Origin of the sequence: Bacillus cereus group sp. BfR-BA-01381 (assembly GCF_022663555.1) — a bacterium.
Taxonomy (GTDB): domain Bacteria; phylum Bacillota; class Bacilli; order Bacillales; family Bacillaceae_G; genus Bacillus_A; species Bacillus_A pacificus.
Map to the genome: position 1 here is coordinate 1 of NZ_JAKUFR010000019.1, position 57671 is coordinate 57671.

Here is a 57671-nt window from a genome sequence, read left to right on the forward strand (position 1 = left end):
GTATCAATTTGTGGATCTACGCTACCCCCGGTTGGAAAAATTGGAAACTGGAATCCGAAAAGGAAGAGCATAATTAATCCGAAAATAAAGAGCGGTGTAGCAAACCCTAAATAGTTATAGAGTGTAATGAGGCGATCGCCCCAAGTATCGTTCCAACGGCCACTTATTACTCCAAGTGGAATGGCAATAATATAAGTGAGAATAAGAATAACAATTGCTAATGAAATTGTATTTCCGAGACGTTCACCAATCAAATCTGTTACTTGCATTTTATGAGCATAGGAAACACCGAAGTCACCTTGTACAGCGTTTTTAATCCACCGTACATATTGCGTTGTTACAGGATCGTTCAATCCTAGCTTTTCACGTTGTTCTTCAAGGACTTTTGGATCTGCTTTCGGATTTGCCATCTCTGCTCCAGTTAATGCATCACCTGGCATTGCTTTAGCTAGTAGAAAGACGAGTACGCTTAATATGAATAATTGCGGAATCATAATTAAGATTCGGCGTAATATAAACTTCCACATGATTTATCACTCCCTTATGGTAATGCCACCCGATGCGTTGGCGAGATTGGTTTTAAATCGTAAGCACGGCCATTTTCGTTGAAATAATTTTCATATGAGTTTTCATACTCAGCACTTACCTCACGACGTAATTTCCGTTGCTGTTCGCGGTTTTCAGGACGAATATCAGGAATAGCTGATATTAAGCGCTTCGTATAAATATGTTGTGGGTTATTATAAATTTCTGCACTTGTTGCTTCTTCAACGATGCGTCCGCGATACATAACACCAATACGGTCACACATATGGCGAATTACACCTAAATCATGACTAATGAATAAGTAAGTTAGTCCTAGTTCAGCTTGTAAATCTTGTAAGAAGTTTAATACTTGCGCTTGTACAGAAACATCTAGTGCAGATACTGGTTCGTCAGCGATAATAAGCTTTGGTTTTAATGTAAGTGCACGTGCAATACCAATTCGCTGTCTTTGTCCACCAGAAAACTCATGTGGATATTTATAAACAGATTCTGGGTTTAATCCAACTATACTAAGATATTCTTGAACTGCTCTACGTTCTTCATCAGGTGAGAGCTTCTCAAAATTCCGAAGAGGCTCAGCAATAATGTCGAGAACACGTTTCTTCGGATTTAATGATGAATATGGGTCTTGGAAAATCATTTGAATATCTTTTCGTTGTTCACGTAACTCAGAGCGACTTAACTTTGTTAAATCTCTATTATTAAAATGAATGCTACCCTCTGTTGCTTTCGTTAAATGCATAATTGCTTTACCCGTTGTTGATTTACCACTTCCTGATTCACCAACGATCCCGTATGTTTCACCCGGTTGTAATTCAAAACTTACACCATCTACAGCGCGTACGTAATCTAATGTGCGCCCGAAGAAACCACCTTTAATTGGAAAGTGTACTTTTAAATCTTCTACTTTAAGCAGTGCCATGAGTTACGTCATCTCCTTTCTTATGTTGGAAGTTAAAATGTTTGTAGCAAGTACAACGTACCCAATGGTCTGGTTTTACTTCATGTAAAATTGGATTTTCCTCGTGTTGATCAGGTCTAATCCATGGAATTCGAGCTTGGAAGCGGCAACCTGTGCGAGGCATCTTCGCTAACGAAGGAACCACCCCTTGAATTACATGCAATTTTTCTTTTTCAGCATACGCAGATGGAATGGAGTTTAATAGAGAACGAGTATATGGGTGAAGAGGGTTGTTAAAAATCTCTTCAACTTTTCCCGTTTCTACAACTTGTCCAGCGTACATAACGACGATACGATCAGCTGTTTCTGCGACAACACTTAAATCATGTGTAATTAAAATGATGCCCATTTTCGTTTGTTCTTGAATAGATTTTAGTAAGTCTAGAATTTGTGCTTGGATGGTTACGTCAAGAGCGGTTGTAGGCTCATCTGCAATAATGAGTCCAGGCTTACAAGCAATTGCAATTGCGATAACAATTCTTTGTCTCATTCCGCCAGATAATTCGTGTGGGTATTGTTTATATGTAAGTTCTGGTTTTGGAATGCCAACTTGATGAAGTAGTTCTAAGGTACGTTCTTTCTTTTCAACTTTTGAAAGGCTTGTGTGGTAGTCTAAATTTTCTTCGATTTGTTTTCCAACTGTCATAAGAGGATCGAGTGCTGTAAGAGGTTCTTGGAAAATCATGCCGATGTTTGATCCGCGTACTTTATTCATTTCTGCGGCTGACATCGTTAGTAAATCCTTATCTCTATAGTTAAGCTGCCCTTGTAATTTTGTATTTGCTTCATTATGCAGTCGCATAATGGAAAGGGCAAGTGCACTTTTTCCGCAACCTGATTCACCGACTATCGCGACAATTTCATTTTCATGGACTGTTAACGAAACATCATCAACTGCGGCATGATATTGATCTTGTATGCGAAAGGAAGTCTGTAAGTTTTCAATGCGAAGAAGTGGATTCTTCATGGCTATCCCTCCATCTTTCTGAAAAGACTAAATATTTTGTATGTTGTTGTTATTTTAATATAAATTGACAATGTTTGACAAGAAAAAGTTGAGAAAATATTCAAAAATCTTTTTATATAGAGATTGGATGCATGTATATAAGTAGTTGGAGTATTTTGAAAACGCTAACATGTATAAGAGAGGGAAATAAATCTTTTGTAAGAAAAAAGTATTATATGTAGAAAAAAGAGAGATGTTCTGTAAAGAACAGTCTCTCTTTTTTTGGTAAGAATAATATTAGTGCTTAAGCTTGCTTTTGTTTTGGAGATCCTGTCTTTAAAGTAAGAGCAAGGAAGAACATTGCAAGTACACAAGATGCAAGTAACAAGATGAATCCGCCATCCCATCCAAATGCATCGACGATAAAGCCCATAGCAGCACTAGCGAAAGCTGCTCCGCCTAAGTAACCGAAGAAGCCAGTTAAGCCCGCTGCAGTTCCAGCAGCTTTCTTTGGTGCTAAGTCAAGAGCGTGTAGACCAATTAACATAACCGGTCCGTAAATTAAAAATCCAATTGCGACAAGTGCGATACTATCAACCATTGGGTTACCAGGAGGGTTTAGCCAGTAAACAAGAACGGCGATAAATACACCAACCATAAATAAAATACCGGCAGGTGCACGGCGTCCTTTAAATAGTTTATCACTCATCCAGCCGCAAAGAAGTGTACCTGGAATACCAGCCCATTCATATAGAGCATAAGCTGTACGTGAGCTACTATGAGTAAAGCTTTTTTCTTCTACTAAATAAGTAGGAGCCCAGTCTACAACACCGTAACGTACGAAATATACGAAAACGTTCGCAATAGCGATGTACCATAAAAATTTATTGTTTAGTACGTATGTAAATAAAATTTCCTTTACTGAAAGTTCGCGTTCGCGATCTTGTACTTTTTCATCTGGTGGATATTCTCCAGTATGTTCTTCAATAGAAGGTAATCCGCAAGATTGAGGTGTATCTCTCATCGCAATTAATACATAAATACCAACTAAAATTGAAAGAATACCTGGGAAGTAAAAAATACTTTTCCAGTCATTTGCAAAGAAATATAACCCTAATGTTACAAGGGAAGGCATAAGTGCGCCACCGACATTATGAGCGACGTTCCAAATAGACATTTTTGTACCACGTTCACTAATAGAGAACCAGTGAACCATTGTACGACCACAAGGAGGCCATCCCATACCTTGTACCCATCCATTTAAAAACTGAAGTACAAACATAAGTATAATGCTCGTTGTAATGAAAGAAAATGAGCCGAAAATAATATTAATGATACCTGATAAAAATAGCCCAGCTGCTAAAAAGTAGCGAGGATTACAACGATCGGATACGATACCCATAAGAAATTTACTTAATCCGTAAGCGATAGAAACTGCTGAAAGGATAACCCCAAGCTCCCCTTTACTAAAGCCTTGTTCAATTAAGTATGGCATTGCTAGTGAAAAGTTTTTTCGAACAAAGTAATAACCTGCATAGCCGATGAAGATACCTAAAAATACTTGTAAACGTAATTTACGGTATTCACTATCAACGCGATCAGCTGGTAAGCGTTCCGCGTGGGGCGCAGGTTTAAAGAATTGTGTAAAAAACATAAAATGAAAATCCTCCCCAATTTAATTCGAAGTGTTGTAAGTCAGAGAGAATATAAAAAGGCCATGAAATATAAAAAAGTTTCCTTTTTTATGATTCATAGCCGTGTACTCCGATTCTCCGTGACTGTCAATATTAACTTCGACGAAAATTATACAACTTTGTGACAAAAATGTAAACGTTTTTATAAATAAAAAGTGTTGACGGATTTTGTTCGCGGTATTAATATTTAAATACATTAAATATTTTAGTGCTTAAATAAGAGGTGGATAACATGCCAAATGATATGACGCATATCGATAAAATTCAAGCTCTTGCCTTTTCGATTGGAAAGAAAATGCAGACAGAGTTATTAGAACAAATGCAAGCAACAGGACTTACACCACCGCAGTTTTATATTTTAAAGATTTTAGATCATTATGGAGCTTCAAGGGCGACAAAATTAGCAAAAAAAATGTATGTAAAGCCTAGTGCAATTACAGTGATGATCGATCGCTTAATTGACCAAGGGCTTGTCGAGCGTTATCACGATAAAGATGACCGTCGTGTTGTCGTCATTGAGTTAACAAAAAAGGGTAAAGCTAGGGTAGAAGAGGCGATGACTGCTCGTAATGAGCACATTGCAAAATATTTCTCACATTTAGAGTTGCAAGAAAGAGAAGATTTGTTACGCCTTTTTGAGAAGTTAGAAACTATTATTTGCGGGACACAAGAGGAAAAAGAGAAAAACTAAGAGGAATTGAGGAGATTACATGGAGCAACAAGACAATATAAATAGAAAGTTGTTGTTAGTCGGTTTAGTAATTGCGATGCTATTTGCTGCCTTAGATGGAACAATCGTTGGTACAGCAATGCCACGTATCGTCGGTGAACTAGGCGGATTAAGCTTAATGACGTGGTTAACAACAGCTTATATGTTAACATCAACAACAGTTGTACCGATTGCAGGTAAATTAGCGGATTTACTTGGTCGTCGTAATGTATATATAACAGGGCTAGTTATCTTTATGGTTGGCTCAGCATTATGTGGTATGGCAAATGGTATGACAGAATTAATTATTTTCCGTGGTATTCAAGGTCTTGGTGGTGGTATTATGATGCCAATGGCTATGATTATTATCGGAGATATGTTCACGGGAAAAGAACGTGCGAAATGGCAAGGTATTTTTGGTGCGTTATACGGTCTTGCTTCTGTAATTGGACCACAAGTGGGTGGTTGGATTGTAGATGCAGTGAACTGGAGATGGGTATTCTACATTAACTTGCCAGTTGGTATTTTAGCAACAATCTTTATTGCAATGGGATTAAAATCACATAAACAAACAGGACCAATTAAAATTGATATCGCTGGAATCTTTACGATGATTCTCGGTGTTGTCAGTTTATTACTTGCATTAACGTTTGGTGGAAAAGATTACGCATGGGATTCTTGGCAAATTATCGGGTTATTTGCATTAGCTTTAATTGGTATCGTTAGCTTTGTTATCGTTGAAACGAAAGCGGAAGAACCAATTTTACCGATGCATTTCTTTAAAAATCGTACATTTACATTACTAAATGCGATTGGATTCTTTATGAGTATTGGAATGTTCGGTGCGATTATGTTCGTACCATTCTTCATGCAAGGAATTGTAGGAGTAAGTGCTGCTGAATCAGGAACAATTATGACGCCAATGATGATTACAATGATTGTGATGAGTATTATTGGCGGGCAACTTGTATTAAAAGTTGGTGTAAAACCACAAATTATTACAGGAATGCTTATAATGGCTGGAGGATTCTGGTTATTAACAACGATGGATATGCACACAACTAAATTGACTGCTACTTCTTATATGATGGTTATCGGTTTAGGAATGGGTCTTGTAATGCCGACATTAACATTAGCGTTACAAGAAAGCTTCCCGAAAAAAGATCTTGGTGTCGTAACATCATCAAGTCAGTTCTTCCGTCAAATCGGCGGAACATTTGGTATTACAATTTTAGGATCAATCATGAATAACACTTCAGGTACAACATTAACAAAGAATTTAGTACCTGTATTAGATACATTCCCGAAAGAAGCGGGACAAATGGTAACGAAATTTAAAGATATGATTCATACAGATCCACAAGGTTTATATTCAATGTTATTTAGTCCAGAGGCATTAAAACAAATGCCAGAAGCATTCGCTAATAGCATTGTACCGATTTTGAAAAACTCTTTAGTAGACTCACTTCATACTGTATTCTTAACAGGATTAGTATTTATCGTAGTAGGCGCTATCTTTACGATTTTCTTACAGAAGATTAAACTGTCAGATCGTAAAAAGGATGCTAAAGAGCCAGCTACAGAGGAAAAAGAACAAACTGTATCATATTCGTAATGAAAAAGCATCGCCTTATGGCGGTGCTTTTTTGAGTATAACCTTAAAAGCTTTTTCGTGAGAAATGATTGACGTATTTCTAGAAATACGTTATATTATTTTATGTAAACGGTTACATGGAATGGAGAGGGAAGAGAATGAGTACGATTAAAGACGTTGCAAAATTAGCGGGAGTATCTGTTGCGACCGTTTCCAGAGTTTTAAATAAAAATGGATATGTTCATGAAGATACATTAAAGAAAGTAGAACGAGCGATTGAGATGCTAGATTATAAACCTAGTACAGTAGCACGTTCACTATATAATAAGAAATCTCGTTTAATTGGTTTAGTTGTTCCAAATATCGTGAATCCATTCTTTCCAGAAGTTGCACGTGCCGTAGAAGATGTAGCGCATAAGCAAGGATATACAGTTGTACTTTGTAACTCTGATGAAAATTTAGAGAAAGAAAAGCAATATATTGATGTACTTAGACAAAATAATGTGGACGGATTTATTGTAGCAACAAATCCACAAAATAGTGTTAATTACATGAATTTATCTGTTCCAGTTGTTGCGATTGATCGTATATTTAATGAGCGTATTCCTACTGTATACGCCGATAACTATGCAGGAAGTCAGGCAGCGACAAAGCTATTAATAGATAAAGGCTGTAAACATATTGCGCATATTCGTGGACCGCGTGACGTAAGCACAGCGAATGAACGTTTTGAAGGCTTTGTAGACGTTATTACACAAAATAATCTTTCTTATATGATTGCAGAGAGTACATTTGATCCAGCTAATAGTGAGCGTGTAGCGGTGGAATTATTAGAAGAGTACCCACATATAGATGGAATTGTTGCTGGGAATGATTTAATTGCAATAGGTATTGTAAAGGCTGCACTTCAAAAGGGAATTTCTATTCCGGATGATTTACAAATTATCGGATTCGATGGAATTTCTTTAACAGAGATGACGTATCCATCTATTACAACTGTTGCACAGCCAATTTATGAAATGGGGAAAATTGCAACAGAACTGCTGTTAGAGCAGATGGAAGGAAACGTATTAGAAGAGAAACATTATCGTTTACCGATTGAAATTATAGAACGAAATACAACGAAGTAAGGAGATGAAATAGATGCCAAATATTGCAGTAGTAGGTAGTATTTCAATGGACTTAGTGGCCGTTTCAAAAAAACGTCCGAAAGCAGGGGAAACAGTAATTGGTGAAGCATTTCATACAATTCCAGGAGGGAAAGGAGCTAACCAAGCGGTTGCTGCGGCTAGATTAGGCGCAAATGTAGCGATGATTGGTGCGGTAGGAAACGATAATTATGGAACGGTAGTTAGAAAAAATTTAGAGAACGAGCGCGTTTTTATCGACTATGTGGTACCGGTTACAGATGCGGTGACAGGAATTGCTCATATCGTTTTAGCAGAAGAGGATAACAGTATTGTTGTCGTGCAAGGAGCGAATGCTCTTGTAAATGAGTCGGTTGTAAATCGTTCAAAAGATCTTCTTACAAAAGCAGATATGGTTGTTCTTCAACTAGAGATTCCTCTTGAAACAGTAAAATATGTATTGGCTATTTGTGAGGAAAACAAAATCCCGGTTATGTTAAATCCAGCGCCAGCACAAGTGTTATCAGAAGATATTTTAGAAAAGGCAACTTATATTACGCCAAATGAACATGAGTGTCGCATCGTATTAAATGATTTCACATCACCAATTGAAGAGTTACTGGCTAAATATCCAAACAAACTATTGATGACAGAAGGTTCTAACGGTGTACGTTTCCATAATGGTACGGAGATTGTACATGTTCCTAGCATTGCTGTTGATGTAGTAGATACGACTGGAGCTGGTGATACATTTAATGGTGCATTAGCAGTTGCGCTTTCTGAAGGAGAAACACTTCAAAAAGCAATTCGTTTTGCGAATATTGCTGGTGGTCTTTCTGTAACGAAACTTGGGGCGCAAGGCGGTATGCCAACGAGAGATAAAGTACGTGAAGTGCAGGTGATTGTCGGATGAAAAAGCACGGCGTATTAAACAGTGAGATTGCATCAATCCTTGCTTCACTTGGGCATACGGATACGATTGTAATTGCTGATTGCGGTTTACCAATTCCTGACGGAGTAAAAAGAATTGATTTAGCTGTTGAAATTGGAAAACCTAGCTTTTTAGATGTATTGCAAGTGGTAGCTGATGATATGGCAATTGAAAAAGTGACGTTAGCAGAAGAGGTTATTAACAATAATGCGGAAGTAAATAAAGAAATTGAGCTGAAATTAATAGAGCCAGCGTTTGAATATGTATCTCATGAAAGATTTAAAGAGCATACGAAGAAAGCGAAAGCCATTATTCGTACAGGAGAGGCTACTCCTTATGCCAATGTAATTTTACATGCAGGCGTGATTTTTTAATAAAGGGAAGTGATGAGAATGCGTATTGAAATGAAAAATATTTCAAAGGCGTTCAATGGCAATCCTGTTTTGAAGAATACACAATTTATGATTGAAACAGGGGAAGTCCATGCATTGATGGGGGAAAATGGAGCGGGTAAATCAACGCTCATGAAGATTTTAACAGGTGTATACAAAAAAGATGGTGGAACAATCACGATTGATGGACAAGAACGAACTTTTAAAAATGCGAAAGAAGCTGAAGAGTACGGTATTGCATTTATACATCAAGAATTGAACATATTATCGAATTTAACAGTAGCTGAAAATATGTTTCTCGGTAAAGAGTTAATGTATGGGAAAACAGGTATTTTACGTACGCGTCAAATGAATGCGATTGCGCAGCAGCAACTAGCGGAACTAGGGTTACATGTAAAAGGCGCTATGTTGGCAGGAGAGTTATCGGTTGGACAACAACAAATTATCGAAATTGCGAAAGCACTAATGACAAACGCGAGCGTTATTATTATGGATGAGCCTACAGCTGCATTAACAGATCGTGAAATTGAAACGTTGTTTACTGTTATTAATAAATTACGTAAAGAAGGTGTTTCGTTCGTTTATATCTCACATCGAATGGAAGAAATTTTTTCAATATGTGATACCATTACAATTTTACGTGATGGGGAATACGTCGGCAAGAGATCCATTCCGGAAACATCATTCGATGAAGTAGTGAGCATGATGGTGGGGCGCAGCATTGGTGAACGTTATCCAGAACGAAATAGTCAAATTGGTGATATCATTTTTGAAATGCGTAACGGAACGAAGAAAGGGAAATTTGAAAATGTTTCGTTTCAAGTGAGGAAAGGTGAAATCCTTGGTGTAGCTGGTTTGATGGGGGCTGGTCGCACTGATATTATGAAAGCGATATTTGGTTATGAACCTTTAGACTCTGGACAAATTTTTATAAATGGACAAGAAGTAAAGATTGATAGTCCAATAGATGCAATTAGACAAAGAATTGCTTTCATTACAGAAGATAGAAAGTCTGAAGGATTAGTGTTAGATTTTTCAATTCGAGAAAATGTAGCTTTACCGAATTTAGAAAGTCTTTCAAAGGGAAGTGTTCTAAGCAACGAGCTAGAACAACAGTTTACGGCGGACATGATGAAACTTCTTAATGTGAAAGCATCTAGTGGAGAACAAGCGGTGAAATCTCTTTCTGGTGGAAATCAGCAAAAAGTTGTTATTGCGAAATGGCTAGGTATCCACCCGCAGTTACTCATTTTAGATGAGCCAACAAGGGGTGTTGATGTTGGAGCGAAAAAAGAAATTTATTCTATTATGAATAAGCTTACCGAGCAAGGAGATGCCGTTATTATGGTATCATCTGAGCTTCCAGAAGTTTTAGGGATGAGTGATCGCGTTCTTGTCATTCATGAAGGAAAAGTCGGCGGCATTTTAGAGAAAGATGAGGCATCACAAGAGTCTATTATGGCACTAGCTACAGGGGGAGAGTAAGGATGGCTAAGAAGGGGAATGTATTACAACAACTTGGGTCTTTAATTGGACTAGCGCTAATTATTGTAGTAATTACGGCTTTAAATCCAGCGTTTATTGAAATTCCAAATTTATTTAATATACTGCGTCAAGTATCGATTAATGCGCTTATTGCATTCGGAATGACCTTTGTAATTTTAACAGGGGGTATTGACTTATCGGTAGGTTCTATTTTAGCATTATCAAGTGCACTTGTTGCTGGAATGATGGCAAGTGGCATGGACCCGTTCCTTGCGATGGCAGTTGGATTATTAGCTGGTCTTGTAATGGGAATTGTAAACGGTATCATCATAGCGAAGGGAAAAGTAGCTCCATTTATTGCGACTTTAGCAACAATGACTATTTTTCGCGGGTTGACGCTTGTTTATATGGACGGACGTCCGATCACTGGACTTGGTGATCATTTAATGTTCCAAATGTTTGGTCGCGGTTATTTTCTCGGTATTCCGGTACCAGCTGTTACAATGATGATCGCTTTTGCAGTACTGTACTTCATTTTGAAGAAAACGACATTTGGTCGCCGTACATTTGCAATTGGTGGAAATGAAGAAGCAGCAGCACTATCAGGTATTAATGTTACGAGAATTAAAGTAATGATTTACGGTCTTTCCGGAATTTTGGCAGCGCTTGCAGGTATTGTCTTAACATCACGATTAGATTCTGCACAGCCGACTGCAGGTACTTCTTACGAATTAGATGCAATTGCAGCAGTTGTATTAGGTGGAACAAGTCTTTCTGGGGGAAGAGGATGGATCGTTGGTACATTCATCGGTGTGCTTATTATCGGTGTACTAAATAACGGTTTAAATTTATTAGGTGTATCTTCTTTCTTCCAACAAGTTGTAAAAGGACTTGTAATCTTACTAGCTGTATTAATTGATCGCCGAAAAGAAGCGTAATGGAGGGACAGTTCATGAAGAAATGGTTACTTATACTCGTTGCATGTATTATGGTCATTACTGCTGGTTGTTCAATGGAACCCCCAGAATGGGCAAAGGATTCTAGCGATAAAGGTCGAAATAAAACTATTAAAGTTGGATTCTCTGTTTCAACTTTAAACAATCCATTTTTTGTAACTTTGAAAAAGGGTGCAGAAAAGAAAGCGAAAGATAGCGGCATTGAATTGATCGCTGTTGATGCGCAAAATGATGCAGCAAAGCAAACGAACGATGTTGAAGATTTAATTCAAAAAGGTGTCGATGTAGTTGTTATTAATCCAACCGATTCAGATGCTGTTGCTTCAGCGGTAAGTGCGGCAAATGCAGCGAACGTTCCTGTTATTACAGTAGACCGCGTTGCAAATTCAGGTAAGGTTGTTTCCCACATTGCATCTAATAACATCGAAGGTGGTCAAATGGCTAGTGATTACATTCGTGAATTAGTCGGCGAAGGAGCAAACGTTGCTGAGTTAGAAGGAATCCCTGGATCCTCTGCTGCTCGTGAACGTGGGAAAGGATTCCATAACGTAGCCGATAAGTCTTTAAAAGTAGTTGCTAAACAAGCGGCTGATTTTGATAGAGCAAAAGGATTATCTGTTATGGAAAACATTTTGCAAGCAAATGGTGATATTAAAGCCGTGTTTGCGCATAACGACGAGATGGCATTAGGTGCACTTGAAGCATTGAAGTCTGCTGGCAAAACAGATGTAGTCGTTGTTGGATTTGATGCAACAGAAGATGCTGTAAAAGCGGTTAAAGATGGGCGTATGGCTGCAACAGTCGCTCAAAAACCGGAATTAATCGGAGAGAAGGCGATGCAAACAGCAAAAGAGATCACACAAGGTAAAAAAGTGGACAAATCTATTCCGATTGAATTAGAGCTTATTAAGAAAAATAAATAAATATAAAATGAAAATTAGGAAGGAAGAATAACAAATGAAATTCTTTATTGATACAGCAAACATTAACGAAATTAAAGAGGCAAATGCATTAGGCGTATTAGCTGGAGTAACGACAAATCCATCACTTGTAGCAAAAGAAGGTGTAGATTTCCACGAGCGCATTCGTGAAATTTGCAACGTCGTAGAAGGACCTGTAAGTGCAGAAGTAATTAGTTTAGAAGCAGATAAAATGATCGAAGAAGGAAAAGAGTTAGCGAAAATTGCTCCAAACGTTGTTGTAAAAGTTCCAATGACAACAGAAGGTTTAAAAGCAGTAAAAGCGTTCTCTGACTTAGGAATTCGTACAAACGTTACATTAGTGTTCTCAGCAGTTCAAGCATTACTTGCAGCTCGTGCTGGTGCAACATACGTTTCACCATTCTTAGGTCGCTTAGATGATATCGGTCATAACGGTATGGACTTAATTCGCCAAATCGCAGAAATCTTTGCAATTCACGGTATCGAAACAGAAATTATCGCAGCATCTGTACGTCACAGTGTTCACGTAACTGACGCAGCATTAAACGGTGCACATATTGCAACAATCCCAGCAAACGTAATTGCTTCATTAGTGAAGCACCCATTAACAGATCAAGGAATTGAGAAATTCTTAGCTGATTGGGAAAAAACACAAGAGAAATAATAGAAAATCAAGAATCCTAGTTTAATTGACTAGGATTCTTTTTTATTTAAAAGAATTTTCATGCAATTTTGCATATTGTCTTTTAAATTTGTTATATAAGCTATTTAATATATATCAAATCACTTTTTATGTTTCATATTTCGACATAAAACGGTAGAAGTTCTCACCAGAAAACTGGAGGGCATGATTCTATAACAGAAAGCTTAACGTTTATAGGATTGTGCCTTTTTATATAGGGAGGGAAGAAAGTAGAGCACTTGATTTAAATGCACTTATTTATCTGAATTTTAAGTTTTATAAAAGGAGAGAAATAGAATGAGAAGAAAAGCGCCATTTAAAGTGTTATCGTCATTAGCAATTGCGGCAATTATCGGATGCACATCTGTAATGAGTGCTCCATTAGCATACGCAGAAACGCCAGCACAAGAGAAAATAAATGTGTCTACAACACCAATTGATTACAATTTAATTCAAGAAGATCGTTTAGCGGAAGCTCTGAAAGAAAGAGGAACAATTAATCCAGCATCTTCTAAAGAAGAGACGAAAAAAGCTGTAGAGAAATATATTGAAAAGAAACAAGGGGATCAGGCAAATAAAGAAATTCTTCCAACCGATACTGCTAAAGAGGCATCTGATTTCGTGAAAAAAGTAAAAGAGAAAAAAATGGAAGAAAAGGAGAAAGTAAAGAAACCTGAAAAAAATGTTAGCCCTGAGCAAAAGCCTGAACCAAATAAAAAACAATTGAATGGGCAAGTTCCAACATCTAAAGCAAAGCAAGCGCCGTATAAGGGATCTGTTCGAACAGATAAGGTATTAGTATTACTCGTTGAATTTAGTGATTATAAACATAATAATATTGATCAAACGCCAGGGTATATGTATTCGAATGACTTTAGTAGAGAGCATTATCAAAAGATGTTATTTGGTAATGAACCATACACGTTATTTGATGGTTCGAAAGTAAAAACATTTAAACAATATTACGAAGAGCAGTCTGGTGGTAGTTATACGACAGATGGATATGTAACGGAGTGGCTAACTGTTCCAGGAAAAGCATCTGACTACGGTGCTGATGGTAGTAGTGGTCACGATAATAAAGGACCAAAAGGCGCACGTGATTTAGTGAAAGAAGCTTTACATGCAGCTGCTGAGAAAGGGTTAGATTTATCTCAATTTGATCAGTTTGATAGATATGATACAAATGGTGATGGGAATCAAAATGAGCCTGACGGTGTAATTGATCATTTAATGGTAATCCATGCAGGTGTTGGTCAAGAAGCTGGTGGTGGTAAATTAGGCGATGATGCCATTTGGTCACATCGTTCAAAATTAGCAATAGATCCAGTAGCAATTGAAGGGACAAAATCAAAGGTAGATTACTTTGGTGGCAAAGTAGCAGCACATGATTACACAATTGAACCAGAAGATGGAGCAGTAGGCGTATTTGCGCATGAATTTGGACATGACCTTGGCTTACCAGATGAATATGATACGAAATATACTGGAACGGGTTCACCCGTCGAAGCTTGGTCACTCATGAGTGGGGGAAGTTGGACAGGGAAAATTGCAGGAACAGAGCCAACTAGTTTCTCACCACAAAATAAAGATTTCTTACAAAAGAATATGGGTGGCAACTGGGCAAGAATTTTGGAAGTAGATTACGATAACATTAAACGTGGTGTAGGAGTTCCTACATATATCGATCAAAGTGTTACGAAGTCCAATCGTCCAGGCGTTGTACGTGTTAACTTACCAGGTAAAAGTGTTGAAACGATTAAGCCGGAGTTTGGAAAGCATGCATATTACAGTACAAGAGGAGATGATATGCATACAACACTAGAAACACCATTCTTTGATTTAACAAAAGGAACAAATGCAAAATTCGATTATAAAGCAAATTATGAGTTAGAAGCAGAGTGCGATTTTGTCGAAGTACATGCAGTAACAGAAGGTGGAACGAAAACATTAATTGATAGACTTGGAGAAAAAGCAGTCCAAGGAGATAAAGATACAACAGATGGGAAATGGATAGATAAATCATATGATTTAAGTCAATTTAAAGGGAAAAAAGTGAAACTACAATTCGACTATATTACAGATCCAGCTGTAACGTATAAAGGTTTTGCGATGGACAATGTAAATGTAACAGTTGATGGACAAGTAGTATTTTCTGATGATGCAGAAGGAACAGCTAAAATGAATGTAAATGGTTTTGTTGTTTCTGATGGGACAGAGAAAAAAGCTCATTATTACTACTTAGAGTGGAGAAACTATGCGGGATCAGATAATGGATTAAAAGCAGGAAAAGGCCCAGTGTATAATACAGGTCTTGTCGTTTGGTATGCAGATGATAGCTTTAAAGATAACTGGGTTGGGGTACATCCAGGTGAAGGATTCCTTGGTGTTGTAGATTCACATCCAGAGGCGCTTGTGGGAAATTTAAATGGAAAACCAACTTACGGTAATACTGGAATGCAAATTGCAGACGCTGCATTTTCATTTGATCAAACACCAGCATGGAGTGTAAATTCATTAACACGTGGACAGTTTAACTATTCTGGATTACAAGGTGTTACAACTTTTGATGACTCAAAAGTATATAGTAACAAACAAATTGCAGACGCAGGAAGAAAAGTTCCGAATCTTGGACTTAAATTCCAAGTTGTTGGACAGGCAGAGGATAAATCAGCAGGCGCTGTTTGGATTAAACGTTAATAACAGAAAAGCACATTCTTCATATGAAGAATGTGCTTTTGAATTTGTACAGTAAGTTATTATTTTAGCTTATGTAATACAAGTGTCTGTTTATATGTAGTGTATCAAATTATGCAGGGAAAGGAAATATTTCCGAGGAAATTGTCGAAGTATCGTTGGTATTGATACACTTTTTTTGTAAAAGAAGAAATGTAGTATTGCCTTTACCATTCAATTTATTTACATTGTTACTTAGCTACACACAAAAGTAATATATTCGGCAAAAAAAGACAACGATGGAATTAACCCATCATTGTCTTTTTTACTTTGCCTTTGTTTTTTATTTTGCTTCTGACATAAATCATTCCGGCAAATGTTAATAAGAATGCAGTTCCAATAACGAAGCTGGCGCTAGGGGATGCCCCGATTGCTCCAACTGTAAAGGATCCAGCAACAACTCCTAATGAGAAGAAAGCATAAAACAATCCAAATGCTTTTCCGCGTTTATCATCTGTCGTATTTTCAACAAGTAATGCATTTATCGATGGGAAAAGGATAGCGAATCCAATGCCATAAATCATCATAACGATAAAGAGCATGCCTTTTGTTGCAAATAATCCAAGTAAAGATAATGCTAATGCCATTACTGCAATACCAATTAGCATTAGTTTTGAACGATTAAATCGATCGTAAATACGATTTGTTGGTAGTAAGAAGAAGAGGATAGCGGTAATACCGAATACACTTAACATCATGCCTGTTGTAGATGCTTTAAGTGCTAATGCCTCAACTTTCACTGGTAACATATAAGTGACAATTCCTTGTGAAAACATGAGTGTGAAAGCACCAATATATGCCTGTAATAACGGTTCTGATTTCAATAGTTCAAACATATCTTCTTTGTTCATCATTTGTGTTCTTGAAGTATCTTTTCTTGATACGTTATTTGGTAAGAAGAAGAGAGATACGATTGTACCAAGAACCATTAAAATAGAAATGGTAATGAACACCCACTCTATACCAGCAGTTGCTTTCATAATCCCGCTGAAGGCAGGTCCTACAATTGCCGCTGTTCCAACAGCAGCACCAGATAGGGCCATTGCCTTACCTTGTCTTGCTGAATTTGTTTGTTTTGATAAAAACGTAAAGGCAGCAGGAATTAAAAATCCGTCACTAAACCCATGCATAAAGCGCACAACTAATAGTTGTTCACCACTTTGAACAACGGTGTATAACAAGACTATGAAACTCGTGAGTCCCATGCTTATATAAAGTATTTTTTTTGCACCAAATTTATCGACAGCAGCGCCAGCAATAATATTACCAATCATATTAGCAAATGAGTACATGCCGACAACTAGCCCAATAATAAGAGGGGATCCTCCAAGACTTTGAGCGAACGTACTCATAATAGGTAATTGTGAAAATGTATCTAGAAACGCTACGATAACAATAAAGTAAATAAAATATTTCAAGCGATATTCACCTCTCCTATGCTATTATGGCATAATGCTAATTTCAACCGCAATGAAATTGAGTTAACAGATGTGGAAAAAAGTACAAAGTGACAAAATATTGAACGTTATTTGTTAAAATTTAGTGGAAATGAGATTGTTTTTTTGAAATATATGGATAGAAGTATTATAATAGATTTGTAAACTTCACCAGGTTAAGTATATACATAGAGAGGGATGTATAAAATGAAAGCATTACTTTGGCATAATCAACGTGATGTAAGAGTAGAAGAAGTACCAGAACCAACTGTAAAACCAGGAGCAGTTAAGATTAAAGTTAAATGGTGTGGTATCTGCGGGACAGACCTGCATGAATATTTAGCAGGACCTATTTTTATTCCAACAGAAGAGCATCCATTAACACATGTAAAAGCACCGGTTATTTTAGGTCATGAGTTTAGCGGTGAGGTAGTTGAAATCGGTGAAGGCGTTACATCTCATAAAGTAGGAGACCGCGTCGTTGTAGAACCAATTTATTCTTGTGGTAAATGTGAAGCTTGTAAACATGGACATTACAATGTTTGTGAACAACTTGTTTTCCACGGTCTTGGCGGAGAAGGCGGCGGTTTCTCTGAATATACAGTAGTACCAGAAGATATGGTTCACCATATTCCAGATGAAATGACATATGAACAAGGTGCACTTGTAGAACCAGCAGCTGTAGCAGTTCATGCAGTACGTCAAAGTAAATTAAAAGAAGGGGAAGCTGTAGCAGTATTTGGTTGTGGTCCAATTGGACTTCTTGTTATCCAAGCAGCTAAAGCAGCAGGAGCAACTCCTGTTATTGCAGTCGAGCTTTCTAAAGAACGTCAAGAGTTAGCAAAATTAGCAGGTGCGGATTACGTATTAAATCCAGCTACTCAAGATGTATTAGCAGAAATTCGTAACTTAACAAATGGTTTAGGTGTAAATGTGAGCTTTGAAGTAACAGGTGTTGAAGTAGTACTTCGTCAAGCAATTGAAAGTACAAGCTTCGAAGGACAAACTGTAATTGTTAGTGTATGGGAAAAAGACGCAACAATTACTCCAAACAATCTTGTACTAAAAGAAAAAGAAGTGGTTGGTATTTTAGGATATCGTCATATCTTCCCAGCTGTTATTAAATTAATTAGCTCTGGCCAAATTCAAGCAGAGAAATTAATTACGAAAAAAATCACAGTGGATCAAGTTGTTGAAGAAGGATTTGAAGCACTTGTAAAAGATAAAACACAAGTGAAAATTCTTGTTTCACCTAAATAATATAGAATAGTAAAAAGTAGCTCTTTTCTAGAAATAGAAGAGGGCTACTTTTTTTCTGTACAGAAAGGTGATAGACTTTCCTGTAACTACAGGTATTTTGTTTGGAAGGGGAAGTCTAATGCTTTCATTTATGTTGACATTGAAACGGATGCTAAAAGCTTGTTTACGAGCGTGGAAAGATAAAGAATTTCAAGTATTATTCGTATTAACATTTTTAACATTAACGTCTGGTACAATTTTTTATAGTACAGTTGAAGGATTACGTCCTCTCGACGCTTTATATTTTAGTGTGGTCACGTTGACGACTGTTGGTGATGCGAATTTTAGTCCGCAAACTGATTTTGGAAAGATATTTACAATCTTATACATATTTATTGGAATTGGATTAGTGTTTGGATTTATACATAAGTTGGCAGTTAATGTCCAACTGCCAAGTATATTATCGAATAGAAAAAAAGAGTAAAGCATGTGTATGCTTTACTCTTTTTTTACATTAGTTTAGATAAGCCTTAATAATAGTTTATTAAAATGAAAGTGCATTCATTCATTATATTCACTATGTATAAAGTTATAATGATATGAACATTTGCATATTTTAATTTAGTGATAGAAATTTCATGAAAGGTGGGATATTCTAGTCATAGGTTAACCGGACGACATCATAGGATCCTAACAAAAAGTTTACAATAATTCGATTATAAAATGGAGGATTTCAGATGAAAAAGAAAGTACTTGCTTTAGCAGCAGCTATTACATTAGTAGCTCCTTTACAAAGCGTTGCATTTGCTCATGAAAATGATGGGGGAAGTAAAATAAAAATAGTTCACCGCTGGTCTGCTGAAGATAAACATAAAGAAGGTGTAAATTCTCATTTATGGATTGTAAACCGTGCGATTGATATTATGTCTCGCAATACAACACTTGTAAAACAAGATCGAGTTGCACAATTAAATGAATGGCGTACGGAGTTAGAGAACGGTATTTATGCTGCTGACTATGAAAATCCTTATTATGATAATAGCACATTTGCTTCACATTTCTATGATCCAGACAATGGAAAAACATATATTCCATTTGCAAAGCAGGCAAAAGAAACTGGCGCTAAATATTTTAAATTAGCTGGTGAATCATACAAAAATAAAGATATGAAACAAGCATTCTTCTATTTAGGATTATCTCTTCATTATTTAGGAGATGTAAACCAACCGATGCATGCGGCAAACTTTACAAATCTTTCATATCCACAAGGATTCCATTCTAAATATGAAAACTTTGTAGATACGATAAAAGATAATTATAAAGTAACGGATGGAAATGGATATTGGAACTGGAAAGGTACAAATCCAGAAGAGTGGATTCATGGAGCGGCAGTAGTAGCGAAACAAGATTACTCTGGAATTGTAAATGATAATACGAAAGATTGGTTCGTAAAAGCAGCTGTGTCACAAGAATATGCAGATAAATGGCGCGCTGAAGTTACGCCAATGACAGGTAAGCGATTAATGGATGCACAACGTGTTACTGCTGGATACATTCAGCTTTGGTTTGATACGTACGGAGATCGTTAAGTATTTAAAAAAGGTCAAATCTCACAATAGAGTATTTGACCTTTTTATTACTATACAAATGGAGGTATGGAACGTGAAAGGTAAATTGCTAAAAGGTGTACTTAGCTTTGGGATTGGTTTAGGAGTTTTATACGGAGGATCTTCAGTGCAAGCAGACACGTCTACAGATCAAAACAACACTTTGAAAGTGATGACGCACAACGTGTATATGCTATCAACTAACTTATATCCGAACTGGGGACAAAGTCAGCGTGCCGATTTAATTGGGGTGGCAGATTATATTAAGAATCAGGATGTAGTTATATTAAATGAAGTATTTGATAATAGCGCATCAGATCGTTTGTTAGGGAATTTGAAGAAAGAATATCCAAATCAAACAGCAGTATTAGGTCGTAGTAACGGAAATGAATGGGATAAAACGTTAGGTAGCTATTCATCTTCAACGCCTGAAGATGGAGGCGTTGCAATCGTGAGTAAATGGCCGATCGTTGAAAAGATTCAATATGTATTTGCAAAAGGATGCGGGCCAGATAATTTATCAAATAAAGGGTTTGTATACACGAAAATTAAGAAAAATGATCGTTTCGTTCATGTGATTGGGACACACTTGCAGGCTGAAGATAGTATGTGTGGAAAAACTTCACCTGCATCTGTACGTACAAACCAACTAAAAGAAATTCAAGATTTTATTAAAAATAAGAATATACCAAATGACGAGTACGTTCTATTTGGTGGTGATATGAACGTGAATAAAATAAATGCAGAGAACAATAGTGACTCAGAGTACGCATCCATGTTTAAAACATTGCATGCGTCAATTCCATCTTATACGGGACATACAGCAACTTGGGATGCAACGACAAACAGTATTGCAAAATATAATTTCCCTGATAGTCCTGCTGAGTATTTAGATTATATTATTGCAAGTAAGGACCATGCGAATCCATCATTTATAGAGAATAAAGTATTACAACCAAAATCTCCACAGTGGACTGTTACATCATGGCTCAAAAAATATACGTATGATGATTATTCTGATCATTATCCAGTAGCAGCAACTATTTCTATGAAGTAGTCCTAAAAAGTTTCTTCTTAAATAGGAAGAAACTTTTTTATTTTGTAGAGGAGATTCCAACTTTCTTTCCAATATGTATAAGACATATAGAGAAGAGGAGAGAAAAATGTGGATCGAGGAATTTTTAAAGAAGTTCCATTACCTTGTGCATTTTTGGATGAAGTAGCTTTAGATAGAAATATTCAATTGATTATAGAATTAAGTGGAAATAAGAAGATTCGTATAGCGAGTAAATCGTTACGTTCTGTTCCGGTTATGCAAAAGATTTTAGCTGCAAATGATCGTTTTCAAGGTATTATGTGTTTTTCACCTAGGGAAGTTTTGTTTTTAATTGAACAAGGATTCAATGATTTATTGCTCGGATATCCTGCTTATGATGATAGAGCGTTACATGAAATAAGTTTGCTAACAAAGCAAGGGCTCATTATAACTTGTATGGTGGATTGTGAAGATCATATTGTTTATTTAGAAAAAATTGCTGAGAAGTCTAAAGGATGTTTTCGTGTTTGCTTAGATATTGATATGAGTAGTCGTTTTTTTAATTTTCATTTTGGGGTCAAAAGATCACCGGTAAGAGATGTGCAAGGTGCTTTGAAAATAGTAAAAAGGTTGAAAGAATCATCATTTTTAATACTAGATGGTGTAATGGGATATGAAGCCCAAATTGCTGGGGTAGGAGATCACATACCGAATCAACGAGTAAAAAGTAAAGTGATTTCATATTTAAAGAAGAAATCAGTGTTAGAAGTTAAAGGAAGAAGAGGACATATCGTAAAAGAAATACAAAATCTAGGTATTGAACTAAGGTTTGTAAATGGAGGAGGCACAGGAAGTATAAAAACAACTGAGCAAGATCATTCAGTTTCAGAGATTACAATAGGATCTGCCTTTTATGCCCCAAAGCTGTTTGATTATTATAAAGAGGTGCAATTTCATCCAGCTGTCGGATTTGCTTTACCAGTTGTGCGTAAACCAGCACCAACAATTTACACTTGTTTAGGTGGTGGATATATGGCCTCAGGAGCAATCGGGAAAGATAAAGAACCTGAGATTTGGAGGCCTGATGGTGCCAAACTATTAGCTTTAGAAGGTGCTGGTGAAGTGCAAACACCGATTTTCTATAACGGTGAGGAACGAGTAGAAATAGGAGATTCTATCTTGTTTCGCCATAGTAAAGCTGGAGAGTTATGTGAGCGGTTTCCGTTTTTATATCGTGTGAAAGAAGAAGAGATTGTTGGGGAGTATTCAACATATCGGGGGGATGGCCAATGCTTTCTATAAAGGGACAAAAATGGAGAAATTGGACAGGGAATGTAGAAGGAACACCGCATTATACGATGTATCCAGAAAGTATACAAGATGTAGTAGAAGTTGTAGAGCTTGCACGAAAAGAAGGGAAGAAAATTCGCGTTGTCGGTTCAGGACACTCGTTTACCCCTCTTGTGCAGACGGAAGAAATTTTAGTCTCTTTAGATGAATTGAAGGGTATTGTGAATGTTGATGCAGAGAAGATGGTTGCCGAAGTATGGGCGGGAACAAAGTTACATGAGCTAGGGAAGTTACTTGAGGAAAAAGGTTATGCGCAAGAAAATTTAGGGGATATTGATTCGCAATCTATTGCAGGAGCGATTAGTACAGGGACTCATGGCACGGGGATTACCTTTGGAAGTTTATCAACACAAGTTATAGAGATTACCGCAGTTTTATCTACAGGTGAGAGTATAGTTTGTTCACAAACGGAGAATGTAGAATATTGGAGAGCTTTTCAGTTGTCTCTTGGAATGTTAGGTATCATTATAAAAATAAAATTGAAGGTTATTCCAGCCTATTCACTCGTTTATAAAAGTGAAAAACAGTCCTTATCTACTGTAATGAACAAGCTAGAAGAATATAAGAAGAATCGCCATTTTGAATTTTTTGTTTTTCCTTATTCAGATGAAGTGCAAGTGAAAATTACAAACGAAACAACGGGTAAAAAAAGTGATTTGAAATGGCATAAACTAAAGGTAGAGTTACTTGAAAATAAGATGTTCTCTTTGTTGTCTAAAGGATGTAAATGGTTTCCTTCTATAAGTAAAGGAGTAAGTCGATTATCGGCTAAAGCTGTACCGAATACAAAAATAATTGGTCCGAGTTATGAAGTATTTGCTACATCGCGTGCGGTTCCATTTTATGAAATGGAGTATAGTGTTCCTTCAAAGTATATGCAGGCCGTTGTAGAAGAAATTTCAAACCTTATTGAAAAGAAAAAGTATAAAGTACACTTCCCAATTGAATGCCGTTATGTGAAAAGGGATGACATATGGCTCAGTCCAGCGTATGGAAGAGATGCTGCGTATATAGCTGTTCATATGTATAAAGGTATGAAGTATGCTGCTTATTTTGGTGAGGTGGAGAAAATTTTTCTAAAGTATGAAGGACGCCCGCATTGGGGGAAAATGCATACGTTAACGTATGAAAAATTACAAAATATATATCCAGAATTGCATTCGTTTCTAAAGGTGAGGAAATTATTAGATGAAGCAGAAATGTTTTCAAACCCTTACACAGAAAAGTTATTTACGATTATGAAAAAAAGCTGACAAAGTATTACTTGTCAGCTTTTTTTAGTACGATCGCATTTCTTGTTTGACTAATTCGCTCGTAAAATAGTAACTTATCACGACTAAATACATGTAATAAAACATGAATAATAAATAGACCGTTAATTACGAGTTGGAATAATAATATAACTACTAATACTAAAGGTTCTTTAAGATTTAAGATAGAGCTACTAGAAAGAATATAATTGATTCCACCTAAAACGAAATAGAATATACCATAACGGATGAATAGTTCCTTCAACGTAATACGATCTGATTTTCCTTTCACGTAAATACGAAGCAACGCTTTACCAATTGTCTTTCCATTCGTAAAGTATGGAATGATAATAAAGTAAATAAAGATCGAACACGTTATGAAAATGAGTTCGTATATGTTCGTGTAAGATTGAATATTAGAAACAAAGAAAGAATTTCCTTTGTTTTTAATGACAGGTACAACGATGGATAAGAAAATCCAATCAATTTGCATCGCGATAAGGCGACGAACGAATCCGACTGGTTTCGTTTCCAAATTAATATGACTATCTAATTCGTTTGCTTTCGGAAGGAAGTACGTAAATATTGGTGCAATGATAAAGCCGATTACGCCGCCTAATGTATTTAAAAACAGATCGTCTATATCAAATAAGCGGTACGCACAATTGTATATACCGTATAGTCCAGTCACTTGTGTTAGCTCGAAAAAGAGTGAAAGACAAAAAGAAATACAAATTGTTTGTAAGAAACTACGTCGGAAATAATAACGTAAGTAAATACCGAATGGAACGGTTAATAGAACGTTAAATGCTACTTGTAAAAACGCAGATTCTTTTAATAGGTAGAAATAAGTAGCTGGTTTCGTTAAAATTGCCGAAGTATGATTACTAATTTCTTGTATGAAATAAAATGGTGATAGTTGCATGTGCTGCGTATTAGCCGGTTGTAGGCTACAAGTATCATATGTTTGTGGTAACGGCAAAATCACAAGAAAATAGGCATTTAATAAGTAAAGTAATAATGAGTACAAAATAAATGAACGCCATTTATTTAAATAACCGTACTTTCGGTAGTTAAATATTAAAAAAGGTATTAAGAGGAACATTGCTAAAATAGGAAATAAAATAAATGCTGTTTTTATTGGAAATATATATGCAGTCAAAATGAAGCTCCTTTCAATGAAAATTCGTTTATCATTATAACGTTAAAAGAACCTTAAAACAAAATTAAAATATTTCGAAATAGAAAAAATTACAAATTTCAACGGAATTAAGTTATACTAAATTTAATATAATGATATTATGATTATTATAAGTTGAGAGAGGGTACAAAATATGCGATATGAGCTTTTTTCTGTAAGTGGGGATCATATTACAACTTTTGAAAGTGCATGGCGTTTTCAAGAGGGAGAACAGATTTTTGTTCATGATGATCAAATAAAACGAAATTTTATTATTATCCGCCTAACGCATGATGTATTTCAACAAAATAAACATGTTATTCGTTTGTATTGTCAAGAAAAGAAAGTATATGCATAAAAGAGCCCCTCTTACTGTACAAAAAAAGTAAGAGGGGCTTTATCATTATAAAGATATAAAAAAGCGAGTCATCCTAGTGTAATAGAATGACTCGCTTTTTTATTTGTAAGTTTCACCTTATAAGAAAATAAGAGTAAGTACACCTACGATAATGCAATAGAAAGAGAAATATTTTAAATTTCCTTTTGCCATAATGTTCATAAACCATTTTAATGAAATATACGTCATGATAAATGTTGCGATAAATGCAACGATATAGGGTACGAATAATGTATCTAGATTTGGATCTTTTGCAATGTCTGTAATACTTAGTAATAAACCACCTAAGCTAACAGGGATATATAGTAAGAATGAGAAACGAAGAGCCGTTTCCTGTTTCATACCAAGTAACATCGCAGCTACGATTGTTGCACCTGATCGGCTTATTCCAGGAATTAGTGCGCAAGCTTGTGCTAATCCGACGATAATTGCATCTTTCATAGAAAGATCGCCATCATTTTTACGTCCACGCAAGTTTCTAATAATCCAAAGGCCGACAGCGGTAATAAGAAGGGAAATCCCAACCATTTTCACACCTTTTAAGTACTGATCAATGTAATCTTTAAATAAAACACCAATAACACCTGCTGGAATGGTCGCAATGACAAGGTAAATAATAAAGAAGAAATCTGATTTTGCATCTTCTGCTCTTGTAAATATATAAGATAGACCATTCTTTGTTAGACGAATTAAATCATTTCTATAAATAAGTAATACAGCTAATAATGAAGCTGAATTAACAAGTAGTTCAAAGCTAAACCCCTCTATTTTTAGTCCTAGCAAATGCTGTGCCAAAACGAGGTGACCGCTTGAAGAAATCGGAATCGGTTCTGTTAGTCCTTGGAACAGACCAAGAATTAAATATTTTAAAATGTAGTAAAATTGTTCCATAATAACCTCCTTGTTTAATAGTTGAAAGAAACAACTTGTCCATTATAACAAAGATACGGCTCAATATTGAGAAGAAATAAATATTCGAAATATAATAAAAATCCCTTATAACAGTATAAGGGATTTTTACTATTAATGAGAAACTACTGTTTCTTCAAGACTTTTTGTTAATTGAACATCGACTTTCTCAGCATCATGAATGTGATTCATAATAGTAGTATTTAACTTTTGGAACATTTGTTGTGTATTAGCGAATTCTCGTAATATATCATCATTACAAGTCTTTTGGTTTTCAATAGCTTTAATAACATTTGTAGCACCGTTTTGTAACGTTTGAATCATAATTAAAATATTTTCGATTCTAGCGTTTGTATCGGCACTCATTTCTACACCTTCATCGACTAAATGCAAATTATCTTTTGTATTATCGTATGCTTTTTCAATTTCTTCTTGAATTTTTTTCGTTAAGTTGCCGATGTTTTTTGTACTTTCAGCGGTACTTTCTGCTAGTTTTCTTACTTCATTGGCAACGACAGCGAATCCTTTACCGTGCTCTCCAGCACGAGCAGCTTCAATACTTGCATTTAAAGCAAGTAAATTTGTTTGTGCTGCAATGTTTTGGATGACTTCTACAATTTGCTCAATTTCTTTTGAGCGTTCACTTAAATGATTCATACTATTAGACGTGCGCTGGGATTGTTCACCTAATTTATTAATTACAATAAGTAAACGATGAACAGATTCTTTTCCTTCGTTAGAACAATCAATAATTTCTTCAATAGATTGAATTAAGCTTTGTTCTTTTTGTAGCATTTCGTTATTCAATTCATTGGAATGTGTAGTACGTGTTGAAACATTTTCGAAACATGAGCTTAATTGTTGAACTAAATTTTGAAGTGTATTGTGCTGGTTATTTACAAGTTGATGCTCTTGAACAACGCTTTGTACACGATCGTGGATAGAAGAAATAGTCTCTTGTTGTTCGATATCCTTTTGTTTTAATTCTGCTTCTAGTTCTTGTATACGACTTTCTAATTGATCAATTTTATGTTGGAGTGATTTCTTTTGAGTAAACATATATTTATTTCAACCGCCTTTAGAAGTTATATTTTCTCTATATTTGGATTTTAGCATCTTTTATAATTTTTAAATATAGGAATTGTTAAATATTTAAGAATCTATTACATTTTATGCATAATTCCCTTTTTTTCGTCATGAAAAATAAACTGTATTTAATGGTATTGTAAACAAACTGTAAAATAAATCATGTATAACTGTATAAGAAGGGAGTCGGATTATGAACTATTTTAAGCGAATCAGTAGTCTAGTATTAGCAGGAATTATAGGTCTTTCTAGTACAGTCGCTGTTAAAGCAGAGTCAAACGACGAGAAACTTAACAACATGCAACAGCAATTGCAGCAAAACGATGCAGAAATGCAAAAGAAAGAGCAAGAGAAGCAAGCTGTTAGTAAAGAAATTCAAGGTATCGAAAACGAACTACATAATTTAAATAATACAATTGCAAAAAATAAAGAGGATCAAGCTGCTATTCAACGTAAAATTGATGAAACACATAAGCAGATTGAACAAAAAAAGAACGAAATTGTCGTTTTAGAGGATAAAGTCCTTGCTCGTAAGGATATTATGAGAAAACGTATGGTTTCTGTTCAAAACAGTTCAAATACAAGTTTAGTAGTAGAAGTTGTAGTAGAGTCAAAGAACTTTGCAGACTTCTTACAACGTATGAACGCAGTTTCTACTATTCTAGAAGCTGATAAAGAAATTCTACGTCTACAAGAACAAGATCTTCGTCAAATTGAAGAAGATAAGAAAACAATTGACGAGAAAGAAGCATCTTTAGTAGTAGACAAACAAAAATTAGCAAAAGCACAAGCTGAACTGCAAGATAACTTGAAAAAGCGTCAAGCTAACTTACAAACAGTTCAAGCTAAATATAATCAGGTTGCAAGCCAACTTAATTTAGCAGCAGAAGAAAAAGCTAAAATCGAATCAAACATGAAAGCAGTACAAGAAACAATTGCTCGTGAACAAGAAGCAGCGAGAATTGCAGCAGAAGAGCGTGCAAAAGCGGAGGCAGCTGCAAAGGCAGAGCAAGAAGCTTTAGCTAAGGCACAAGCGGAAGTTGCTGAAAATAAAAAGCAAGAAAAAGAAAAAGCTAATAAACCAGCTGAACCTGTAGCTAATAATAATTCGAAGGTAGAACCTGCACAACCTTCTAAGCCAACTGCTGGTGGAAGAGAAATCTATGTACATGCAACAGCTTATACAGCAGATCCAGGTGAAAATGGCTATGGGCCAGGACAACAAGTATATTCTGCATGGGGAGGCTATAATCTAACTGCAAACCCAGGAATGAAATTAATTGCAGTGGACCCATCTGTTATCCCATTAGGTTCTCGCGTATATGTTGAAGGATACGGAGAAGCAATTGCAGCAGATACTGGTGGCGCGATTAAAGGTCACAAAATTGATGTTTTAATGCCAGATAAAGCTTCATCTAGTAAATGGGGCAGAAAAAATGTTAAGCTTACAATTTTAAACTAACATGTAATCCAACTTTACAATACGTAAAGTTGGATTTTTTTGTAAAAATAATGTTAAGTTGAGTTTACATTTTGTTAAGGATAGCATACAATGGTGGTGAGAGGTGGTAAATTTGACCATTTTAAATAGAGTGAAGGAATTAAGAGCTCGGTTTAATTTTTCGCAAAGTGTATTAGCAGAAAAGGTTGGAGTGACGAGACAAACAATCGCGGCAATTGAAAAAGGGGATTATGTTCCTTCTTTGTTATTAGCGCTTACGATTTGCGATGTATTCGAGCTCAAGATGGAAGATGTGTTTGTTTTAAATAAGGAGGGGGAAGAGGATGAATAAAATTGCGGTTTCGTATATTTTAAATGTGCTGAGGTTTATGATTGCTTGTTGGGCATTTATTGAACTCTATTATGCTTGGATAGAGCTGGCAAATATTATTGAAACTAAGAAATTGCCATTTGAAGTAACAATCAATATGATACCGTTAGGATTATTAATTATTGTAGCTATTATAACGACGATTTTTTATAAAGTTCAAAAGAAGAAACATAAAGCCCTTTCTTATTGGATGTACCCATTACTATTTCCACAAGAAGATGAGCGGGAAAAAGAAATCACGCAAAAGGCATGCCGAACAACATTTATTTCATTCTGGTATGGGGTAGTTATTGCTATTGGATGTTTAACGCTTTCTCCTGTAGCTAATTTATATATTCCTGGATATCCGTTATATATTTTGTTTTTTATGCTTTTTGTTCAAATGACAGTTTTTTATGTATCATTGTACAGAAATAAGTTGGTCTGAAAAGAAACCTTCTTGCCTATGCAAGAAGGTTTCTTTTTAGCTTATACTTGTACATATAGCAATATTATCTTATCATTTTATATAGAGTAAGATTTTGTAAGGGAAAGGAATTGTATATGAATAAGCAAAGAATTTATAGTATAGTAGCAATCCTCCTATTTGTTGTAGGTGGTGTATTAATCGGCAAGCCATTTTATGATGGATATCAAGCTGAAAAGAAACAGACTGAAAATGTACAGGCTGTCCAAAAGATGGATTATGAAAAACATGAGACGGAATTTGTAGATGCTTCGAAAATTAACCAACCAGATTTGGCAGAAGTAGCGAACGCATCTTTAGATAAGAAACAAGTAATTGGTCGTATTTCGATTCCAAGTGTTTCATTAGAACTTCCTGTTTTAAAGTCTTCTACTGAGAAAAACTTATTATCAGGTGCAGCAACAGTAAAAGAAAATCAAGTAATGGGAAAAGGGAATTATGCATTAGCAGGACATAACATGTCTAAAAAAGGTGTTTTATTTAGTGATATAGCTTCTCTAAAAAAAGGCGATAAAATTTATTTGTATGATAATGAAAACGAATATGAATATGCGGTTACTGGTGTATCTGAAGTAACTCCTGATAAGTGGGAAGTTGTTGAAGATCATGGGAAAGACGAGATAACGCTAATTACATGTGTATCAGTGAAAGATAATTCTAAACGTTACGTTGTTGCTGGTGATTTAGTAGGAACGAAGGCGAAGAAATAAAAAAGATGAGGGAAATCCCTCATCTTTTTTTAATCCATCCATTTCACTAACTTCTTAGAAATTAGTAATAAAACACAGCCTAATACAATTGCTACAGCGCCAATTACTGTAAATACTTCAGCATATCCAAGTGAAGTTGTGAAGCTTGCAAGTTGTCCACCTAAAATGTTAGCGATTCCTGAGCTTGCTAACCATACTCCCATTAATAAAGAAGCAAGTTTTACTGGGGCAAGCGCACTAACCATTGATAGTCCAACAGGTGATAAGAATAGCTCACCTAACGTATGGAAAAGATACGTAAAGACGATAAATAGTAAGTTTGCTTTTTCTGTAATGTTATGTTCATCACTACCTGTTTTTAATGTAGCAATAACGAGAATGATATAACCGATACCGAGCAAGATCATACCAAGTCCCATTTTAGTTGGGATTTTTAAATCCCCACGCTTGCGAGTTGCAAGTTTTGCCCATAATGCTGAGATGACTGGAGCAAGTAAAATAATAAATAATGGATTGACCGATTGGAACCAAGATGTTGGAACTTCCCATCCGAACACAGAGCGGTCTACAAATTTGTTTGTATATAATGTTAATGAACTACCAGCTTGTTCAAAGCCAGCCCAGAAGAAGACAACGAAGCATGTTAAAATGACGATAACTGCAGTACGTTGTTTTTCTTTTTTTGTTAACGGTGTATCTCCTACTGATGGTTGTCCATCTGTTGTTTGTAAATCGCGAGTTGGTTTTTTACCGATATCACCAAGGAAGCGATTGGATAGTGTTGTAAATAAAATTTGTCCAATGATCATTCCGATTGAAGCGGCTAAGAATCCGTAACGGAATCCGTAATGTACAACGCCATCAACCGTTGTTTTGAATAAATTTTCTGATAAAAATCCGCAAACGAGTGGAGCTAAAAATGATCCGACGTTAATACCCATATAGAAAATGGTAAATGCACTATCACGTTTTGGATCGTTCTCTTCATATAATTCCCCAACCAGTGTAGAGATGTTCGGTTTGAAGAATCCGTTACCAATAATAATAAGCGCTAATCCGAGGTATAGGCCGACTTGGTTTTGTAAGGCAAATAGTGTAAGGTTACCGATTGCCATTGTTATACCACCAATTGTAATCGCTTTTCGTCTACCTAGAAAACGGTCTGTTAAGTATCCACCAATCATTGGTGTGAAATAACAGGCTCCAGTGTAAAATCCGTAAATAGAGAGTGCCCATGCGGGACTAAACCCAAGACCACCGCTTACTAAAGCTGTCGTTAAATATAATGTTAATAATCCTCGTAATCCATAGTAACTAAATCTTTCCCACATTTCTGTAAAGAAGAGTAAGTATAAACCTGGAGGATGTTTCTTTTTTCTTTGTTGTTCTTTTTCTAGTTGTATCGCTGATTCCATGTTATTTTCCTCCTGACACAAACAAAAACAAAGTTAATAATTTTGTACATTTAATATTTTACCTTATTAACTATTATAAGTCAATAAAGGTTGATTTTTCAGAAGAAATTGGAAAAGGGATATAGCTATAGAATGAGTGTTTCTTTTATGTTAGACTATGGACTATGTTTTCTTTGTAAAGAAGCGGTTTATTGCACTTTTTTATATGTGAAATTGATTTCATAAAAGATGAAATTAAAGAAGGAGAAAGAAATGAAATTGTTACAGAAAAAAGAAATTTTACTTATTAGTCTTATGTTATTCTCGATGTTCTTTGGAGCGGGGAATCTTATATTCCCACCTTTCCTTGGGTATGAAGCAGGAGAACATGTGTGGATTTCATTAGTAGGGTTTATTATATCAGCAACAGGTCTTCCTATATTGGGAGTTATTGCGATTGCGAAAGCAGGAAGTTTTCAAACGCTAGCGGGTAGAGTTCATTCTTCATTCGCCATTATTTTTCCGTGTATCGTGTATTTATTTATTGGACCAGGCCTTGGCATTCCGCGTGCAGGAAGTCTCGCTTTTGAGATGGGACCGGGTCAGTTATTCCCGGAAGCAGGTAGCGTAATCTTATTATGTTACACAGTTATTTTCTTTAGTATTGTGTACTGGTTAAGTTTATCACCGTCTAAATTAATGGGGTTGTTCGGAAAAGTTTTAACACCGTTATTATTAGGTATGATTGCTCTTATCTTTATAAAAAGCATGTTTACATCAGTAGGTAGTGTGAAAGAGGCTGCTGGAAACTATGGACAAGCGCCTATGTTCCAAGGGTTTTTAGATGGATATTTAACGATGGATGCATTAGCAGCTTTAATTTTTGGGATTGTGATTGCAAATGCTCTTCGTGCAAAAGGTATTGAAGATGATAAAGGTTTAGCGAAATATATGAGTATTGCAGGAATTGGTGCAGGACTATTATTATCTATTATTTATGTCATACTTGGATATGTCGGTTCAATGAGTGGGTCATTGGGGATATTTGATAATGGCGCGCAAGTGTTAGCACAAGTGATGACTACATTATTTGGACAAGGCGGAGTCGTTTTATTAGGTCTTATTTTTACGATTGCGTGTTTATGTGTTTCAATCGGACTTGTTACATCTTGTAGTCAATTTTTCGCAAGTGCATTTCCAAAAGTAGCTTATAAAGTTTGGGCATTTATCTTAAGTTTTGTTAGTATGATTTTAGCTAATTTAGGATTAACACAAATTTTAAAGGTATCGGTACCAATTCTTGGATTTATTTATCCAGTTGCATTAACGCTTATTATTTTAGGGCTATTCCATAAGTATATTGGGAAGTATGTATGCATATATCCAGTTACAATTGTGATTGTAGCGGTATTTAGTGCAATCGATATTTTCAATAAAAATGTAATGATGAGTCAGTGGACATCAGTATTAAAATACATTCCGTTTTATACAGAAGGTGTTGGGTGGATTGTTCCAGCTATTATAGGTGCTTGTATTGGTGTTATCGTGAGTAGTGTTTTAAATAAGAAGAAATGAGTAAAAAGGTGTTTTCCTATTTCGGAAAACACCTTTCTTTTTTTGGAAAAATAGTATTGAAAATGAATAGACTAAGAGTATGATAAAGATAATTGGTAATATATAGGTTTCGAACGGATGATGAGGGGGGAGCGTATGAAGGAAGATTTAAATAAGAAAATAGAAGCACTTGAAACGGCAATTGAAACGATTCAAGAAGCACTTTTTGAATTGAAAGCAAAACAAAGAGAAATAGAAGTAGAAAATGCTCAGCAACATGTTAGTAAGGAAAAGAAAGAATATATTGATACGGTGATGGAGGAAAGACAAAAAGTAGAAGTAGCTACAATAAAAGAGCCTGTGCAAGAACGTGAGGTAAAACAAGTGGATATATCTGCTTTTAAGCCGGAACCATTTAATATTATTAAGTTTTGCCAAACGTGGTTACCGCGCATATTTGTCGGTATTATGTTGCTTGGAGTAATTTGGTTATTTAAAGCAGGGGTAGATGCAGGATTATTAACACCAGCAATACGAATTGTGTTTGGTATTGTCCTCTCAATCGGTTTTTATTATATAGGGGATATTCAAATTAAACGCGAGCGGCAAGCATTAGGGTTAGTACTAGCAGGAGGAAGTATTACGGGTATAGTTTTAACGACATTTGCGGCACATTATTTATATGGATTTATTCCAGCGAGTGTTGCGTTTGTATGTAATATTGCATGGGTCATTTTAGGTATTTATATAGCGAAGAGGTATCAATCGGAATATCTTACTATATTCGTAGCGGTAGGAGCTTTCTTCGTGCCATTCTTATTAAATAGTACGACTCCTAATCCGTATATTTTCTTTGGATATGAGATGATACTAACGCTCAGCTTATTATGGTATGCGTTGAAAAATCGTTATCAGTATTTATATATGATTTCTTATGTTGTTGCTGCTATTGTTCTTTTTGTCTTTTTTGCTGTTATGTCAATGTTAGTAGAGGATTTGCAAGTCCAGTTAACAGTAGTTTATGGTTTGATTCACTTACTATTATTTTGGCATGTGTTTACAGAGAGAAGTTTTATAGTAGAGCCACGCTTGGCGATATTTAGTGCAAATGCAGTCTTCTTTATAATAGCCATTTCAAAAATACCTGAATTTACAACATGGGGATTAATGATAAGTGCACTCGTGCACGCTGTTATGTTTGTGTTTGAATATAGGAAGAATAGAAATTCTACATTTACAAATCTTTTATTTGGTTTCGCAATGGGAGCATTTAGTTTAGCGATTTTATATGAGTATAGTTTAGTGAATGCAGCGATTGTACTATTATTACAAGGTTTCCTTGGTATGTTTACTTCTATTAAAGGAAAACAACAGATAAAATTGTATGTTAGTGCGACGGTTTATGCAATTGGAATGATACAGACGATTTTTAGCCCGTTTGATCAATTTATTTCGGCAGGCTTTGTTGCTCATCTTATTTTAATAGGAACGTTCTATTATTGCATGAGACAAGCGAAAGAAGTATTAGCAAGCTTTGGCAAGTATGTGTATTCTATAGCACTCTATTGGTTTATGGTGATTGTATTTATTACAATTACTAGAATCGGTGAAGTTTTGTCCACAGATGGAAGCATAATAAATGTATCTGTATCGTTATTATGGATGGTATATGCATTATTTGCAGTTTGGTTTGGACGGAATAAAAATATGAATGAAATATTGTATGCAGGCTTAGTCGTGTTAGTCGTAACGATAGGAAAGCTATTCCTTCTAGACTTACCAGAAGTTTCAATGATGATCAGGGCGGTGTTATTCTTAATAGTAGGTAGTATAGGTATCGTTATTTCAAGAATGTTTTTCTCAAAAGAAGAGAAGTAAAAAGAAGGCAATCCATATCTGGATTGCCTTTTTCATTATTTCTTATTAATCGTTACAGCTTCATTATATTTCGCTGTTGTATTTTGGCGTAGACGAAGTGTTGCTTGTCCAGTAGTATTTGGATCGATTTGTACGTTCACAATTTTTTCAGCAGAACCTAAGCTATTTGTTGTGAAAGAAAATGCACTACTATATCCGAAAGTAGATGGCCAAGTGCCGTTTGTATTTTGAACTTTTGCTACTTGTGTACCACCAGTAGTGAATATACCTAAAGAGTAATTAGTGTATGTTGTATTTGGTAATAAGTTATTTACTTGAATTTTGATTTGGAACACTTCATTGTTTGGTAGAGTGCTAGGGTGTGTAACTACGTAGTCATTTGCTGTTACTGCACCGTTATAGCCATATGAACCAGGTTTAAAAGTATTTGTATTAAACCATTGATAACCTGCATTTGGCGCACTCCAAGGTTCAGGTTGTGGTTCGGTTGATAAGCTTGGTTGTTCAAATGTTTGTAAAGTGGTAGGTAAATCAAGTTGTAAACCATTTACTTGGTCTAAACTTGTAAATGTTTCTTTATTCGATAGCCACTTTACGATATTTTCTAGTAAGATCGCATCGTTTTCTTCTTTATATCCATCGTAAGTTTTCTTTGTTTGGCCAGAGTCTTCACGAACGTATTTTGGCGTAGCATCTTCAACAGGAGAAGAGTCTCCAATAAAGGCAGCTTTTCCAAGTCCTACTTTTGCGATCGCAGCATAAGGGCCCTCTGCAACACCACCGCCGTTATACACACCGCTATCGACAGCGTTATTCCATTTTGATGGGTTCTCTGGAAGATAAACAAGTCCTTTTGCTAGTTTTGGATTTGTAATTGCTAAAGTAGAACCAGCATGCATTGCTACAGATGAAACCCCTTCTGTAATTCCGAATGATTGTTCAGGTGATACAATATTTTTAGCGGAAACATCACCGATTGCATTATAGCGGAAGCGAATACCGAAGTTGTCAGATAGCCAATCAGAGCTTTCTACTCCTTGCATAGCTTGTGAATTTGCTTCTTCGGTAGACATTCCTTTTGCTGGATTATCCCAAGCACCGCGTCTATATCCGTTAAATACTTCAGAAGAGTCCCAGCGATTTTTATTACGATCTGCATTATAATGATCGGCAATGAAGAAAATACTACCGCCATTTTTCACGTATTGTAACATAGCATCTTGTTCAGATTTTTTGTAAGGAATATTTGCTTCTGGAACGATAAACACATTGTAGTCTTTTAAATCTTCGTATGTAATCGGTGTTGATTTACGAAGTTCTTTTACATGATAGCCGTTTTGGGCAATGCCGTTTCCGAAATCAGAAAAGCCACCATCGATAACCCAGTCAGCAGTCCCGGCAGTTTGACCGTGTGTATTATCGAATAATACTTTTTTCCCATTGTTTTGATTTACAACTTTTGCAGCAATTTCAGGAGCTGGGTCTACAGAGCTTTCTGCATAAGTAGATGGTATGAACGAAGCCCCTATACTTAGTGTAATTGCTGTTGCTAAAGAAAATGTAATCCATTTTTTATTCTTCATAGAAGAATCCCCCTAATAATAAATATATGTGCTTTAATAATGTAATTTATTTTTCTGTAAAAATAAAGACGGAAAACATAAAAAATATTAAAAATTTGTAAAAATACCGTGAAATTTGTTGAGAAATATTTATATAGGCATAAAAATATCCCTTCCAAGTAATAAGGAAGGGATGTTTTGCTTAACTAATTTTTGAATTAGGTGTTTCATCAATTTTATGAAAACCTTTCATGTAATACACGACAGCTAAACCGATAAGCCAAATTGGTCCAACAATTAATGCAATCCTTGTATCTTCTGAATACGCCATTATACATAAGACTAGTGCAAGGAAAGCAAGTGAGAAATATGAACTTAATGGGTATAAAGGCATTTTATACGATAACTTTTGTTTGTTTTGCGCAGGTAAACTTTTACGGAACTTAATTTGAGCGACTAATATAATACCCCAAGTCCAAATTGCCCCGAAAGTTGAAATACTAGTGAGCCATGTAAATACTTTTGCGGGCACAAGATAGTTTAATATAACACCAACGAGTAAAACGATTGCTGTTGCTACAATTCCTTGGCTTGGAATGCCATTTTTATTTAAACGACCGAATCTTTCCGGAGCTTTTTTCTGTTGAGCTAATGTATACAGCATACGGCCTGTACTAAATAAACCACCATTACAAGAAGAAAGAGCTGCTGTTAATACGACAAAGTTAATAATTCCTGCTGCTTTTGCGATACCGATTTGCTGGAATGTTAATACAAATGGACTTCCTTTCTCACCAAGTTCGTTCCATGGATAAATTGCCATCATAACGAATAGAGCCCCAACGTAGAACAGTAATATTCTCCAAAATACGTTATCGATTGCTTTTGCGAGTGTTTTTTTCGGGTTTTGCGCTTCACCCGCTGTAACGCCGATTAATTCAACGCCTAAATAAGCGAATAGCACCATTTGCATGGAGAGGAGTAACCCAGAAAAACCATTTGGGAACCAGCCACCATGTGACCAAAGGTTTGAAATGCCAGTAGCGATACCACCGTTTCCGAAGCCAAATAAAATAATACCTGCCCCAACTACTATCATACAGATAATTGTGACAATTTTAATAAGAGCAAACCAAAATTCAAGTTCTCCAAATACTTTTACAGATAAAAAGTTGAAAGCACTCATTAATAATAGAGCGAGTAAAGCCCAAGTCCAGCGCGGAATATCTGGGAACCAGTACTGCATGTAAATGCCAGCAGCCGTAATTTCAGCCATGCAAGTAACAACCCATAAGAACCAGTAGTTCCAACCGGTAATATAGCCAGCTAGTGGTCCAAGATAATCATATGCATATTTACTAAAAGAGCCAGCAACAGGTTGTTCAATTGCCATTTCTCCGAGTGCTCGCATAATGAAAAAAATAACGAGTCCAGCAATCATATAGCCTAGTAAAATAGAAGGGCCAGCTAGTTTAATTGCAGAAGCAGATCCTAAAAATAGTCCAACGCCAATAGCTGAACCGAGTGACATTAAAGTAATATGTCGTTCTTTTAAACCTCGGTTTAAAGTTCCAGATTTGTTTGTGTGCTGCATAAGAAGAATCCCCCTTGTAGAGTGAACGATATTTGAATGCGTTTACTAAATATTTAACTATTTCAAATTATAAAACATTTCTATCTGTTATGCTACAAAAATAATCATTATTAACTGTACTACATCTGTGCTTGTCAGACTTAAACTTAAAATTCGAACTATTAGCGAATATATTGACTCTTCTTTTTATTGATTGTTAAGATTAAGTATTATATTTTTCTCACATACTAGTAAGAAAAGAATGTGTGATAATAATTTAGATGTAGGAAGGGTACATAACCATGTTTCAATTACAAAAATATAACACTTCTGTGAAGCAAGAGCTTTTAGCTGGCATCACAACTTTTTTTACATTTGCGTATATTCTTGTCATCAATCCGAAAATATTATCTGATGCAGGTGTACCATTTGATCAAGCTTTTACGGCAACGATTATTGCGACTGTTGTAGGGACGCTATGTATGGCGTTTTTAGCTAACTATCCAATTGTTATTGCTCCAGCTATGGGAATGAATGCGTATTTTGCTTATTCTGTCGTTCAACAGGCAGAGGGGATTACATATGTCATTGCGTTTTCAGCAGTATTTGTAACAGGTATCATTTTTCTTTTATTATCTTTCACTTCATTTAGGCAAAAGCTTATTGTCGCAATTCCTGATAGTTTAAAACATGCAATTGCAGGTGGAATTGGGTTATTTATTGCTTTTATTGGATTACGTCTATCTGGAATTATCGTTGATCATCCATCTAACTTAGTTACGATTGGTGATTTCCATTCTCCAGCCGTTATTTTAACTTTAATTGGTTTGATTTTAGCGGCGGTATTAATGACATTGCGTGTGAGCGGTGCATTATTTATTAGTATGATTGTGACAGGAATTATCGCCTTCTTTACAGGGCAGCTGAAGTTTACGGATAAAATTGTTGCGATGCCTCATTTACCAGAGGGGATTATCGTTTCAAATCCAATCAACGCCTTTTCAGATGTAATTGAATACGGATTATATGGCGTTGTATTTTCATTTTTACTTGTACTGTTATTTGATACAACAGGAGCATTACTCGGTTTAATTAAACAAGCAGGTTTAATTACAGATAATACAGAGAAACGTTTTGGTAAAGCATTTATTGCGGATGCAATTGGCGGTACTACAGGCTCTATCTTTGGGACAAGCCCAACAGCAGCGACGATTGAATCGTCAGCTGGTATTGCTGCAGGTGGTAAAACGGGATTAACAGGTATTGTAGTAGTCGGCCTAACGATTATAACGGCATTCTTTAGCCCTGTTATTGCTTCTTTATCAAGCGTAGCCGCTATTACAGCTCCTTCATTAATTATTGTAGGTAGTTTAATGGCACAAAGTATTCGTGATATTAATTGGAATGAATTTGAAGATGCATTACCAGCATTTTTAATTTTCGTTGGTATTCCGTTAACGTCTAGTATTGCGAATGGAATTGCAATTGGATTTTTAGTGTATCCAGTCTTAAAAATTGTGAAGGGGAAAGGGATGGAAGTACATCCGTTACTATACTTATTTACAATTTTATTTGGATGTCATTTATTCTTATAATATAGATATAGGAGAGGGGGCTTTTTATGAGAGGCCCCTTTTTTGTGTATAATAAAGTGAAACTATAAGTAGTTACGAAAAATATAAATTACATAATGGAATATATATGTTACTCTAAGGTAGAGGAGGGAACATGGATGGCTGTAAGTAAAATAAAAGTCGCGCGTGTTCAGTTAGATTTAACACAGCAACAATTAGCAGAAAAAGTAGGCGTTACAAGGCAAACGATTAGTTTAATTGAGAAGGGGAAATACAACCCATCTTTAGATTTATGTTTGAAAATTTGTTATGCAGTAGATAAAACTTTGAATGATTTATTTTGGGAGGAAAAGGAGTGAGGGGATGAGAATCGTGAAAGATGAACGCTTAATGATTGAGGGGCTAAAACATATTAGACTCGTTTTCATCTTACAAAATATTGTCATACTAGGTATTGTTTTTTATCGCTACGTTTTGCAAGATGCAGGATATGAAAGTGTTTCGGATTTATTAGTGGTGTTTATGGGCGGGATCATAGTTATTAACTTTTTAAACTTGAAAAATTCAGTGGAAGTGTATGAGCATACGGGCGGAGTATCACGCAGTTATCTTATGAAGCTATTATTCGTTCCGGTGAGCATTGTTATTGGGATTTTAGCTATTTGTATCGTTGTAACACCAGATATTTCAATAAAAGAAATTAGTATGACAGGACTTATTATGTTAGTTTGTTTTTTAGTTCCTAGTCTGTTTATATACATATATATGAAAAAAATAAAAAGTGAAGATTGAAATATAAGAAAAGCTTTCCCGTATTGCGGAAAGCTTTTTTTATATTCTTTTATACAGTACTTTATGAAGGCCAATTGGTTCAATTTCAAAGATTTCACCATGTTCTTGGAAGCCTAAGCGCTTGTAATAGTCAGACACAGTAATTCGGCCATTACACCATAATATATTTGCTTGACGCTCTTGTAAGATTTGTTCTGCTTTCTGAATTAAGGAGCTTCCAGCGTGGTTGTTTCGAAATTCAGGTAATGTGGCCATTCCTCGTAGACGATAATGAATACCTGTAGGTAGGTCAGGATATATTTCTTTTGAGAAGGAAGCGATACTAATTAGTTTATCATTTATAAATGCCCCTAGGTGAAAGCTGTCTGTTTCATAGTCGGAAGGGTATTTACAATCTGCTAATGTTTGACTCGGGCGCAAAATTTTTTGACGTAATACGTAAGTTTCAGATCCATCAATATTTTTCACGGTAAGCATAGTAACATCCTTTCTTATAACGCTTTTTCTGTTAATTGTATAAAGAAATAGGCAGGTGCGGCGAAAAGTCCGAGTATGCTAGCGGTTCCGAGAAGGAGTGAAAGTAAGAGGCAAGAGTATTTTATTCCATTCGACTTTTTCCATCCGTAACTACAAATTTCAATGCTAACACCGATGAGAATAATGGCCACGAGTATTTCGGCTAATAATAAGAGAGCTAAAGTTATAATAGACATAATGTAATCCATCCTCATAATATGTGATAGTAACATTTTACCATATGAAATGGAAAAAAATGCCCCTCAATTATGTGAGGGGCATTTTTCTATTCTAATATGCTTTTTAGTGTATCGATATGTTCTTTTGAGCCTGTTACAAGTAATGTATCACCGTGTTGTAGTCTTGTATCACCATGTGGGATTAATGCTTTATTCCCACGATAAATTTGAATGACTAGTACATCACCTAAAAACGGAAGGCGACGAAGTGCAACACCATTATATTTATTGCTCCGTAGTTCAACTTCACGGACTGTTTCGTTTGCTGTTGTAATTAAGCGAACGAGACTCGGCTTATCAATTAGCGCACGTAATAGAATACGTGTAGAGTTAATTGTTGAGAAGACAGCGATATGTTCTTGCGTTGCTTTTTCTTGTAGAAGTGGATCTTCTACACTTGCAATAACATGTTCAACACCTAGTTCTTTTGCGTGTTCTGCTAATAATAAGTTTTGCTCATCATCACTTGTTGCAACAACAACTCGGTCTGCATGAAAGGCTGTTTGTTCAGTTAACGATGCAATTGTGATGTCATCTAATTTCACGATAGGAAAGTCATGTGATTTCGCTTCCTGATCATTTATTTTGTTTTGACGCATCATATATAGTGTTACGTCATAATCTTCTCGTTTTAAATCAAGTGATAACGGAAGGGTAATTCTGCTCGCACCAATAATAGAAACTTTTGGTTTTGGTGTTTCCACTTTTGGGAACATCTTTTTAAATAATATAGGTGCAAAAATACAAGTAATAACTGCGCTTAAAATAAGGGAAGCGGATAAACTTGGACTGATGATCCCTAACTTTTCACCAATTTGTGCAGCTGCAATAACTAAAGAAAGTGTCGATGTTAATAAGATGGCACTCCCCAGTACGATATTACGTGGATACCATTTTCGTAAAACGAGTGATGGTAACAGTTTTGAGATAAAGAGTCCTACAATTAGAATTGGAATCATGAGCATACTAGAAGGCTCTTTAAAAATAGACCAAACCTCTAAATTTACACCAACCATTACGAAGAAAATAGGAATGAAGAAACCGTATCCGATAGAATCCAGTTTTTCAACCATATCTTCATTTGGTGATAATAATGATACGAGTACACCTGCTAAGAAGGCACCTAAAATATTTTCAGCTCCAACGGATTCAGATAACCCAACTAATATTAAGATGAGTGCAAAAACAGCTCGTGTATCAATTTGTACACTTCCAGCTTTTAAGCTATCCAAGTATGGAATGTTTTTAAAACGTTTTGCAACGAAGTAAATAACAATACCAGCGCCGAATAGAAGAAGAAGGAGCCACATGCTTTGGCCGCTTTCGGAATTTAATCCGACGAAAACAGCGAGTAAAATCATTGTAACTAAATCCGCAATAACAGCGACTAATAAAATGATTTGTCCAATTGCTGTTTTTCCTAAGTTATTCTCTTTTAATGTTGGTACGACAACGCCTAAAGAGATTGTTGAAATGATTAAAGTCATAAACATTGCATTATCTACAAATCCTAGCCATACGAATAGTAGTGATAGGGCATAAGATAAGATGAAAATAAATAAGAAGATAATACTTGCTGCTTGGAATGTGTTTGGTTCGTTTGTCGTGTTCTTTTTCCCTTTTTGTTTAAAGATAGAAAAATCAATTTCTAAACCGCTTAAAAACATAAGAAAGATAAATCCTAGTGTCGATAAGACTTGAAGCCACATATCTGGCTCAATAATATTAAACCCACTTTTACCTACAAAGATTCCTGCGATGATTTCTGCAACAACGACAGGAAGTGCTTTTAATTTAAAGCGTTGTAACAAAAGGGGAACGAAAAACGCGATTGCAACGACAACCATAAGTGATAGAACAGAAGTGTGATGTTCCATTGCGTTCTCTCCCTTCAAATAAATATAGTACTTATTTAGCCATATAATAGGTAGAAAAGCAACGCATATGGATTCGATTTCATAAAGAAAGAGTTTTCTTAACATTTGTCATAATAAGTATATTTTTCATGATTCTGTTGTTAATTCCGTAATGTGGATGTAATAGTGGAGGGAGTAAAAAAAGACTGCTGAGCAATCTCAGCAGTCTTTTTCATGTACATTACATTGAGAAGAAGATCCATACAGTTAAACCAACTGTTGCAGTTGCAACGAAGAAACTGTAGATCATAGTAAGAATTTGAACTCTTCCTTCTCCTTCTTTTAAATGCATGAACATAATTAATTGTAACAACGCTTGCGCAACAGCCATTATGATAATGGTAGTTAAGATCGTTGATAGTGGCAGGCTTGTATAAAGTGCCACGTATAGAGCTAGAAACGTTAGTGCAAGCGATAAAATAAATCCGAAAACGTGTGACCAAGGGAATCCGCTATGCGCATGCCCGTTTGCTTGGTTGTTATTTTGACCCATTTACGCCACCATCCCGTTCAAGTAAACTAGTGTGTAAATAAAGACCCAAACTAGATCAAGGAAATGCCAGTATAAGCTGATAATGAATACTTTACGAGCTGTAACTGGTGTTAAACCTCGTTTTAAAATTTGGATAATAACACAAATTGCCCAAATGATACCGCCTGTTACGTGGGCTCCGTGTGTTCCAAGAAGAACGAAGAATCCAGATAGGAAAGCACTTGTTTGAATTGTTGCGCCTTCACCAATATACATAATGAACTCTTCAATCTCGAAGAATAGGAAGCCTGCACCTAAAAGTAATGTAAGGACGAACCATCCAAGCATTGCTTTTTGGTTGTGCTTACGCATTTCGTGAATCACGATACCACATGTGAAACTACTTGTTAAAAGTAGTAATGTTTGAATTAAAAGCGTTTTAAGTTCAAACAGTTGTGCTGGTGTTGGGCCATCTGCCGTACGACCAGCGAGTACTAGATAAGAGGCGAAAAGTGTTGCGAACAGCATAATTTCAGCCCCAAGAAAAATCCAGAATCCTAGGATATTCAATCTGCTTTGTTCGGATTGATATTCCAAAGGTAAGCTTTTATCTAAAGCCGCCATATCATTTCACCTCTCATGCTACATGTTCTGATTTTTTAATTTCATCAACACTGATATAGTAACCTTCATCATAATCGAATGAACGATAGATTAAGCAAGCTAAAATACCAACGCCGCCGATTGCTGCAAGCCAGAACCAGCTAAATACTAATGCGAAACCTGCAAGACCGAAGAATAAAGACGCAATAATAGGCACGCCAGAGTTACTTGGCATGTGAATTGGTTTGATATCTTCTGCTGCTGGTGTAACTGTTTCTCCGCGTTTCTTCATGTACCAGAAAGCATCAGCTTCTTTGATTTCAGGAAGTTTCGCGAAGTTGTAATGTTGTACAGGAGATTGAGTTGCCCATTCAAGTGTACGGCCATCCCATGGATCTCCAGTTGTGTCACGTTCACCGTGACGAGCACTCCAAATTACGTTGTAACAAAGAAGTACGAAACCAATACCCATCATTACTGCACCGACAGATGCGATTTGGTTTAGCCATCCCCATCCAAGGCTTTCAGAGTAAGTGTACATACGACGAGTCATACCGTCTAAACCTAAGAAGTACATTGGGAAGAAACAGATGTTGAATCCGCTCATAAAGATCCAGAATGTCCATTTACCTAGGCGTTCATTTAACATATGACCAGTCATTTTTGGATACCAGAATGTGAATCCAGCAAGCATAGCGAATACTGTACCTGCGATTAATACGTAGTGGAAGTGAGCGATTAGGAAGTAGCTGTTATGGTACTGATAATCAGCTGCTGCCATACCAAGCATAACCCCTGTAACCCCACCGACTACGAAGTTTGGAATAAATGCCAATGACCAAAGCATTGGAACTGTAAAACGAATACGTCCTTTATACAGTGTAAACAACCAGTTAAAGATTTTAACCCCGGTTGGAATCGAAATCGCCATTGTCGAAATCGAGAAGAATGAGTTAACCGCCGGACCTGCACCCATCGTGAAGAAGTGGTGAAGCCATACGACGAAACTTAGTAAAGAAATTGCAACCATTGAGTATACCATCGCACTGTAACCGAATAGACGTTTACGTGAGAATGTACTAATGATTTCAGAGAAAATACCGAATGCCGGTAAAATAACGATATATACTTCAGGGTGACCCCATACCCAGAATAGGTTGGCCCATAACATTGGCATACCGCCGCTCGCCATCGTAAAGAAGTGAGCATCGAATAGACGGTCAAATGTCATTAATGCAAGAGCAACTGTTAATACTGGGAAAGCGAAAATAATGATAATTGTTGTAATTAAGATTGACCAAGTAAACATTGGCATTCTCATTAAAGTCATACCAGGTGTACGCATTTTTAAGATAGTAACAAGGAAGTTAATACCTGTCATTAACGTACCGAGACCTGAAATCTGTAATGCAATTGCATAGTAGTTATTTCCTACACCAGAAGTAAACTCTGTACCTGCCATTGGGAAGTAAGAAGTCCACCCAGCGTCTGGAGAACCACCAATTACGAAAGCGATGTTGAATAACATTGCTCCGACAAAGAATAACCAGAAACTTAAAGCATTTAAGAACGGATATGCAACGTCACGAGCACCAATTTGTAATGGTACTACAAGGTTCATTAATCCCATAACGAATGGCATCGCCATGAAAAGAATCATAACTGTACCGTGTGTTGTGAAGATTCCGTTATAGTGTTCAGCGTTTAAATAAGTTGTTTCTGGGAATGTTAACTGTGCACGGATCATTAAACCGTCCATACCACCACGGAATAACATAATAACCGCAGAGATAATATACATGGCCCCAATTTTTTTATGGTCAACAGTTGTTAACCATTCGTCCCAAAGCCATTTCCATTTTTTATACTTTGTTAGTACGAAAATGATTGCTAATGTCACAAGAACGATAGAAGCGTCTGCACCGTAAATAATCGGGTCACCTGTGACAAAGAATTCATCAAGCTTCACTGTGTTCACTCCAATCTGTTGGAATTATAGCTATTATTTTTTGTTTTTGTAGTAGTTGTAATCACAATATTCAAGTGATTTTGGATCTACATAACTTAAGTGATGGCTAGAGAATGTCATACGACCAACTACACCAGGTTTAACAATTTCGTTGTACTTATCTTCTGTTAGTTTAGGAGCAGTTTGTTGTACTTCTTTAACCCACTTGTCATATTTCTCTTTAGTTTTTGCTTCAACTTCGAACTCCATGTGAGTAAATCCTTCACCAGAGAAGTTCGCGCTACGACCTAGGTAAGAACCTGGCTTATCAGCTTGTAAATAAAGGTCCATAATCATGCCATCCATTGTGTACTTCATACCACCAAGTTCTGGTACCCAGAAAGCATTCATTGGGCCGACAGAAGTCAGTTTGAATTGAATTGGTACACCAGCTGGGATGTTTAAATAGTTAACGGTTTCAATTTTTTCCTCTGGGTAACTGAATAACCATTTCCAGTTTGCAGATGTAACATAAATCTCCACTGGTTTAATATGTTTGGACTCTTTCGGAACCTCTTCCGAAGCATAAGTTGCTTTTACTGTTGGAATCGATAATGCGATAACGATAATAACAGGAACAAGCGTCCAAATGATTTCTAATAATGTGTTACCGTGTTGTTCAGGTGGCTCATAGTCCATATTCTCTGGTTTTTCACGATAACGAATCAAGATGACTGTAAACAAGATGAATACAATTGCGATAATTAATGACATAAGCAAGAATGACCAAACAATTAAATCATACTGTGCTTTTGCAACAGGTCCTTGCGGATTTAATACTGCGAGTTTTTTATCACAGCCACCGAGGAACAGAAGTAATGATAACGGAAGAAGCGAAGCCAACTTCCAAAACGCTTTCTTTAGTTGCACGATTGAAAATCTCCTTTCTCCTTGGATTGAAACTATGCCAATAAAACAATATAAACCTATTAATTTATAGAAGGCAATAGTTTTTGAGATATTGTTAAAAAATAGACACAAATGCACACTTTTTAAGGTGAATATCATTTGTAACTTGATTACATTGTAAACTATTTTCCAGAGAAAAATGCGATTGTGAAAATTTTAAGATAAATAAAGTTATACCAGGATACCCAAGAAATAGAAAAAAGCTATCTTATGATAAGAAAGATAGCTGAATATTTTGTATATTTAGTTTACTTCTTTTTTTAGACTTATTTGTTGTTCAAATGTGACAATTTTTTTATATTTCACTTGATATAAAATGTAACAAATAACCATAAATGGAATACCGCAATAAAGAGCGATTCTCTGATCTGGAATGAAAGCTAAACTTACAAATGTAATGAAATTGAGTGAGAATGCTACGATTGGAACGAGCGGATAAAGTGGTGTGCGATATTTTAAATCATTGATGTCACCACCGTTTTTCACGAAGTTTCTACGGAAGAAAAACTGTGAAGCCGCAATTGACATCCAAACGACAACGGCAGCCATTGCTGCGATAGATGTTAAAACTAAAAAGACAGTATCTGCTGCAAATATACTTGTTAATAGGGATAGACTTGCAAAGATTAGACTGAAAATCAATGCGTTTAGTGGTACACCTTTTTTCGTTAACTTCGTAAATGCTGGACTTGCCATTCCTTGTTTTGCCATCGCCCAAAGCATACGTGAATTTGCGTATAGACCAGAATTGGCTACGGATAATACAGCTGTAATAATAACAAAGTTCATAATGTCTGCTGCATATGGAATACCAGCTACATCAAATACAAGTACAAATGGACTTTCGACTAGATTAGCCTCTTGCCACGGGAGTAAACCTACAACAACTGATATGGCTAGGACGAAGAAGAATAGCGTTCGCCAAATGGTATTTTTAATTGCTTTTGGAATTGTTTTTTCAGGATTCTCACTTTCTCCTGAAGCGATTCCGATTAATTCTGTTCCTTGGAAAGAATAATTCACTGTAATCATCGTAAGAAGAACAGCCAATGCACCATTCGGAAATAATCCGCCATTTTCAGTGAAATTGTGAAGCATTGGAGCTGGTTTTCCGTTAAAGTCTAGTAGACCGAACATAACTGCACCACCGAGTACGATGAAAATAACGATGGTTGCGACTTTTACACTAGCGAACCAAAATTCTGCTTCTGCATATGCTTTTGCTGATAGAGCGTTTACAAGAAAGAGTGCTGCTGCAAATGTAACACACCAAATCCACGAAGAAACATCTGGAAACCAGCGTTTCATTAAAATACTTACAGTTGTTAACTCTACTCCAACTGTAACAGCCCAATTTAACCAATACATCCAACCGACAACAAAACCAAAACCAGGTGAAATAAATTTGCTTGCATAGCTTTGGAATGAACCTGCTTCTGGCATAGCAACAGATAATTCACCAAGACATAACATCGTTAAATACATAACAAATCCACCGACTAAAAATGCAAGAATAGCACCACCAGGGCCGGCGTTATGGACGATTTGACCAGATCCCATAAATAGGCCAGTTCCGATAACACCACCAAGTGCAATCATAAATAGGTGTCTACTTTTCATTGTACGTTTTAAATCTGTTTGTTCTACTTGTTGATTCATATGCCCCTCACCCCGTTATTTTTTATATGTGTTAACTGGTTTTCATTCTGAGTTTTTAATCATTAGTGGGGGATATGACACATACTCGGTTTATTTACTATGAAATGAATGGAGTATGTAAAAAACGAACTATGACTAAATACCCTAAGAATGTTTTTATTAACAAGGTGATATCTTCACCATGTTAATTATTTCGATTTTAGCAAAAAAAATCAGAAAAGTATATTGTTTTTTCTTTTTATTAAAAATAATTAGAATTTTATAACGGTGTAGTTGTGAACAATAATTCACAGAATCTTTCTAGCAAACTAGCAAGAAGAAAGGTACAATGGTAGGAGGTATGTCTGTAAAATAATAATTAATGGAGTTTTGTTTAAAATGAAAAAGTTAAAATATCTTTTTGTTTTTGGAATTATATTTGCTGCAGCGTTTTTTATAGGGAAAGATAAGATTATACAAAAGGCACAAGTGCTACGCTTAGACTTTCTATCTGAAATGAAAGAAGCGGCTATGATTGAAAATGTTCCGTTTATAAAGCAGTTACCAGAATTACCTCGTGGATGTGAAGTAACAAGCTTAGCTATGTTGCTCCAATATAAAGGTGTGCAAGTAGATAAGATGCAACTTGCTAGTGAAATTCATCGAGTTCCATTTGAACAAAATGGTTTGCGCGGAAATCCTTATGAGGGATTTGTTGGAAATATTTATACGAAAGCTGAACCAGGATATGGTGTATACAATAAACCAATTTTTAATTTAGCAGAAAAATATGTTTCTGAAAAAGTAATTAATTTAACAGATAGAGACGTGAAAGATCTATATAAGGTAATTAGTTCTGGTTCTCCAGTATGGGTTATTATTAATACAACGTTTCAGCCGCTAGCTGAAAGTAGTTTTGAAACATGGAATACAAGTTCTGGTGAAGTGAAAATTACATATTTTGAGCATAGTGTAGTAGTAGTTGGATACGATCAAAACTTTGTATATGTAAATGATCCACTAAAAAACAATCCGCGTTTCGCTGTTCCACGAGCAGAGTTTGAGAAAGCGTGGGAGCAAATGGGGAAACAAGCAATTACTATTTTATAATAATGAAAAAGTCATCTTTTTGATGGCTTTTTATTTTTAAATGATTATAACGGAAAATTCAGAAGATTCTTTTAAAAGTTAACAATTCACGTTATAATAACATTTAACTTGGTGAAGAAGGGGAGAAGAGAAATGGATGTTGCAAAAGAACTTGTTTTGTCAAAGGATCAGTTGGTTGAGTGGAGAAGGCATTTTCATAAGTATCCAGAGTTATCTTTTCAAGAAGAGAAAACATCGCAGTTTGTGTTCGATATACTTCGGGAAATTCCATGTTTAGAAGTATCAAGACCTACTAAATATAGTGTAATGGCAAGGTTGATTGGAAAGCAGCCTGGTAAAATAGTTGCGGTTCGAGCTGACATGGATGCTCTTCCTATTCATGAAGAAAATGAGTTTGACTTTATTTCTACATATCCGGGTGTAATGCATGCATGTGGCCATGATGGACATATAGCGATATTACTTGGAGTTGTACATAAGTTAGTAGAAGCAAGAGAGAAGATTAAAGGGGAGATTCGTTTTCTATTCCAACATGCTGAAGAAAACTTTCCTGGTGGTGCAGAGGAAATGGTTGCAGCGGGTGTAATGGAAGGGGTCGATTATATTATTGGTGCTCACCTTTGGGCATCGTTAGAGGTTGGAAAAGTAGGTGTAATTTATGGTCCCGCAATGGCTGCTCCAGATGTTTTTAAAATTATAATAGAAGGAAAAGGTGGACATGCTGGAATCCCTCATGAAACAGTTGATAGTATTGCAATCGGTACACAAGTGGTTTCGCAACTTCAGCAAATTGTATCTCGCCTCACGAATCCGTTAGATTCTCTTGTAGTATCTGTTACGCAATTTCACGCTGGGACAACTCATAATGTGATTCCAGAACAAGCGCAGATTGAAGGGACAGTGCGGAGTTTAAGACATGAGTTGCGAGAAGAAACAGAGAAAAGAATTGAACAGATTGTAAAGCATGTGACGGAAGCTTACGGAGCGAAATATACGTTTTCGTATGAATATGGATATCGTCCAGTCGTAAATGATTATGAAGTTACAGAGATTATTGAGCAAACAGCATTACAGCTTTATGGAAGGGAACGAGTTACGCGTTTACAGCCGACGATGGCTGGAGAAGATTTTTCAGCGTTTTTACAAAAAGCACCGGGGACATTCTTTTTTATCGGTGCAGGAAATAAAGAGAAAGGAATTATATATCCTCACCATCACCCTCGTTTTACGATTGATGAAGATGCATTACCGATTGGAGTGCAAGTCTTTGTATCATCGATTATGAATTTCATAAGTAAAGGAGAATGAGATGAAGAAAATACACGTATTAGCGCTTATTCCAGTTTTTTGTTTAGTTGTTGGACCCGTATTTGCTAATTCAGTTACTCCTTACATATTAGGGATGCCATTTTTATTATTTTGGGTATTATTATCAGTGCTTATTACATCTCTTTGTATGGGGATTGTGTACGTATTTGATCCTGCTAATAAGGGGGATGTAAAATGACCGCATTACTTATCATTATTTTATTTTTGTTTCTCGCACTATTTTTAGGAATTCGGGCACAACACGGAAAAGATATGAATTTAGAGCAATGGTCAGTTGGAGGAAGAGGCTTTGGTACTATTTTTGTTTTTCTTCTTATGGCAGGTGAAATTTATACGACATTCACATTTTTAGGTGGAAGTGGATGGGCGTATAGTAAAGGAGCACCTACTTTTTATATTTTAGGTTATGGTGCATTAGCTTATATTTTATCTTATTTTTTATTACCACCAGTTTGGAAGTATGCAAAAGAGCATAATCTAGTTTCACAGCCAGACTTTTTTGTGAAGAAATATAAGAGTCAGGCACTTGGCCTTATCGTTTCTATCATTGGGGTTATTTCGATTATCCCATACCTTGTTTTACAGTTAAAAGGATTAGGAATTATCGTTTCGGAAGCGTCTTATGGAAGGGTATCGCCAGTTATAGCAGTGTGGATTGGCGCAATTGTTATAACGATATATGTAATGGTTTCAGGTATACACGGCTCTGCTTGGACGGCCGCTTTGAAGGACATTATGATCCTGTTTATCGTTATGTTTTTAGGTATATATTTACCGTACCATTATTACGGAGGATTTCAGCCGATGTTTGAAGCTGTAGAAGCAGCAAAACCAGGGTTTTTATCTTTACCTGATGAAGGAATGAGCATTTCTTGGTTTGTTTCTACTATTGTATTAACAGCTCTCGGTTTCTATATGTGGCCCCATACATTCGCCTCTGCTTTCTCTGCAAAAAATGAAAAAGTATTTCGTAAAAATGCGGCCATTATGCCACTGTATTCTTTAGTTTTACTTTTCGTGTTCTTTGCAGGGTTTGCAGCTATCTTACAAGTTCCTGGATTAAAGGGAGGGGATGTAGACCTTTCGTTATTCCGTCTGGCTCTTCAAACTTTTGATCCTTGGTTTATTGGGATTATTGGTAGTGCCGGAGTTTTAACTGCATTAGTTCCAGGTTCTATGCTTGTCATGGCCGCTTCTACATTATTAGCGAAAAATATTTACCGAACAATGGTCCCATCTGCTTCGGATCGACAAGTGGCAAAAACAGCGAAATTATTTGTTCCTGTAGTAACGCTTGTAGCTGTTTTGTTTACTTTTAAAGGTGGAGAAACGATAGGAGCACTTCTTTTAATGGGATATAGTATAGTGACACAGCTTTTCCCTGCACTTGTATGTAGTCTGTTTCCACGTCAGGTTATTACGAAGCAAGGAGCGATTGCAGGGATGGGGATTGGGTTGTTAGTGGTTGCGTATATTACTTTATCGGGTTCAACTATAGCTACGATGTTTCCGAGTTTCCCTCAATATATAAAAGATTTAAATGTAGGTATAGTCGCGTTGTTAATGAATATGATTGTGATGTTTATCGTTAGTGGGTTCACGAAAAATGTGTCTATAAAGACAGACAATACAATAGTAGAAAAGTAATTCTAATGCTAGAGCTATCTTTGAAAAGAGATAGCTCTTTTTTGTATATATTTTCTTCGATTAGCGGAATCTAACTAAAAACTTGTTGAAAAGGAAGTTAGGTGGGGGACTTGTTAGAGCTAAAAGGTAACTTATTTGAAGTTATGAAAAAAATTAGGGATGAGTTAGGTTCACCGAATGATTTAACAATTAGGGAAGTTGCCCTTGCTGGCAGTTTTACACGTTGTGCTGTTATTTTTCTGTGTGGGTTAACAGATAAGGATAATGTTTATAAATATGTAGTTCGTACACTTCAATATGAAGAAGTACAAAAAGAAGCAGCTATCGTTCAAACGTTATTGGATCGTTTTATTTCTATTGCGGAAGTCGGTAAGAAGACAACATTTCCGGATATTATAAATGCGATTTTAGCGGGAGATACAGTTATATTAATTGATAATATTCAAACAGCTATCGTGATTAATAGTAGAGCTTGGGAAAAAAGAAGTTTAGAACCACCAGTAACAGAAGATTTAATACGTGGACCGAGGATTGGATTAAATGAAGATATTAACGTGAATAAAATGTTAATTCGCCGTAGTTTACGTGACCCAAAGCTGAGATTTCAATCTTATATTATGGGGAAGAGATCCCAAAAAGAAGTGACTTTAGTATATATAGAAGACATTATTAATCCTTACATTGTAGAAGAGCTAGATCGGCGTCTTCAATCCATAGTGACAGATGTCGTTTTTGAGACGGGTACAATTGAGCAATTAATTCAAGATAATAATTTGTCGCCGTTTCCGCAGTTTTTGAATACGGAAAGGCCTGATAATATTGTGGCCTCATTAGCGAAAGGAAAGGCAGCTATTTTGGTGGATGGATCACCGTTTGCCCTTATAGCTCCGCTAGTATTTGTTGATATTTTTCAATCTGTGGAAGATCATTATGAGCGTTGGGTAATAGGGACCTTATTAAGAATTTTGCGAATGGGTTCTGGTATAGTTGCAGTTTTAATGCCAGCGATGTATGTAGCGCTCGTCTCATATCACCAAGGACTTATTCCTTCTAAATTGGCTTATTCGATTGCCGGGGCAAGAGAAGGTGTTCCGTTTCCTGCTTATATTGAAACGTTAATGATGGCATTAACGATGGAATTAATACGAGAAGCGGGAATTAGGTTACCGAAACCGATGGGACAAACAATTGGGATTGTAGGTGGTCTTGTAATCGGAGAAGCAGCGGTGAACGCAGGAATTGTAAATCCGTTTTTAGTTATTATTATTGCGGTTACAGCTATTGCTACATTTTCACTTCCAGTGTATAGCATCACAATTACGTTTCGAATTTTACTTTTCGTCTTTGTATTAGCAGCAACTGCTTTTGGGTTGTATGGAATCATTCTAGCTCTTATTGCGCTTGCTATTCATATTACAAATTTAACAAGTGTTGGTGTACCGTATACGACTCCAATTGCTCCTGCATTTTATAAAGATTGGAAAGAAGAGTTTATTCGCATGCCAAAATCAATGCTGAAAGAGAGACCTGAATATTTACAAACAAAAGATTCTACAGTACGTCCAAAGGAGCGAGAATAATTGAAACCATTTGAGTATGGCGATGAAGAAATTGGATCTCGGGAAATTGGGTTTGCGGTATCATCGACCATTATTGGTATAGGCGCATTATCTATGCCAAGGGATATTGCTAACCAAACTTTATTTTCAGATGGTTGGATTATTTTGCTTTTGGGTGGATTGATATGTGCAGTTTTAGGCTGGTTTGTAACGAGGGTGGCTATTTTATTTCCAAAACAGAACTTTGTTCAATATACGAGTGCGCATTTGACAAAGCCGGTAGCATACACGATTAGTATGGTTTTAGTATTAACGTTTGCTGCTTTGACAGCATATGAATCACGAATGATTGCAATTATTTCGCAAACGTATTTATTTAGTGAGACACCAGTACAGCTACTATCTTTTTTCTTCTTATTAGTTGTTATCTATGGAATAGCAGGATCAAGAGCAGCTTTGTTACGATTAAATGTTATGTTCTTACCTATTGTTTTAATTGCAATAGTGCTCCTTTCTTTATTAAATATAAATTTAATGGAAATAAACAATTTGTTTCCAGCTTTCCAAACGGAAGTAAGTCAATACGCTGTTGGGGTTAAAAATTCTATATTCACATTTATTGGATTTGAGGTAGCTCTGTTTTATGCTGTGTTGTTGAATGATAAGACAGCGAAAAAGGCACCAATGGCAGTTGCGAAAGCAGTGATAGTAAATGTGCTCTCATACATTTTAATTTATGTAACGTGTATTAGTGTTTTTACGTATATGACAACTCGTGGATTGACATACCCAACAATTGAATTAGGGAAAGAAATTGAAATTGGTGGAGGCTTTTTAGAAAGGTTCGATGCAATTTTTTTTACGACTTGGATTATTACTATTTATAACACTACAGCCATGTATTATGACGTCGCATCTTTATTGTTTTGTGCCATGTTTCCGAAAGTGAAGAAACATATTTTTATTTTCGGAAGCGCACCTCTGATTTTTATGCTGAATATGCTCCCGGGGAATTTAAATACGTTATCAAGTTACGGAACGTATTTAGCGTGGATAGATATGGGGTTTGTCGTATTAGCTCCTTTGCTAGTTTTTATTGTATATAAAATAAAAAGAAGGAATGGTAGAAATGAAACACCTTCTTAAAATTATAATGGTTATGGTTTTAGCTGGATCTATAAGTGGGTGCTCTGAGCTAGAAGAAATAGAAGAAAGAGGATTTGTAGTAGGCGCAGCTTACGATATTGTGAAGAAAAAGAAATCAAATCCGATTATGAAAGGGACGTATCAGATGGTACTTCCCAGTAAGTTAGCGCAACAAAGTGGACAGGGCGATGGAGATAGTGAAAATTATATTAACGTAAGTGCGAAAGCAGATAGCGTCTTTGAGCAAATAAGAATAATTGCTAAAAAAATTAGTCGAACATTATTTTTTCCGCATATACAAGTCATTATTTTTTCGGACGAATTACTAGCGAATCCGTATGTTTTGCAAAATACGTTAGATGTATATTTTCGTGATCATGAAATGAGAAGAAATATTCGTTTGTTCGTTTCCAAGAAAAATGCAGAATCTATTTTAAAACAGAGTGCAAAACCTGAAAACTTACCGGCGCAGTACATTGATATGTTAGCTGAACATCCTCCGAAAAATGCTCAAATGATTGAGGCGGCGAGAATTGGTGAAGTACAAGGAAAAATGATCGCAGATCGAAGTTTTGCATTACCTCTTTTAGGGTTAACTAAACAAGGCGTACAAATGGAAGGAGCCGCATTAATCCGTGGAAAGGATAATAAGTGCGTTGGAACTTTGAGTGGAGAACAAACATTAGGAATGAACTATGTAATAGGTAAGAAAATTGGAGGTTTCTTTACTGTTCGTAAAAAGAATCAGCTCATTACATATGAAATTCATAAGTTGCGCCGAAAGATCCAAGTGTCTACTGAAAATGCTACAAAACCGAAGTTTGATATTCATTTGTCCACAGAAGGCATATTAGCTGAGTTACATTTTAATGAACCGAAACAAGTGATGAATGAAAAGCTTTTAAAGAAAGAAATTTCAAAGGAAATGAAGAAGCGTATTGAAAAGTCTATACAGCTTGTTCAAAAAAAATATAAGGTAGACGTATTGGAATTAGGAGAGGTATATAAGAGGCATAATTATAAAGAGTGGAAGAAAATTAGTAAGAATTGGGATCAAGGCCAGAATTATTTTAGTAATGCTGAAATTAATGTTCACGTTGATCCAACAATTGAACATTCAGGTTCAGCGTTACCAAAGAAAGTGAAGTAAGGTGATGGAAGGTGTTTACTGGATTAGGGATTAGTTGCACAATATTAATGGCAGTTCTTCCGGGAGCTATATACTACATTCATAAAAAAATTACAACGTATGGAGCGCAGCCTTGGAATAATGATGTGCAAAAAAAGAAACCTGAATAATTTCAGGTTTCTTTCGCACAAAGCATATGTGAAGGGGGATACCTTCTATGTATGCTTTGTTTTTATACAAGCCCTAACCAATGTACCAATTGTGTAGAGAGGAATGTCACAACAATAGCGATAACGGTAGGGATTGCAAACGATAAGAATGTCCATTTTGCACTTTTTGTTTCTTTATATATGTTAACCAGTGTCGTTCCACATGGGAAATGAAGAAGTGAGAACAACATTGTGTTTAACGCCGTTAACCAAGTCCAACCATTTTCTAAGAATAGATTTTTAATTTGATTAAAATCATCTATTTCAGTTAAAGCTCCGGTTGATAAGTAAGACATTAATAAAATCGGGATAACAATTTCGTTCGCTGGTAGTCCAAGAATGAACGCAGCTAGAATAAATCCGTCAAGTCCTAACATTTTAGCGAATGGATCTAGGAAGTTTACAAAATACATAAGTAGGCTTGTGTCACCGATGAAAATATTAGCAAGTAACCAAGTTAATGCAGCCGCAGGAGCAGCTACAACAACAGCTCGTTTTAAAACATAGACGGATTTATCGAGTGTTGCACGCACAATTGTATTCCAAACCTTTGGCTTACGGTATGGCGGTAACTCGAGTGTGTAGTGAGTTGGAACGCCTTTTAAAGCTGTTTTTGATAGTACCCAAGAAACGGTTAATGTCATAACGATACCAATTACAACCATTCCAACTACAACCCCAGCAGTAACCAATGTTTGCATACTACCTGTATAACCGGC

54 protein-coding genes (1 of these 54 running past the window's edge) are annotated in these 57671 nt (G+C 36.0%); 34 read left to right on the top strand and 20 right to left on the bottom strand.

Translation table 11 applies throughout. From position 1 onward, the window contains the following. From MR079_RS09070 to glpT, 4 genes are all read right to left on the bottom strand, one after another. A partial coding sequence (locus tag MR079_RS09070; RefSeq protein ID WP_242293910.1) for an ABC transporter permease occupies nt 1-527 on the bottom strand: 527 nt, incomplete at its 3' end. A gap of 14 nt (nt 528-541) precedes the next feature. Next, complete coding sequence (locus MR079_RS09075) at nt 542-1468, bottom strand: ABC transporter ATP-binding protein (RefSeq protein WP_087997421.1); 927 nt, start codon at nt 1466-1468, stop codon at nt 542-544. Further along, nucleotides 1455-2474 (bottom strand): ABC transporter ATP-binding protein, encoded by a 1020-nt coding sequence (locus MR079_RS09080; RefSeq protein WP_087997420.1) that lies wholly within the window; start codon nt 2472-2474, stop codon nt 1455-1457. Before MR079_RS09080 ends, MR079_RS09075 begins: the two co-directional genes overlap by 14 nt. Nucleotides 2475-2757: 283 nt before the next feature. After that, nucleotides 2758-4107, bottom strand: a complete 1350-nt coding sequence (gene glpT, locus MR079_RS09085; RefSeq protein ID WP_242293911.1) for a glycerol-3-phosphate transporter — start codon at nt 4105-4107, stop codon at nt 2758-2760. 272 nt (nt 4108-4379) lie between these two features. On the opposite strand from glpT, the gene MR079_RS09090 reads away from it, so the two are divergent. From MR079_RS09090 to inhA2, 10 genes are all read left to right on the top strand, one after another. Continuing rightward, a complete protein-coding gene (locus MR079_RS09090; RefSeq protein ID WP_139869404.1) occupies nt 4380-4838 on the top strand; it encodes a MarR family winged helix-turn-helix transcriptional regulator in 459 nt (152 codons plus the stop codon). A gap of 19 nt (nt 4839-4857) precedes the next feature. Beyond that, nucleotides 4858-6471 (top strand): MDR family MFS transporter, encoded by a 1614-nt coding sequence (locus MR079_RS09095; protein ID WP_000437626.1) that lies wholly within the window; start codon nt 4858-4860, stop codon nt 6469-6471. Nucleotides 6472-6608: 137 nt separating this feature from the next. Further along, on the top strand, nt 6609-7580 hold the full coding sequence (gene rbsR / locus MR079_RS09100; protein WP_242293912.1) for a ribose operon transcriptional repressor RbsR: 972 nt from the start codon (nt 6609-6611) through the stop codon (nt 7578-7580). A 13-nt stretch (nt 7581-7593) separates the two neighbouring features. Beyond that, the gene (gene rbsK / locus MR079_RS09105) at nt 7594-8490 is read left to right on the top strand and encodes a ribokinase (RefSeq protein WP_242293913.1); all 897 of its coding nucleotides are present in this window, start codon (nt 7594-7596) and stop codon (nt 8488-8490) included. Further along, nucleotides 8487-8882: a D-ribose pyranase gene (rbsD, locus tag MR079_RS09110; protein ID WP_242293914.1), complete on the top strand. Its 396-nt coding sequence runs from the start codon at nt 8487-8489 to the stop codon at nt 8880-8882. Before rbsK ends, rbsD begins: the two co-directional genes overlap by 4 nt. A gap of 18 nt (nt 8883-8900) precedes the next feature. Further along, complete coding sequence (gene rbsA / locus MR079_RS09115; RefSeq protein ID WP_242293915.1) at nt 8901-10385, top strand: ribose ABC transporter ATP-binding protein RbsA; 1485 nt, start codon at nt 8901-8903, stop codon at nt 10383-10385. A gap of 2 nt (nt 10386-10387) precedes the next feature. Next, complete coding sequence (locus MR079_RS09120; protein ID WP_001074633.1) at nt 10388-11323, top strand: ABC transporter permease subunit; 936 nt, start codon at nt 10388-10390, stop codon at nt 11321-11323. 14 nt (nt 11324-11337) lie between these two features. Then, the gene (gene rbsB / locus MR079_RS09125) at nt 11338-12264 is read left to right on the top strand and encodes a ribose ABC transporter substrate-binding protein RbsB (RefSeq protein WP_097950469.1); all 927 of its coding nucleotides are present in this window, start codon (nt 11338-11340) and stop codon (nt 12262-12264) included. Nucleotides 12265-12298: 34 nt separating this feature from the next. Continuing rightward, the gene (gene fsa / locus MR079_RS09130) at nt 12299-12946 is read left to right on the top strand and encodes a fructose-6-phosphate aldolase (protein WP_000667661.1); all 648 of its coding nucleotides are present in this window, start codon (nt 12299-12301) and stop codon (nt 12944-12946) included. Between the two features lie 315 nt (nt 12947-13261). Next, nucleotides 13262-15661: a M6 family metalloprotease immune inhibitor InhA2 gene (gene inhA2 / locus MR079_RS09135; RefSeq protein WP_242293916.1), complete on the top strand. Its 2400-nt coding sequence runs from the start codon at nt 13262-13264 to the stop codon at nt 15659-15661. Between the two features lie 281 nt (nt 15662-15942). Here inhA2 and MR079_RS09140 read toward each other — a convergent pair whose 3' ends face one another. Continuing rightward, on the bottom strand, nt 15943-17115 hold the full coding sequence (locus MR079_RS09140; RefSeq protein WP_139869410.1) for an MFS transporter: 1173 nt from the start codon (nt 17113-17115) through the stop codon (nt 15943-15945). Between the two features lie 225 nt (nt 17116-17340). Between MR079_RS09140 and bdhA the strand changes: the two genes are divergently transcribed. The 6 genes from bdhA (at nt 17341) to MR079_RS09170 (ending at nt 23618) form a co-directional block, all read left to right on the top strand. Continuing rightward, nucleotides 17341-18393 (top strand): (R,R)-butanediol dehydrogenase, encoded by a 1053-nt coding sequence (bdhA, locus tag MR079_RS09145; protein WP_000645822.1) that lies wholly within the window; start codon nt 17341-17343, stop codon nt 18391-18393. 118 nt (nt 18394-18511) lie between these two features. After that, nucleotides 18512-18856 (top strand): potassium channel family protein, encoded by a 345-nt coding sequence (locus MR079_RS09150; RefSeq protein WP_000948234.1) that lies wholly within the window; start codon nt 18512-18514, stop codon nt 18854-18856. 253 nt (nt 18857-19109) lie between these two features. After that, complete coding sequence (gene cerA / locus MR079_RS09155; protein ID WP_000731010.1) at nt 19110-19961, top strand: phospholipase CerA; 852 nt, start codon at nt 19110-19112, stop codon at nt 19959-19961. A 58-nt stretch (nt 19962-20019) separates the two neighbouring features. Beyond that, nucleotides 20020-21036, top strand: coding sequence for a sphingomyelinase C (gene sph, locus MR079_RS09160; protein WP_242293921.1), 1017 nt, complete (start codon nt 20020-20022; stop codon nt 21034-21036). A 108-nt stretch (nt 21037-21144) separates the two neighbouring features. Beyond that, nucleotides 21145-22317, top strand: coding sequence for an amino acid deaminase/aldolase (locus MR079_RS09165; RefSeq protein WP_139869412.1), 1173 nt, complete (start codon nt 21145-21147; stop codon nt 22315-22317). After that, nucleotides 22305-23618, top strand: coding sequence for a D-arabinono-1,4-lactone oxidase (locus tag MR079_RS09170; protein ID WP_242293917.1), 1314 nt, complete (start codon nt 22305-22307; stop codon nt 23616-23618). The genes MR079_RS09165 and MR079_RS09170 overlap by 13 nt, the downstream gene beginning before the upstream one ends. A gap of 7 nt (nt 23619-23625) precedes the next feature. Here the strand turns inward: MR079_RS09170 and MR079_RS09175 are convergent, their stop codons facing one another. After that, nucleotides 23626-24777 (bottom strand): VanZ family protein, encoded by a 1152-nt coding sequence (locus MR079_RS09175; RefSeq protein WP_000127968.1) that lies wholly within the window; start codon nt 24775-24777, stop codon nt 23626-23628. Nucleotides 24778-24949: 172 nt separating this feature from the next. Here MR079_RS09175 and MR079_RS09180 point away from each other — a divergent pair, with 172 nt between their 5' ends. Beyond that, complete coding sequence (locus tag MR079_RS09180; RefSeq protein WP_001268330.1) at nt 24950-25153, top strand: hypothetical protein; 204 nt, start codon at nt 24950-24952, stop codon at nt 25151-25153. Between the two features lie 117 nt (nt 25154-25270). On the opposite strand, the gene MR079_RS09185 is transcribed toward MR079_RS09180, so the two are convergent. Beyond that, entirely contained in the window at nt 25271-26083 is an 813-nt protein-coding gene (locus tag MR079_RS09185) for an undecaprenyl-diphosphate phosphatase (RefSeq protein ID WP_000434782.1), read from the bottom strand. Between the two features lie 132 nt (nt 26084-26215). Further along, nucleotides 26216-27160 carry a methyl-accepting chemotaxis protein gene (locus tag MR079_RS09190; RefSeq protein ID WP_000495022.1) on the bottom strand — a complete coding sequence of 315 codons (945 nt, stop codon included), beginning with the start codon at nt 27158-27160 and terminating at the stop codon, nt 26216-26218. 220 nt (nt 27161-27380) lie between these two features. On the opposite strand from MR079_RS09190, the gene MR079_RS09195 reads away from it, so the two are divergent. The 4 genes from MR079_RS09195 (at nt 27381) to MR079_RS09210 (ending at nt 30195) form a co-directional block, all read left to right on the top strand. Beyond that, nucleotides 27381-28649, top strand: coding sequence for a 3D domain-containing protein (locus tag MR079_RS09195; RefSeq protein ID WP_242293918.1), 1269 nt, complete (start codon nt 27381-27383; stop codon nt 28647-28649). 112 nt (nt 28650-28761) lie between these two features. Next, on the top strand, nt 28762-28980 hold the full coding sequence (locus tag MR079_RS09200; RefSeq protein WP_000154009.1) for a helix-turn-helix transcriptional regulator: 219 nt from the start codon (nt 28762-28764) through the stop codon (nt 28978-28980). Further along, complete coding sequence (locus MR079_RS09205) at nt 28973-29446, top strand: DUF2178 domain-containing protein (RefSeq protein WP_139869415.1); 474 nt, start codon at nt 28973-28975, stop codon at nt 29444-29446. Before MR079_RS09200 ends, MR079_RS09205 begins: the two co-directional genes overlap by 8 nt. A 116-nt stretch (nt 29447-29562) precedes the next feature. Then, a complete protein-coding gene (locus MR079_RS09210) occupies nt 29563-30195 on the top strand; it encodes a class A sortase (RefSeq protein WP_001041721.1) in 633 nt (210 codons plus the stop codon). 29 nt (nt 30196-30224) lie between these two features. Here MR079_RS09210 and MR079_RS09215 read toward each other — a convergent pair whose 3' ends face one another. Continuing rightward, nucleotides 30225-31610, bottom strand: coding sequence for a peptide MFS transporter (locus MR079_RS09215; RefSeq protein WP_000443133.1), 1386 nt, complete (start codon nt 31608-31610; stop codon nt 30225-30227). Between the two features lie 252 nt (nt 31611-31862). Between MR079_RS09215 and brnQ1 the strand changes: the two genes are divergently transcribed. Together brnQ1 and MR079_RS09225 are read left to right on the top strand one after the other, a co-directional pair. Continuing rightward, nucleotides 31863-33164, top strand: coding sequence for a branched-chain amino acid transport system II carrier protein BrnQ1 (gene brnQ1, locus MR079_RS09220; RefSeq protein WP_139869416.1), 1302 nt, complete (start codon nt 31863-31865; stop codon nt 33162-33164). A 135-nt stretch (nt 33165-33299) separates the two neighbouring features. Further along, nucleotides 33300-35021: a DUF2339 domain-containing protein gene (locus MR079_RS09225; RefSeq protein WP_242293919.1), complete on the top strand. Its 1722-nt coding sequence runs from the start codon at nt 33300-33302 to the stop codon at nt 35019-35021. A gap of 35 nt (nt 35022-35056) precedes the next feature. On the opposite strand, the gene MR079_RS09230 is transcribed toward MR079_RS09225, so the two are convergent. Together MR079_RS09230 and MR079_RS09235 are read right to left on the bottom strand one after the other, a co-directional pair. Further along, nucleotides 35057-36604 (bottom strand): DUF2194 domain-containing protein, encoded by a 1548-nt coding sequence (locus tag MR079_RS09230; RefSeq protein WP_242293920.1) that lies wholly within the window; start codon nt 36602-36604, stop codon nt 35057-35059. Between the two features lie 181 nt (nt 36605-36785). Further along, entirely contained in the window at nt 36786-38177 is a 1392-nt protein-coding gene (locus MR079_RS09235; protein WP_070805244.1) for an amino acid permease, read from the bottom strand. Between the two features lie 281 nt (nt 38178-38458). Here MR079_RS09235 and MR079_RS09240 point away from each other — a divergent pair, with 281 nt between their 5' ends. The 3 genes from MR079_RS09240 (at nt 38459) to MR079_RS09250 (ending at nt 40522) form a co-directional block, all read left to right on the top strand. Further along, nucleotides 38459-39751 (top strand): NCS2 family permease, encoded by a 1293-nt coding sequence (locus MR079_RS09240; RefSeq protein WP_000487209.1) that lies wholly within the window; start codon nt 38459-38461, stop codon nt 39749-39751. Between the two features lie 137 nt (nt 39752-39888). After that, entirely contained in the window at nt 39889-40089 is a 201-nt protein-coding gene (locus tag MR079_RS09245) for a helix-turn-helix transcriptional regulator (RefSeq protein ID WP_000301182.1), read from the top strand. A 4-nt stretch (nt 40090-40093) separates the two neighbouring features. Next, the gene (locus tag MR079_RS09250) at nt 40094-40522 is read left to right on the top strand and encodes a hypothetical protein (protein ID WP_073530735.1); all 429 of its coding nucleotides are present in this window, start codon (nt 40094-40096) and stop codon (nt 40520-40522) included. Between the two features lie 39 nt (nt 40523-40561). Here MR079_RS09250 and MR079_RS09255 read toward each other — a convergent pair whose 3' ends face one another. The 8 genes from MR079_RS09255 to MR079_RS09290 form a co-directional block, all read right to left on the bottom strand. After that, entirely contained in the window at nt 40562-40999 is a 438-nt protein-coding gene (locus tag MR079_RS09255; RefSeq protein ID WP_062821498.1) for a GNAT family N-acetyltransferase, read from the bottom strand. A 14-nt stretch (nt 41000-41013) separates the two neighbouring features. Continuing rightward, nucleotides 41014-41271, bottom strand: a complete 258-nt coding sequence (locus MR079_RS09260) for a DUF4022 family protein (protein ID WP_003296716.1) — start codon at nt 41269-41271, stop codon at nt 41014-41016. Between the two features lie 53 nt (nt 41272-41324). Continuing rightward, nucleotides 41325-43154 (bottom strand): monovalent cation:proton antiporter family protein, encoded by a 1830-nt coding sequence (locus MR079_RS09265; RefSeq protein WP_139869419.1) that lies wholly within the window; start codon nt 43152-43154, stop codon nt 41325-41327. A gap of 220 nt (nt 43155-43374) precedes the next feature. Next, nucleotides 43375-43686, bottom strand: coding sequence for a cytochrome aa3 quinol oxidase subunit IV (qoxD, locus tag MR079_RS09270; protein ID WP_139869420.1), 312 nt, complete (start codon nt 43684-43686; stop codon nt 43375-43377). Further along, entirely contained in the window at nt 43687-44289 is a 603-nt protein-coding gene (gene qoxC / locus MR079_RS09275; RefSeq protein WP_000729317.1) for a cytochrome aa3 quinol oxidase subunit III, read from the bottom strand. It lies immediately after the preceding gene. Nucleotides 44290-44302: 13 nt separating this feature from the next. After that, nucleotides 44303-46237: a cytochrome aa3 quinol oxidase subunit I gene (gene qoxB, locus MR079_RS09280; protein ID WP_139869421.1), complete on the bottom strand. Its 1935-nt coding sequence runs from the start codon at nt 46235-46237 to the stop codon at nt 44303-44305. A 33-nt stretch (nt 46238-46270) separates the two neighbouring features. Next, nucleotides 46271-47146 carry a cytochrome aa3 quinol oxidase subunit II gene (locus MR079_RS09285; protein ID WP_001176167.1) on the bottom strand — a complete coding sequence of 292 codons (876 nt, stop codon included), beginning with the start codon at nt 47144-47146 and terminating at the stop codon, nt 46271-46273. 282 nt (nt 47147-47428) lie between these two features. Continuing rightward, entirely contained in the window at nt 47429-48844 is a 1416-nt protein-coding gene (locus MR079_RS09290; RefSeq protein ID WP_001076070.1) for an amino acid permease, read from the bottom strand. A 378-nt stretch (nt 48845-49222) separates the two neighbouring features. On the opposite strand from MR079_RS09290, the gene MR079_RS09295 reads away from it, so the two are divergent. The 8 genes from MR079_RS09295 to MR079_RS09330 all read left to right on the top strand — a co-directional run bounded on the left by MR079_RS09295 (nt 49223) and on the right by MR079_RS09330 (nt 56913). Next, entirely contained in the window at nt 49223-49933 is a 711-nt protein-coding gene (locus MR079_RS09295; protein WP_000734471.1) for a C39 family peptidase, read from the top strand. 132 nt (nt 49934-50065) lie between these two features. Continuing rightward, nucleotides 50066-51241: an amidohydrolase gene (locus MR079_RS09300; protein ID WP_139869422.1), complete on the top strand. Its 1176-nt coding sequence runs from the start codon at nt 50066-50068 to the stop codon at nt 51239-51241. A 1-nt stretch (nt 51242) separates the two neighbouring features. After that, the gene (locus MR079_RS09305; protein ID WP_000719859.1) at nt 51243-51440 is read left to right on the top strand and encodes a DUF3311 domain-containing protein; all 198 of its coding nucleotides are present in this window, start codon (nt 51243-51245) and stop codon (nt 51438-51440) included. Beyond that, nucleotides 51437-52909 carry a sodium:solute symporter family protein gene (locus tag MR079_RS09310; protein ID WP_139869423.1) on the top strand — a complete coding sequence of 491 codons (1473 nt, stop codon included), beginning with the start codon at nt 51437-51439 and terminating at the stop codon, nt 52907-52909. The genes MR079_RS09305 and MR079_RS09310 overlap by 4 nt, the downstream gene beginning before the upstream one ends. A gap of 101 nt (nt 52910-53010) precedes the next feature. Next, on the top strand, nt 53011-54489 hold the full coding sequence (gene gerLA, locus MR079_RS09315) for a spore germination protein GerLA (RefSeq protein WP_011040012.1): 1479 nt from the start codon (nt 53011-53013) through the stop codon (nt 54487-54489). Beyond that, on the top strand, nt 54490-55614 hold the full coding sequence (gene gerLB, locus MR079_RS09320) for a spore germination protein GerLB (protein ID WP_000801997.1): 1125 nt from the start codon (nt 54490-54492) through the stop codon (nt 55612-55614). It abuts the gene before it with no gap. Beyond that, a complete protein-coding gene (gene gerLC, locus MR079_RS09325) occupies nt 55598-56764 on the top strand; it encodes a spore germination protein GerLC (RefSeq protein WP_242269665.1) in 1167 nt (388 codons plus the stop codon). Before gerLB ends, gerLC begins: the two co-directional genes overlap by 17 nt. 11 nt (nt 56765-56775) lie before the next feature. Then, on the top strand, nt 56776-56913 hold the full coding sequence (locus MR079_RS09330) for a hypothetical protein (protein ID WP_000493992.1): 138 nt from the start codon (nt 56776-56778) through the stop codon (nt 56911-56913). Nucleotides 56914-56975: 62 nt separating this feature from the next. Here the strand turns inward: MR079_RS09330 and MR079_RS09335 are convergent, their stop codons facing one another. Then, nucleotides 56976-57671, bottom strand: the 3' portion of a protein-coding gene (locus MR079_RS09335; protein WP_000443586.1) for a nucleoside recognition domain-containing protein. It continues 705 nt past the right edge of the window; only the last 696 of its 1401 coding nucleotides appear in the window; the start codon falls outside the window, past its right edge — the gene reads right to left on this strand; it ends in the stop codon at nt 56976-56978.

Bases quoted from the DNA above. Each gene is read 5' to 3' on its own strand.
- MR079_RS09075 (WP_087997421.1), bottom strand. From the start codon at position 1,468: ATGGCACTGCTTAAAGTAGAAGATTTAAAAGTACACTTTCCAATTAAA.
- MR079_RS09080 (WP_087997420.1), bottom strand. From the start codon at position 2,474: ATGAAGAATCCACTTCTTCGCATTGAAAACTTACAGACTTCCTTTCGC.
- glpT (WP_242293911.1), bottom strand. From the start codon at position 4,107: ATGTTTTTTACACAATTCTTTAAACCTGCGCCCCACGCGGAACGCTTA.
- MR079_RS09090 (WP_139869404.1), top strand. From the start codon at position 4,380: ATGCCAAATGATATGACGCATATCGATAAAATTCAAGCTCTTGCCTTT.
- MR079_RS09095 (WP_000437626.1), top strand. From the start codon at position 4,858: ATGGAGCAACAAGACAATATAAATAGAAAGTTGTTGTTAGTCGGTTTA.
- rbsR (WP_242293912.1), top strand. From the start codon at position 6,609: ATGAGTACGATTAAAGACGTTGCAAAATTAGCGGGAGTATCTGTTGCG.
- rbsK (WP_242293913.1), top strand. From the start codon at position 7,594: ATGCCAAATATTGCAGTAGTAGGTAGTATTTCAATGGACTTAGTGGCC.
- rbsD (WP_242293914.1), top strand. From the start codon at position 8,487: ATGAAAAAGCACGGCGTATTAAACAGTGAGATTGCATCAATCCTTGCT.
- rbsA (WP_242293915.1), top strand. From the start codon at position 8,901: ATGCGTATTGAAATGAAAAATATTTCAAAGGCGTTCAATGGCAATCCT.
- MR079_RS09120 (WP_001074633.1), top strand. From the start codon at position 10,388: ATGGCTAAGAAGGGGAATGTATTACAACAACTTGGGTCTTTAATTGGA.
- rbsB (WP_097950469.1), top strand. From the start codon at position 11,338: ATGAAGAAATGGTTACTTATACTCGTTGCATGTATTATGGTCATTACT.
- fsa (WP_000667661.1), top strand. From the start codon at position 12,299: ATGAAATTCTTTATTGATACAGCAAACATTAACGAAATTAAAGAGGCA.
- inhA2 (WP_242293916.1), top strand. From the start codon at position 13,262: ATGAGAAGAAAAGCGCCATTTAAAGTGTTATCGTCATTAGCAATTGCG.
- bdhA (WP_000645822.1), top strand. From the start codon at position 17,341: ATGAAAGCATTACTTTGGCATAATCAACGTGATGTAAGAGTAGAAGAA.
- MR079_RS09150 (WP_000948234.1), top strand. From the start codon at position 18,512: ATGCTTTCATTTATGTTGACATTGAAACGGATGCTAAAAGCTTGTTTA.
- cerA (WP_000731010.1), top strand. From the start codon at position 19,110: ATGAAAAAGAAAGTACTTGCTTTAGCAGCAGCTATTACATTAGTAGCT.
- sph (WP_242293921.1), top strand. From the start codon at position 20,020: ATGGAGGTATGGAACGTGAAAGGTAAATTGCTAAAAGGTGTACTTAGC.
- MR079_RS09170 (WP_242293917.1), top strand. From the start codon at position 22,305: ATGCTTTCTATAAAGGGACAAAAATGGAGAAATTGGACAGGGAATGTA.
- MR079_RS09180 (WP_001268330.1), top strand. From the start codon at position 24,950: ATGCGATATGAGCTTTTTTCTGTAAGTGGGGATCATATTACAACTTTT.
- MR079_RS09185 (WP_000434782.1), bottom strand. From the start codon at position 26,083: ATGGAACAATTTTACTACATTTTAAAATATTTAATTCTTGGTCTGTTC.
- MR079_RS09190 (WP_000495022.1), bottom strand. From the start codon at position 27,160: ATGTTTACTCAAAAGAAATCACTCCAACATAAAATTGATCAATTAGAA.
- MR079_RS09195 (WP_242293918.1), top strand. From the start codon at position 27,381: ATGAACTATTTTAAGCGAATCAGTAGTCTAGTATTAGCAGGAATTATA.
- MR079_RS09205 (WP_139869415.1), top strand. From the start codon at position 28,973: ATGAATAAAATTGCGGTTTCGTATATTTTAAATGTGCTGAGGTTTATG.
- MR079_RS09210 (WP_001041721.1), top strand. From the start codon at position 29,563: ATGAATAAGCAAAGAATTTATAGTATAGTAGCAATCCTCCTATTTGTT.
- MR079_RS09215 (WP_000443133.1), bottom strand. From the start codon at position 31,610: ATGGAATCAGCGATACAACTAGAAAAAGAACAACAAAGAAAAAAGAAA.
- brnQ1 (WP_139869416.1), top strand. From the start codon at position 31,863: ATGAAATTGTTACAGAAAAAAGAAATTTTACTTATTAGTCTTATGTTA.
- MR079_RS09225 (WP_242293919.1), top strand. From the start codon at position 33,300: ATGAAGGAAGATTTAAATAAGAAAATAGAAGCACTTGAAACGGCAATT.
- MR079_RS09230 (WP_242293920.1), bottom strand. From the start codon at position 36,604: ATGAAGAATAAAAAATGGATTACATTTTCTTTAGCAACAGCAATTACA.
- MR079_RS09235 (WP_070805244.1), bottom strand. From the start codon at position 38,177: ATGCAGCACACAAACAAATCTGGAACTTTAAACCGAGGTTTAAAAGAA.
- MR079_RS09240 (WP_000487209.1), top strand. From the start codon at position 38,459: ATGTTTCAATTACAAAAATATAACACTTCTGTGAAGCAAGAGCTTTTA.
- MR079_RS09245 (WP_000301182.1), top strand. From the start codon at position 39,889: ATGGCTGTAAGTAAAATAAAAGTCGCGCGTGTTCAGTTAGATTTAACA.
- MR079_RS09250 (WP_073530735.1), top strand. From the start codon at position 40,094: ATGAGAATCGTGAAAGATGAACGCTTAATGATTGAGGGGCTAAAACAT.
- MR079_RS09255 (WP_062821498.1), bottom strand. From the start codon at position 40,999: ATGCTTACCGTGAAAAATATTGATGGATCTGAAACTTACGTATTACGT.
- MR079_RS09260 (WP_003296716.1), bottom strand. From the start codon at position 41,271: ATGTTACTATCACATATTATGAGGATGGATTACATTATGTCTATTATA.
- MR079_RS09265 (WP_139869419.1), bottom strand. From the start codon at position 43,154: ATGGAACATCACACTTCTGTTCTATCACTTATGGTTGTCGTTGCAATC.
- qoxD (WP_139869420.1), bottom strand. From the start codon at position 43,686: ATGGGTCAAAATAACAACCAAGCAAACGGGCATGCGCATAGCGGATTC.
- qoxC (WP_000729317.1), bottom strand. From the start codon at position 44,289: ATGGCGGCTTTAGATAAAAGCTTACCTTTGGAATATCAATCCGAACAA.
- MR079_RS09290 (WP_001076070.1), bottom strand. From the start codon at position 48,844: ATGAATCAACAAGTAGAACAAACAGATTTAAAACGTACAATGAAAAGT.
- MR079_RS09295 (WP_000734471.1), top strand. From the start codon at position 49,223: ATGAAAAAGTTAAAATATCTTTTTGTTTTTGGAATTATATTTGCTGCA.
- MR079_RS09300 (WP_139869422.1), top strand. From the start codon at position 50,066: ATGGATGTTGCAAAAGAACTTGTTTTGTCAAAGGATCAGTTGGTTGAG.
- MR079_RS09305 (WP_000719859.1), top strand. From the start codon at position 51,243: ATGAAGAAAATACACGTATTAGCGCTTATTCCAGTTTTTTGTTTAGTT.
- MR079_RS09310 (WP_139869423.1), top strand. From the start codon at position 51,437: ATGACCGCATTACTTATCATTATTTTATTTTTGTTTCTCGCACTATTT.
- gerLC (WP_242269665.1), top strand. From the start codon at position 55,598: ATGAAACACCTTCTTAAAATTATAATGGTTATGGTTTTAGCTGGATCT.